Genomic DNA, 57,671 nt, shown 5'->3' on the forward strand with positions numbered 1-57,671 from the left:
CCTCTATACTTTCAATAAAGTCTTTCTCTTGATATTCTAAACAAACTTCATCATATGTAGAACCTGGATATCCAACCACAGATTCATCATAAAATAAATTTCCAAAAATTTTCTTAAATAGGCTGATATTTTTCCCTAATATGGTTATCATTTTACTAAAACCTGATATTAGGTGAATCTTTTTATTAGATATTCTGGCAATTGCTACTACCATTTCTGAAGTATCAACTAATTTTTCATTTTGCGGGTGAAAAGTACCTGATAGATCAAAATCAATTCCCAATTTTATAAATGCATTTAAATTTTTTATATACAGCATACTCCTCTTATTATTAACTTTAGGAAAAAAAGGAATCACTTTTGCTAATTTTGAAAGTTTTGCATAATTACCTACCGCATGTGGTCCGTAAATCATTGGTGGCCTTATAATAAGAACCTTAAATTTTGAAGTATTTAATGTCCGTATTAAATTTTCCGCTTCTAGTTTAGATTTACCATAATTATTGATAGGATGAGGAATTGTTTTTTTTGTTATTATGCCCTCTTCTAATCCATAAACAGCCATTGTACTAAAAAAAATAAATTGCTTAACTTTTTCTTTTTGGGATTTTTTAGCAATTTCAACTGCTAAATCTCGATTTATCTTAAAATAGAGTTCCGAAGATACATCTTTTTTATGGACTATTGCTGCTAAATGAACAACCGTATCATAAGAAGAAAAATCATGTTTTCGCCACTCTTTTCCTCTTACACTTATACTATCAATCTGATAAGCTTCACCAAACTGCATCATCCATTTTTTAAATGAGGTTCCAATATAACTATGTTCTCCAGTAATCAGGATTTTTTTCATTTGTCATCCTCCTTCTTCACTGCCCCAGTACCACCTTCAACTACTCCATCACTTTTAAATACAGAGACAATCGTCAGAACAAAGCATTTTACATCCATCCAAAATGTGATATGTGCTGTGTATTCACCATCTAGCTTTGATTTATCTTTAATTTCTAACTCATCCCTACCACTAATTTGTGCTAAGCCAGTCAATCCAGGACGAATATCATTAGCCTTGTATTTATCACGTTCTTCAATAAGATCATACTGGTTCCAAAGAGCTGGTCTAGGACCGATAATTGCCATATCACCTTTTAAAATATTAAATAATTGAGGTAGTTCATCTAAACTTGTTTTTCTCAGAAATTTCCCCACTCGTGTAATGTAGAAATCCGGATTAGATAATAAATGTGTAGGTATCTCTTTTGGTGTATCTATTTTCATTGTGCGAAATTTATAAATATTAAAATATGACTTGTTTTTCCCAACCCGCTTTTGCTTAAAGATCACAGGTCCTTTTGAATCTAATTTGATCAAGATACACAAAAGCAAAAAAATCGGTGATAGTAAAATAACTCCAACTAAAGATAATAAAAAATCCAACCCTCTTTTTAACCAATCTTTGTACAATTTACTCCCCCTATTTACTCGAAGCTTTCGCAAAGGCAACGATTTCTTTTGCTAATTCATGGTCGTCTTCAGGTAACGCATGAACAAAGTCCATGACTTGCTGAAGTGGGTAACCTTTGATGTTTCCAACAAAGATCTTTTCATAGACCGCTTCATTATTTTTTTCTTTGTCTAACAGTAATTCTTCGTACAGTTTTTCTCCAGGACGGATCCCTGTTTCGACAATCTCGATCTCGTCTTCTGAGTATCCACTTAAACGGATCATGTTCTTCGCCAGATCAACAATTCTTACTGGTTCACACATGTCTAGAACAAAGATTTCCCCACCTTTTGCTAAGGCACCTGCTTGAACGACCAGACGACTTGCTTCGGGGATCGTCATGAAGTAACGTGTCATCCGAAAATCGGTTATTGTGACTGGACCTCCATTGGCGATCTGCTCTCTAAATACAGGGATGACACTTCCTCGTGAGCCTAAGACATTGCCAAAACGCACAGCAGAAAACTTAGTATGTCCTTCTTCATTTAATCCTGTGACGATCATTTCAGCGATACGTTTTGTTGATCCCATCACATTTGGTGGATTATTGGCTTTATCAGTTGAAACCATCACGAAGTTTTTTACGTTAGCTGCTTTGGCTGCTTCTGCCACATTTTTTGTGCCATAGACATTATTTTTAACTGCTTCTCTAGGATTGTATTCCATCAGTGGTACATGTTTATGCGCTGCGGCATGGTAAACGATGTCTGGCTGATATTCTTGCATCAAGCGAAAGATTTTTTTACGGTCTTGGATATCGGCGATAATTGGAATGATTTCAGTGTGACTATTGGAATTTTTTATCGTCAATTCACGATGGATCAAATAAATGGAGTTCTCCCCATGACCAACGAGGAGAAGTTTTTTTGGTGAAAATGAAAGGACTTGGCGACAGATTTCAGAACCAATGGAACCACCTGCTCCTGTGACAAGAATCACTTTTTCTGAAAGCTGATCTTTGATTTTTTCTAAGTCTAACTGGACTTCTTCTCTGCCTAAAAGATCGACTACATCGATTTCTTTTAACCGAGAAACGCTGATTTTCCCTGAAACGATTTCTTCAACAGAAGGAATGGTATTCATCTTTACTTCTTTATTTTCGATCAGATGAAAAATCTCACGGATTCTCTTACTTGGCAAGGAAGGAATGGCGATTGTGACCACATCAATATTCAATTGATCGATCAATTCAGGTAAATCATTGGTATTACCTAATATTTTCAAACCAGATAAGTAGGTCTTGTATTTATTGGGATCATCATCGATAAAACCAACTACTTCAATGTCATTGATTGCTTTGGAACTAATCAAACTATTATATAAAATCCGGCCACCTTCACCGGCACCAATGATCAGTGTACGATTTTTATTTGGTATTCTCCCCCGAGGATGTTCTTTATGCTCAATATAGATCCGCCAGCCTAAGCGACTACCAATGATCAAGAATAATGACATGACATAGGTCAGGATTTCTAAGCGCAGACTGATCTGTTGTAAAAATAAGTACAAAAACAAAAAACTAGAAAAAAAGGAACAGCTTACCGCAGCAAAGATCGCAGACATTTCATTTAGGTTCGTATAGCGATTGATCCGTGTGAATGTTTTGAAAATAGACCCATAACCTAAATACAATATAATCGAACATAACATACTTAATACTAAATAATTGTTCGCAATCCCAACATACGGATCCATGAAGATATAACTGAGGAAGTTAGAGATTGCTAGTAATAGACTATCTACCAACACCAATATCATTACTTTTCTTTTTCTTGTAAGCTCAAACAACACTTTTGCCCCCTAAATAACTTTTATACGATCGGCCCATAATCTTTTGCGGTGATCTTTACTCCGTTGACCACGTCTCTAGTGACTTGATCCATCATTTCGATCTTTTGTTGGCCAAATTTCTTTTCGACAGTCTTATACGCTTTAGCCATATAGAAATCTCGGTCTTTCCGACTATGGGCATCTGAAGCGATCATTTGGACAAGATTATGTTCAATCAATTTTTCACTCAGTTTTTTCACTTGTTTTCCATAGATACCAACTAAACTAGGTGCTGTTAACTGAGCCAAACATCCCATATTCAAATAAGGGAGTAACAAATTGGGTTCTTCTTGAAATCCGAGATTTCTTTCTGGATGTACGATAATTGGAATGATACCCATTTTACGTAGCTCAAAAAATAAACTTTCGGTGTAATCAGGAATGTTACGAGTGGGAAGTTCTGCCAACAAGTAGCGATCTGTGACGTCAGCAAACAAGATCTTATCCTGTTTGATTTCATCAATCAGTTCTCGCTTGATTCTTACTTCTTGACCTTCAAATAACGTTAAAGGAATATTGCGGGCATCGAATTCTTTTTGCAAGGCTTCGACTGATTTTATAACATCTGTTTTCTCATTGGTATAACGTTGGTTATGATGGGGGGTGCACAAAATATGAGTGATTCCTTGTCGAACGGCTTCTTTGGCCATGGCGATCGAATCAGCGAGCGTTTTCGCCCCGTCATCGACCCCCGGTAAAATATGACAATGTAAATCAATCATTTTCGGTCACTTCCTTACTAATAATAATAATAATTGACATCTGCATTAGCCTTTGCCCCGTTGTAGACAACACCTAGGATTCTTGCTTGTGCAATCGTCAATAACTCTTTTGCTTTCAATAACTCATATTTGATGGTTTTTCTCTCTCTAACTACTAAGAGTGTCCCATCGGTTTTTGCTGCTAAGATCTGCGCATCTGTCACAGTCGCAATCGGTGGCAAGTCGAAGATTACTAGATCAAACTTTGCGGCTAACTCAGCAATGATCTCTTCCATTCGTTTAGAATCTAACATTTCGGAAGGATTCGGTGGTTTTGGTCCACTTGTCATGACCCAGAGATTTTCCACAGCACTTGGGGAGTAATAGTTTTCTGCTTGACCTCCTCGATCGCCAATATAATTACTTAGACCATTGACATTAGGTAATTGGAACGTCAATGCAACACTTGGCTTACGTAGATCAGCATCCACGATCAATACTCGTTTGCCACTATTGGCAAAAACAACCGCTAAATTGGCCGCAGTGGTGGACTTTCCTTCACCAGGACCTGAAGAAGTGACGACCATTGTCTTTAGTTCTTGATCAACGGAAGCAAATTGGATGTTGGAACGAATGGTTCGGTATTGTTCGGAAACCATGGCATTTTTATCAGTGATACTTAAAAGGGAAACAGGTAAAATTGTATTTTTCTTTTTCATGCAACTTCTCCTTATACACGTTTTCGTGAACGACGGCTTTCTCTTGCTTCATTTGTTTCAATTGTCTCTGTCGGTATTGTTTGAAACATCCGGCCGTTTTCAAGTTCTTTCTTCGTCATCTCATTCACTTCTCCAAGAATTGGTAAGCCTAACTCTTCTGTGACGAAACGTTCATCTTTGACGGTTTTGTCCAACAATTCCAATAAAAAAGCAAGTCCGACACCAATCATCAATCCGATCAACCCACCGATCAAAACGTTCAATTTATTGTTAGGTGAAACAGGTACAGGATTGCTTTGAGCGGTTGAAGTAATTGTCACTTTATTGACATTCAGTACATCTGTTGCTTTTGACTGGAACGTTTGAGCAGTGACATTGGCAATATCAGCCGCATGATCTGGATTATCTGCCGTAGCTACGATCTGGAACATCTGTGAGTTTTGGGATTGTTCCACGCTGATGATTTCTTTCAATTGACCCTTTGTCAAACTTTGGGCATGTTCTTGTTCAAGTTGTTTTTGGACATCATTGATGACGACATCTCCCAAGATCATGTCTTTGTAGGTATTGATCAACATGACATTGGCGTTCACATCTTGTAGATTGGTATTCGTGTTTTCAGCTTTTGACTGAACGATCAACTCTGCTGATGCACTATATTTTGGGGTGATCAAAAAGAACGTCAACCCAGCAGCGATCGCAAAGCCTGCAAGCATCGTCGCTAAGATGAGTAACCATCGCTTCCGTACAATGCCAAATAATTCTCCTAAACTAATCGTTTCTTCCATTTTTTCTCCACTTTCTATTTTAGTATCTTTTTTTGACTTTACGTCTTCGAAGCATTTCGCTTAAAAGCCAGACGATCAAACTACCAACGAGCAGTACGATCCCCCACTGGATGAATGTAACAATAAAATCGGTGAGATAAGTTGTTAGAAAATGATAAAGCGATTTTGAATTGATACCGATACGCTCAATCATTTTAGATAGGTATACAAAAAGCGGTAATGCTAAAAGCATTAATCCGGCGCCACCAATTGCGTAACTTAAATAGCGTAACGCACGGTGGAAGAAGCGAGTATCAATCGCAATAAGTGCAATAATCATCAAGGCAGTAACCGTCAACGAAAAAAAGATCATCAAAGTCAATGTTTTTGAATAGCCCATCACTTGTTTTCCATACACTAAAAGGTACGGGATCTCGATGTAATCACTGAAAGACTGTGCGGCAGAATTTTTCAAATTATCGATGGATTGTTGCGTTTGCGCAGTAATCTCATAATTTTTTTCTTTCGCATAATCTTCGACTTTTTGCTGGATCTTTTCTTTGACTTCCTCTGTTCCTTCAATTAAAAACGGTATATCTGTATAGATACTTCGAATATAGTGCGAAACATTTTTTTGGACATATGCCCTTGGTACCGTGTCAGCTAATACTTCTGCAGGAATGTTACTTCCTCTTCCAAGATCGCTGATTCTTTCATTGATTTCTGTCGTAATCGTTTCAACATAATTTGACTCTTGCATCGCTTCTTCCATGAATTGTTGATTGAACAAAGTGGTTTTTAAAACGAGCAAAGTCATACCGGCAAATAAGCTGAGTGAACAAATGAATGTCAGCACCCAGCGTGATGCCTTTTGCATAAATTTTTGCTTACTCATAGTTCCCTCCTATTTATTAGGATTGATCAACGGACCTTCAACCAGCTCACAGATAACGAAAAGCCGTTCATCCGTCATTCCTAAACTATCAACAGGATAGCAAGTGTAGAGAAGTAAGAGTGGTTTGTCTCTTTGACTGATCAATTGATTGATTTCTGGATCATCTTTGTGACGAATAACCGTTTCTTTGACTTGGTATTGGTAATTTGCATAGGTCGTATTTGCAGTCACGATATCATTCGTTTGAATCCCACTTAGTTTACCGAAACCATCTACATTATGGCCACCGACTAATGTAGTTCCCACTTCACCTATGTAAACGGAACCCATATATTGTCCGGCACCTTTTCTTAATATCTCATCGGTATCTCCAAAATACAAAGGCACATTCAATTTCAAAGCATCCACAATGATTTCTCCGTAACGTTCTCCACCTCGAGGGTAAGTGATCTTACTAGAAGCTAATTCATTGTTTTTATCTTTTTCAACATCTTGATCATTGATTGCTTCAAATGTCTGCTCTTTCGTGTCAAATGATGGCACATCTGACAATAAGAATAGATTTAAGGAAGATGTTGCAAAGTGAATGACAGGTCGCCCAATCACGTACATGAGAGAATAACCAACTGCTAAAAAAAAGATAGGGACAAAAAGCATTGCCCCTAATCTTTTCAGCAGCTTGCGCTTTTTATGCAATTTTCGTTTTTCTTCCTACTACGACCGCACCTGCTGCGACTAATAGTAATGAAGCAATGGCAATTGCACTTGAGGCAAAGTTAGCACCTGTTTGTTTCACTGGTGAGTTCGTACTGAAAGCTAGTGACGTTGACCCATCAGCATTTTTCATACCGATTTGAATATCACTTAAATTCCAACTTAAAACCACCAAACCCAACGCATCAGCAACTCGCGTCACTTCTTGTTGGATCTGTAGAATAACATCTCGTGGCAACGCACGGATTAAATCATCCAGCGTATTCACTCCTGACATATCGATTGTTACTGCACTTAATAGATTACGTACGTTTTCGATACCAGAAACAGCAATATCCACTTGTGCATCGGTTAAATCATTTTGTTTCAAATGATTTTCGGCTTGTGTGATATACGTAGCAGGAACAGTAAATTCTTTATCCTGGATACGTACTGGTTCGTTCAACAAGTCAAGGATCCGTTGCTCATTCGCATTGATCGCTCCAGCAGCATCGACTGGTACAGTAAACAATAAAACAGTGAAAAGTACAATTATAGAACTGACAAACTTTTTCATTCATTCGACCTCCTTTGCTATATTATAATAGGAAGAATTTTACGCTTCCATAACACCTATGTAGAAAATAACGGTTTATTTTTATTTTCTACAAATTTAATACTATCATATAGATTTGCGTGAGACAATTTATAGAACCCGGTTTCAAAAATTTATTTTAGCTTGAACCTTCTTGGAATATCAAGACACAAATCGTATCAAATGTCTAGGAAAATTCTCAATATTTATTCCTATTATTTCATAAATCACATGATTCTATCTATCCTACATTCAATATGGAAATTCACATATTCTTTATTGCTTTTTAACATAACTAAAATCAAGCCAATGTTGCTCCTGGTTCGGCATTTAACCGGTAATCTGCCACATGTCCTTTTTGCCATTCGATATGTGCAGCTGCACCGATCATGGCAGCATTATCCCCACAAAGTCGTAAAGGGGGAATAATCAATTCAACTTCAGGCAACTCTTGATTCAACGTTTCAGCTAATTTTTCTCGTAATCCTTGATTCGCTGCGACCCCTCCCGCTACGATCAATTGTTTAATGGGATAAGCTTTACATGCTCGCAAGGTTTTTGTAACTAAGACTTCGATGACACTTGCTTGGAAACTAGCGGCCAGATCAGCCTTATCTAAGCTTTCCTCTCGTTGTTGCGCATTATGCACCAAATTGATGAATGCACTTTTCAAACCACTGAAACTAAAGTCATAATTGGGTTCGTGGATCATGGCACGAGGAAAATCATAAATATCCTTTCCTTGGTGAGCCAATTGATCGATTTCCTTTCCACTAGGATAGCTCAACCCCAATACACGTCCTACTTTGTCGTAAGCTTCACCTGCTGCATCGTCTCTTGTTTCCCCGATGATCTCATATGAACCATCTTCTTCCATATAGACGAGTTCTGTATGCCCACCACTGACAAGTAAAGCCATCAATGGAAACTTAAATGGTTGCACATAACGAGCCGCATAAATATGGCCGGCCATGTGATTGACTGGGATCAAAGGTAAATCATTGGCCCAAGCAAAGGCTTTGGCTGCTGAAATACCGATCAGTAGGGAGCCAACGAGACCTGGACCATAAGTCACAGCAACTGCGGATAGCTGATCAGTGGTAACTTTGGCTTCTTCTAATGCTTCGTTGATACACAAAGTGATTTGTTCCACATGATGTCGACTCGCCACTTCAGGTACGACACCGCCAAATCGTTTGTGACTGTTGATTTGTGAAGCGACGATGTTGGAGAGGATCTCATGACCCTCTTTCACCACAGCCACACTTGTTTCATCACAGCTTGATTCGATTGCTAGAATTAATTCTGGCTTGTTTTCTTCATTCATTTTATCGTCTCCGTTTTTAACTTTGTACACATGATGACCGCATCTTCTACTGGATCATGATAATAGGACTTCCGGCGACCTAATGTCCGGAATTTTTCTGAGGTATAGAGTCTTTTTGCGGCTTCATTCGATACCCGCACTTCTAAAAAGACACTATACGTTCCCTTTTCTTTCTCCTCATTGAGCAATTCACGAAGTAATTGTCGCCCGTATCCTTTATGTTGTTCAGTAGATGCAACGGCTAGATTAGTTATTTCAACTTCATCGATCACTTTCGTATACCCAATAAATGCTTTCAATTCTGAATCTTCAATCAATAACAAATACACAGTTTGCGGTTGTTTAAGGTCTTCTAGATATTGTTCTTTCGTCCAAGGTGAACCATATTGATACGCTTCTTTACTTAATTCCCATAGACGAAGAGCTAATTCTTCTTCATTGAAGTCGTTTTTTTGATAAATCACTTTATTCACTCGTTTTCTATAATTTTGACCATATCTAAGGCATCTTCATTTGTTTCAGTATAATACCCTTTTTTGACTTTTCTAGATTGGAATCCTAGATTCCGATAAAGTCGTTGGGCTTCTTGATTTCCTATCCGCACTTCTAAAGAGAGCGTCTCACATTGATTAGTTTGTGCAAATTCTTCAATTTCATTGATCAAGTAGGTGCCAATATGCTGTCGTTGATAGGTAGGATTGACCGCAATATTTGTCAGATGACAATCCAAACCCAAAATCCGTGAGCCAACAAATCCAATGAGGTTGGCTTGATCAAAAGCTCCTAAATATAAGGTTAGAAACGGAGAAGTCAGCTCTGATAAAAAAGCACTCTTCGTCCAAGGTAATTCCCCTTGGTAAACTTCCCGTTCCAAACTCAATAACGCCTTGATATCTTCCACTGTCAACTCTCTCAACTGATAGGTCTTATCAGAGATCATGATGATTTTTTCAGGGTAATCTGCTCTTGCTTGTACCAAGGTTCTGATATAGGCTTTTACCGTCGCTTTAAATTTTTTCAACATAGCTTTCTTCTCCTGGCGAATGAGTCTCCAACCATTTTTCTTCTGCTTCTACCCTTTTAAGATAGCGTGGGAGAAAGGCTTGAATATCTGTCACTGGTTCCATTCTTGCACCTAGCTCTGCGATCACGCTCCCACTGGGCAAGTCCCATGAAGCATTCGGATTGATTATTGCTTGTGGTAATCCTTCACTGATTTCCTCTGCAAATTTTTGGCAATCACTGCCAACAAAAAAAATTGGTTCATCGAACTCTGCCAACCGTTTGATCAAATCAGAGAATGCGATATGTAGATCATCAAGAACCGTTTCAAGAAATTGCCCTTTGTGTCGATAAGCTCCAGCATAAACATTCTTTCTTCTCGCATCAAAAATAGGCACAATGATCGCATCGATTCCTACACAATTAGCTGCAATTGCAGCCAAACTTGATACACCAACCAATTCTTTATTCAGCGTATCCGCTAGTGTTTTAGCGGTCGTGACACCGATTCTTAGTCCTGTATATGATCCCGGTCCGCTTGACACAGCGATACGGTCGATTTCTGATGGCTTTAATTGGATCGAGGCAAATAGCTGATCCAATGCTGGCATTAATGTAAGACTGTGATTTTTCTTTTTATTGATTTGGATTTGTCCTAACACCGTATGATCTTCTACTACGCCAATCGCTAAGGGTTGATTGGCTGTATCTATACCTAAAGTAATCATCTATCTGTTCCTTTCCATAATCCGATATCGTTATACATTGTAGCATACTTTAAAGAAAAAAAGGGTACGAAAAAGTGATTGGTTGCTCCGACACAACCAATCACTTTTCCATTTTCAAGAAATTTGTATTTCTCTTTATTCTTTCTTCTTTTTCGTCGATTCTCTAAGGATCAGTTCGGTTTCGATCGTAATTTTTCTGGAGACAGGGGAAGCCATTTTTAACATTTGGCTCAGCGTTTCTACAGCTAATTCTCCCATCCATTCGGTATATACTTTGACTGTAGACAGAGCTGGAGAGACATACTTCGCCACACTAATATCATTGAAACCGATGACTGAGATGTCATCAGGTACATTCAACCCTTTTTCTTTGATTGCCTTTAGTACGCCTATGGCTAATGCATCATTGGCAGCAAACAAGGCATCCGGTACCTCTTCTTCTAAAAGTGTTCGTACTGCTTGGTATCCCGCCTCCACAGAGAAATCCGCCTCAATGATCCGACCAGATAACGTTTCTTTTTCAGCTAGTAATTGTTGAAAAGAAAAGATTCGTGGATCGATGACACGAGTCCGATTTTTTTTCGTATATTCTCTTCCAGCTAACATCACAATTCGTCTGGCATTTTCAGTGGAAAAATAATCCAAGACTTTGCGGATACCTGATTGAAAATCGATCACGAGGGAATCGATCCCTAAGTTCGTTCCATCAGAATCTACTAACAGAAGATTTGCTTGTGTCTCTTTTAGTTCTTGCAGCTGTCCATCATCAAATTTTCCTAGCGCAATCGTTCCGTCTGCCGTTTGTTCACTAATGGAGTCCCAAGTTTCCTTGATTAAAAGAATCTTATTTTCTTCTGCCCTTTTCTCTATCCCTAATCGGATCGACAAATAATAGAGATCTTCTAACTCTTCTTCGGTATTGTACCATTGGATCAGTTTGATCGTTTTTTTTTCAGAGGAATAATTCTTATGATGTTTCGTGTAATTCAGATGTTCTGCGGCTTCGAACACTTTTTGTTTGGTTTCTAACCCAACGGATAAGGTGCCATCATAATTCAACACTCTGGAGACAGTGGCAGGAGAAACACCTGCCAACTGGGCAATGTCTTTGATCGTGGCCATTCGTCTCTCCTCCTATTTATAAGATAAGCACTCTTTTACAAAGTTTCAGTAAAACGTAAAAATGCGGCTTGTCCTTCTTCATCTCGTTTAAACACGCCGGCATCTTCAAGCACTCGTGCAAACACTTTACCCACAGCTTCATTGATAATCGGCGTTGCTGTTTCTTCAGTGATTTCAGGATTGGCTTGTTTCAATTCTTCTGCCCATTCACGATGATACTCGGCTATTTGATTTTCTTTTCCAAGCAAATAATGTTTAACTTCTTCTAATTCTGATTTCAAACGTGGTGGCAGTACGGCTAATCCCATGACTTCAATCAAGCCTATGTTTTCTTTTTTGATATGCTGGATATCCCGATGTGGGTGGAAGATCCCTTCTGGATGTTTTTCAGAGACGTTGTTGTCTCGCAGGACTAGATCTAGCTCGAAATAATCATCACGCCTTCTGGCAATCGGTGTAATCGTATGATGAGGTGTACCATCATTTGAAAAAGCAGAAATGAAAACAGATTCATCTGAATAATTCTGCCACTTTTCTAAGACAGCCGTAGCAGCTTTTACAAGAAGCTCCTTATTTGGTGACTGCAGACGGATCACTGACATTGGCCATTTGACGATTCCAGCAATCACTTGTGGGTATTCAGTTAGTTTGATCAGTTTTTCCATCGGTGCTTTAGCCATCGGAAATTCGTGTCTTCCTGCCTGATAATGATCATGAGATAGGATCGATCCACCTACGATCGGCAAATCCGCATTTGAACCTACAAAATAATGTGGTAAGACTTCTGTGATTTTCAATAATCTGTTAAATGTTTCTTTAGTGATACGCATAGGTCGGTGTTCTTCCGATAAAATAATCGAATGTTCATTGTAATAAGCATAAGGAGAGTATTGGAAACCCCAACTTTCACCATCTAAGTTCATCCGAATGATTCGGTGATTTGTTCGTGCTGGATAGTTCAACCGCCCTTGATAGCCTTCATTTTCCATACATAACATACAGGTTGGATAATCCACTTGAACCGCTTGTCTTTCGGCAGCGATCTGCTTAGGATCTTTTTCTGGTTTAGAAAGGTTGATCGTGATTTCCAATTCTCCATATTTAGATGGGTAAGTATAATGAACGTTTTTAGCAATAGCTCGTGTTTTTATATAGTCATTATTACGACTCAATTGATAGAAATAATCTGTTGCTTCTTCTGGGCTTTTAGAATAGTGTTGTGCAAAAAAAGCATTGACGACAGAAGGTGGTGGTGTTAAGAAATCCATCAGTTGCGCTTCGAAAATTTCACGTTGTGCAGGAATATCGGAAATCACACCATTCTTTTGAGCATGCAACACTAAACGATCCATCAGTTCCACCGATGTTTCTTCAACTGGTCGAGCTTCTGTCGCTTCTACTGCATCTTCCCCAAGCATTGCTACTAGACGATTTCTGAGATAGACACGGTCCATCTCCATCCAACCACCAGCCGCAATCGCTAGAGTCACAAAATCATTCACTGTTTGGCTGATCGACATTGTGCTCACCTACTTCTCATAGCCATTAGGATGACTCTCATGCCATGCCCAAGCTGTTTTAATGATTTCATTGATATCCGTATAGCGAGGCTCCCAACCAAGAACAGTTCGTGCCTTTTCACTGGAAGCTACTAAACGACTTGGATCACCTTCACGTCGCGGCACTACTTTAGCAGGGATCTCACGTCCAGTCACTTCTCTTGCTGCTTCTAGCATTTCTTTCACAGAATAGCCTTTACTGCTGCCTAAATTGAAGAAGTTGCTTTCATTACCAGCTTGTAAATATTCTAAGGCTAAAATGTGCGCCGCAATTAAATCTTCTACTTGTACATAATCTCTGATACATGTCCCATCTGGAGTATTGTAATCATCTCCAAAAATAGCTAATGCCTCTCGTTGACCCAATGCAACTTGTAAAATAATCGGCACTAAATGAGTTTCTGGTGTATGATCTTCCCCAATCGAGGCATCTGATTTTGCTCCTGCCACATTGAAATAACGAAGCGCTACATAGCGCATCCCATAAGCTTTGTCGCACCATTTCATCATTTTTTCCATTGTCAATTTACTTTCACCATATGGATTTTTCGGATTCGTCGGTGTCTCTTCCGTAATCGGTGACACTTCTGGTTCGCCATAAGTCGCTGCAGTAGAAGAAAATACAATATTCTTCACGTTGTATTCATGCATCACTTCTAATAGGATCTGCATACCATAGACATTATTATTGAAATATTTCAACGGCTTTTCTACCGATTCTCCTACCAGTGAACTCGCAGCAAAGTGTAAGACACCCTCAATGGATTCTTGTTCAAATACCGAACTTAAAAACGCTTTGTCCCGGATGTCCCCTTCGTAAAAATGTGCTTTCGGATGAATCGCTTGTTTATGTCCAGTCAATAAATTATCAACAACCGCTACTTCATAGCCTTTTTCAATCAATTGGTCAACAGCGTGAGAACCAATATAACCTGCCCCGCCTAGTACTAAAATTGTCATAATAAGACTCCTTTACTCGAATGATTATATCTGTTATTTATTGTAACAAAAGAAACGATAAGAAAATAGTCACTTTACAGATCAAGTTCCTTCTTTCCATTTTATTTAGTAAATTTATAATAAAACATTTACTAAATATTTTCAACAGATTTATTGAAAAGGATTACAATTAATCGTAAGACTAGCCTTTTTCATCATTTTGTTTCATAATAAAGACAACAACTAATAAACGAGGTGGAGAATTATGAAGAAATTTGTATCTGGGATTTTAGTAGGAAGCTTAGCAACTGTAGCAGCAGTCGCAGGCGTAGTTGCTTCTGTCAAAAAAACAGTCATCGATCCAATCGATGAAAAAGAAGCCATGATCGAAGAAAACCGTAAAAAAGCCATGAGAAAACGCGTTTCAAGATAAGGTCGTGAAAAAGCCGTCCAGCTCTGAGTAGTAAGAAAAAAAAACGAGAAAATAGCTTCTTCTATTTTTTCGTTTTTTGACTTACTATTGAAAGAGTTGGCTTTTGAACACCGTTTACCAAGGTCGTGACAGCAGCGCCTTGATTCGAGCAGTAAGGAAGAATCTCAGAAAAATAGCTTTTCATTTTTTTTGAGATTTTGACTTAGTGCCGAGAATCAGCTGATGGAACACCGTCTATCAAGGTCGTGAGAGTTGGGTTTTGACCTGAGTAGTAAGACAAAAAATCGGAAAATAGCTTCTCCTATTTTTTAATTTTTTGTCTTAGTGCCGAAGGTTACCCACTCGAACGCCGTGAATCAAGGTCGTGAAAATTTAGTTCTCTCTTACTTTCAAATGTTCCCTGGCAAAATGACTGTTATCGAGTCTTGCCATAGTTGATCTTGATGGAAAACAAAGGGCGTGGGATCAAAATGTTATTTTCTTTTGTTTCATGCTCTAAATACATACATATAAACAGCGAAAGTAGAAGCAATTTCGAGAAATAAGCCAAAATTCACAAAAAACTGAAAAGCCATTCCCGTGAATCACTTCTTATCTATCGGAGTTAAACGCTTCTATCCCAGCCTCTCTTTTTATGTCCGTTCTAGTTCTTCTATGATAATATTCTGACAGAAATAAAAAGAACAAAACAATCGAAAAATACCAAAGGAACGGAAACTTATTTTCGTATTTCTTTGGTATTTTTTTGAATATGGCTCATTCTATTTTCTTTTAATTTTTGTTGTTTAAAATCAATTGTGCAATACGATCTGTCTGCCGTAAATTCCAAGAATCACTGACTGGACGTGGAACCGAAGCTGTTAGCCAATCGACTCCTTCAATAGGGATACCAATACAAAACAGGTTGGTTTGAATGGTTCCTCGTGCATCGATCACTTGATAAGTGGCACGATCAACGTCGATTGCGCCTGAACAGAAGGTGCAAGATTCATCACTAAATTGAAAGGATCGAACGAGACCATCTTTACGTAAATGTTGAAGTATCGGATTTTTAGAAGTAGCCAAATCGTTTTTTGGTAAGCGTGCTTCAATTAAATAACGACTTTTTATCTCCTCACTCTCATTATAAAATCCATTCTTTACTCGGTGTACAGTGAATGGTGGGGTAATAAAATGAAAAATCCCTGCTTCTACTAGAGCTTTCAATTCTTTTGTCCGCAAGAGTGGCGGCCCGATCGTCCAAAATGCATCAAGTGGTGTAAACCATTCCCATAATAATTCTTGATATTCTTTCGCTGAAAAAATTTCCCACATCATTGCTTGATGGATCAGATTACGCCAATCTTTCAATGCATCAAACGTAGCAAGCAAGGCACTACCACCCGGTGTTTTTTCGGTTTCACGGATTTGATGGTCAAGATAAGCTTGAATCTCTTTCTGATAATTATCTGATAAATCAACAAGCTGCCACGACCATTTGTAAGGAAGTAATTCAAGATAATTTTCACACAGCTCGTTGTCTGACTTATTTTTAACCATATATTCAATGTTATTTTTGGGGATCTTCAAAGAATGTTCTTCCACTACTTTTTTATAATAATACAATTCAACTTCTTGTTTTAGTTCAGCAAAAAAACGTTTTCCAGTAAGCTTGCCAGCAGAATGAAGCGTGTTCATATAGTCTTTTGTTAATCTCTCAGGGATGGCTAGTGTTCGACTTTCTTTTCCTTTACTCCCACGAGGAAAATAAGGCAGCCCATGACGTGAACCAGCGTATACAGTAGGTTCTTTCCCTGAAGAATGGTAGATCATTTTACCAGCAACTTCTTCAAAACGGCCGCCTCTTTTTAATGTGAATAATGCGACGTAATCAAAGAAACTCAATCCTAACCCCCGAATAAAGACCACTTCTTTAGCTGGGATCTTGGTGATATCAACATCAGCAGGATTAGCAGGTGGTTGATAAAAAAGCTGGTCCTTTTTTGCATGATCACTCAGCTTCTGTTCCTCTTCTGTCAACTCGTTTTTCCAATGTCCCGTTGCTAAAACTAAAGCATCCACCAAAACCGATTGACGTGCTGTTTCCAAAAGAAAATGTCTTTGTACTTTCTTGATCCCCGTCACCATCGATTGGTTGCATTGGATGCTATCAGGGAACTGTTGATGTAATCGCTCGAAAAACCAACGTTGGTATGCGCCAAAAAGACGCCGACTTGCTGGTTCATTTTCCGCTAAGCATTGGGCTTCTACAATCAAGCCTTGAGTATTCTTTTCTTTTATCTTTGGAATAAATCTCCTTGCTTCCTGCTTGCTCCATTGATATAAATCAGGACCAGAAGCTATTATTCCGCCACTGGAGATAGTTTCATCTGTAAACAAGGTTACCTGAGAAGAAATGGAATTCATCAGTAATTCTTCGGATTGATTCAAGCGCCAAACTTGCCCGCCAGGACCACAAGGGTCAAAAATAATGAGTTGGATATCTTGTTTTTTTTGATTATTTACAAGCAGTCTTTCTAGCATGCTCAAGCCACGTGGTCCTGCGCCAATGATTCCGATTTTCATCCATCCACCTGCTTTTCTATGTATTCTTTTAATACAACCGCTTGATTTTCTTTTTCATTTTTTGCTGCATAGACCAATGTTACCACAGGTTCTTGTTTGACTAGTGCTATTAATTGCTTTACAGCTTGTTGCTTTTCTGTATCTGTTTGTAGTTCTTGTCGATAAGCTTTCACAAATGAAGGAAAGTTTTCCGATTGATGGCCAAATGTTTTTCTAACTTCTGTACTTGGTGCAATCGCCTTTAACCATAGATCTAAATGTGCGTGTTCTTTTGATATCCCACGTGGCCATATTCGATCAACTAAAATACGGTAACCATCACTTTCTTCATAGTCTTCGTAAATTCGTTTCAAGTGGATCATTGCTTATCACTTCTTCCTTATTGTTAAATTGATCATAGCACAAATCTTCACTTATTTGAAAAACAAAGGAAGGACAAAAAGTTGGTTCTATCTCTTTACTATTTAAGACGAATCATTAATATTCGAGTAATGGGTCAATTAAAAAAGACCATAAAACATTATGCTGTTTTACGGTCTTCTTTATTTTTAAAAGTATAATATCAATGTACTTTGTTGTATATTCCAGCAACTATCTTGAGTAAGATAAGTCAAAAAACAAAAAAAGTGAAAAGCTATTTCTTTTTTGTTTTATCACCAGTACATAACGCCGTTATTTACAACCTTGATAGACGGCGTTCCATCAGCTGATTCACAGCACTAAGTCAAAATCTCAAAAAATATGAAAAGCTATTTTCTGAGACTCTTCCTTACTGCTCGAATCAAGGCGCTGCTGTCACGACCTTGGTAAACGGTGTTCAAAAGTCAGATCTTTCGATATTAAGCCGAAACTTGAAAAAATATTAGGAGCTATATCCTCAAGTTCCTTCTTAATACTCAGAGCTGAACGGCTTTTTCAGAACCTTTTTTTCCTATACTTTTTTGCTTTTGATTTTTCCTGACCAGCTGTCGTAACCGCCTTTAAGAATGTAGATATCTTTATAGCCTGCTTTACGTAATTGGTTGGCTGTTCGGATGCTTAAGCTCTTTTTTTGGTCGTAGATATAAATTGGTTGGTCTTTGCGGATCGAACCAAGAGAGTTTTTCAATACAGTATAAGGAATGTTTCTCGCTCCTAGAATATGTCCTGCATCAAACACATCTTTTTCACGTACATCAATGACTTGGGCTCTACGCATGCCTTCACGAAAAGCTTCTTCTTCAAGAACTGTCGCTGAGCGTTTTACCATCACGCGTAAGTAAATTTCCCAAAATGCAATTCCAAGAATGATCAATAATAAAATGATATTAATAACCCATAAAACCATGTAATGCCTCCACCTTATTCTGCAAATTTCAAGGCTAAAGAAGCAGCACCGATCACGCCAGCCTCATTCCCTAATTCTGCTAATTTGATTTTTGTTGATTCTCTTACTTGTGGGAATGTAAATTCTCTAAAGTATTTTTCTACACGACTGCGTAAAAACTCACCAGCTGCAGAAACGCCGCCACCTAAAACAATACTTGATGGATTCAATGTATTTCCTAGATTCCCACATGCTAAACCTAAGTAGAAACATACACGATCTACTACTCGTAGACCAAAAACATCGCCTGCTTCTGCCATTTCAAAGATGTCTTTACTTGTCACTTCTTCTCCATTATCAAGCATTGCTTTTAATTTTGAATCCCCAGCGTATTCTTCTGCCAGTGCACGAGCCACACGAACTACTCCGGTCGCACTAGATACTGTTTCTAAGCAGCCGCGTTTCCCACACGTACATTCAAATCCATTTGGATCAACTGTGATATGCCCGATTTCACCAGCTGCTCCGTTCACACCGTGTAGTAAGTTTCCACCAGCAACGATTCCACCACCGACACCTGTTCCAAGTGTTACAAAAACAACATCAGGGTCATTTTCGCCAGCACCTTTCCAGCGTTCGCCTAAGGCTGCCACATTCGCATCATTATCAATGGCAAATTTGATACCAGTGCCTTCTTCAATCAATTTTTTGACAAATTGGAGTTCAATCCAATTTAAATTATAAGCACCGATTACTGTACCAGCTTCACTATCGACGCTACCTGGTGTACCCATGCCGATACCAATAAAATCTTCTGCTTTCATATTGTATAAATTCAACCGATGATTGATAGATTCAATGATTTCAGGAATGATATGTTTTCCATCATCCAAAATATTGGTATCGATACTCCATTTTTGTTGAATCTCTCCTTCCGGTGTCAAAATTGCAAATTTTGCAGTTGTTCCACCTAAATCAATCCCAATAATTTTTTTGTCCATTACCATTTTCCTTTCTTTCGGCTTTCTTCTACTCGGTGCTCTCTTTTTAAGATGCGCCATGCGGTCATGTATGTATCATGATCTATCAAATGACTTTCGTAAAGCTGACGTAACTCGATCGTCATCAATTCGATGTCATAAATGCGTGCACCTACATAGATAAAGATACCAAATTTTTTGAACAGCTGTTGTACATCATACAAGCTCTCCATCTCAAAGCACTTCCTTCACATTATACAAGTAAACCGTAATTTTTTAAACCCAATAAAACACATATTATCAAAAGAAAAACAAAAATGATGACGGATAAGATCCGTTGATGAATCGAATAATCGTTGAACCTCTTTGGTAACCCAACAATATTTCCAATCAAAAAGCCACCAATGATCCCACCGACATGGCCCCATATGTCAACAGAAGGATCCATCAAACTAAAAAAGAATGACAGCGCAATAAATGTCACATAACGCCGGACTGTCTGAGTCACCAAATAATCATTTTTATAGTGAAAGCCCAAAATGAAAAGTGCACCGAAAAGACCAAAAAGTGAAGTGCTAGCTCCTCCTGAGAGAACACCTGCATCATTAAATGCAAAACTGACAAGATTTCCCATAACACCACTTAGCAGATAAATAAAGAAGAAACGAGTATGTCCATAGAGTGTTTCGATTTGTTCTCCCATAAAATATAAAATCAAGGAATTCATGATAAAATGCACTAAGCCGAAATGGATAAATATCGGAGTGATCAGACGCCACCATTCATTATATATAACAATAAAGGGTCCATACATCCCCATATGCTTAGGGATATCCAAAAAAGGAAATAGTTCGATTCCGATAAAAACGATGGTTTGAATCCCCAAAAAAAGATAAGTCAAAAGCGGCCTTCTAAGCCATGCTTTTAATTTTATTTGTTGTTGATACGTCAAATTCATATAAAACCGTTGCCAAAAATCTATAAATATTTCTAACCAACTATAAAAGTTGTCAGATTTATGTTTATTTCCTGTTTCTACATGTCCGATTTTGCCACTTGCTCGCTACTCTCGTTTGCTTTAACACTCCGCAGGCGTTAATTCGGATACAACGAATCCTACATATCTACGTTTCTGTTTCAGTAGAAGCTCGTAGATTAAGCAATATAACTCGCTAAATTTAGACTTGCATTATAATCTCTATCCGCTGTATATCCGCATTCTTCACAATGATAGGTGCGATCAGACAATTTCAAATCTACTTTCTTATATCCACATTCGTGGCATAGTTTTGAGCTTGGATAGAACTTATCTGCTTCTACTAATTCAATGCCATAGTCTTCACATTTATACTGTAGTTGGCGTTTGAACTCATAGAATTTTTGTTGTGCGACTGATTTAGCTAAATGCTTATTTTTCATCATTCCCTTTACATTCAATGTTTCGACAACGATTTTCGATGGTTTGGTTTTCACTATCTCCGTTGTTGTTTGATGGATGTGGTTCTGACGAATATTTCCAAGTTTTCGATGGGTATGCCGAATTTCTTTTTCTAATTTATAGATGTTACATGTTTTGACAAATCGAGTTCCCTCCTTGTTCATCTCGTATTTTCGAGAGACTTTACGCTGTAACCGACGTAATCGTTTCTCAATCTTTCTTACTTTGCCTGTTTTGTTAATATTTTTGTAGACTTTACCATTAGATACAATCGCTAAGTCTTTGATACCAAGGTCAATCCCCAGTATTTCTCCTGTTAAGTTCTGTGTTGGTTGCACTTCATCAATACCAACTGAAATATACCAATACTTCCCATCAAAACTAATTCATGGATTAGAATACTTTGTATTCATTGGGATTTGTTCACTAGTTTTTACCCAACCGATTTTTTCAAGTAAAACGTGTTCTTCAGAATAATAACGAGTACCACCTTGTGAAACATGGGCAGATTTCAATTTCCCTTTTTTATCCCAGTTTCTCAAGGTTTGTGGCGTTACGCCTATTTGTTTTCCAAATTCACCTATTGAATACATAGTCATAGTTTTCACCTCAATAGGAGTATACAAAAAATCGCTAATATAGCCTATATTTTTATAGATATTTATATATTTGTTTTAACTATTGTTACCCTCCTTGTTTTTAGTCAATCCATAATTGTTGGATTTTTTGATCAAAGCTTTCTGGCTCCCATTCGCTATTAAGTAATTCACGAAAAACAAGACTACACGTAGCATTCGAATAACGTTTCAAGTAACGGTCATAATACCCACCGCCAAAACCGATCCGATATCCTTCTGGATGATAAACGAGTCCTGGAACAATGAGCAAATCAATTTCTTCTGGTAGAAATCGCTGATTAGACACCGGTTCAAGTACACCAAAACTTGAACGTTTGAACATAGTATCTTTTGTCCATTCATAAAAAGTCATTTGTCGTTTTGGTAATGTCTTTGGGACAATAATGATTTTCCCCTCCACCCTTGCCTGTTCAATGATGGGCTGAGTAGCTACTTCAAATTCACTGGAGATCGTTATTCCAATGACTTTTGCTTGCTTCCACGAATCACTTGCGTATAGTTGTGAATAGATCCTTTGCTCTTTTTGCTTTTTACTTCCGCTAGCAGCAATTTTTTTAAGTCTTTCGATACCCGAACGACGTAGTTCTTCCTTTCGTTGTTCCAAATGATCACCTTCCTATCCTACGTTAAAATGGTAGCGGAAAACAGACAAAATAGCAATTGAACTTTCCACTAAATTTCCGTTCAGATAAAGCAAAAAGACAGATGAAGTTTTTTCCCATGCACCTCAATCTGTCTTTTCTATTGATAAATCCATAAAATAAATACACGATCCATCGCTCAACCAACTCTGATTCTTCCTACTATTATTCAAGATTGGCGATTAATGGCTAACACCTCTTTTGGCTAAGTGTTCTTCTCTAGCTGATTCATCCTTCGAACGTGTGTAACTTAGTTTTATTTTTTCAATTTTTATTCTTAGTATTTTATTCTCAATCTTTTGAACCAGTACATCTATTAAAAGCGACACATCGAGATCACCAAGAATTTTTTTACGCTTTATGATTGTAGCAAAGGTAAACTCATTGAGTGAGCTGCTTCTTTTGCATGCGAAAGAGCAAGTAAAGAAAATAGGGTGCCCCCATCATTGCAATCAAGATACCTGTAGGGATTTCACCATTTGGCAAAATCAGACGAGCAATAATATCTGCGACATTCACAAATAGTCCGCCAAAAAGCCCACTTAAAACAAATGTCCACGGTGTTTCTTTTCGTAAGAGGATTTTTGCTGCATGAGGCGCAAGAAGACCAACAAAAGATAAACTTCCTGCCACAGCAACACTTCCACAAGCTAATCCGACAGCGCATAATAATAGGATGGACTGACTTTTCGAAACATTTAGCCCCAGACTTTGAGCCCTTTCAGCACCGAAAGATAAAATTTCGATCCTGCGGCTATAGAAGAATGCAACAGGCAATAAAACGAAGGCCCATGGTAGAAAAGCCCAAACGTAAGGCCAACTCGCTCCCCAAATCGATCCAGCCAGCCAAGAATTGACAAATCCATAGTTTTCCTTAGAAATCCTTATCGTGACTAACAGCATCAAAGCAGAAAATCCAGCATTGACAGCAATACCTGAGAGAAGTAATCGGTTTAGCGCTAACCGCCCAATACGGCTATAAGCGATAAAGTAAACTAAAAATGCTGCCACTGTTCCTCCTATAAATGCTAATATTAATAAAAGAAAAGGCAAAGTATGGTTCGAAAAGAAACCTAGATAAAGCATCACGAAAAAACCAGCTCCAGAGTTGATTCCTAAAATACTTGAATCGGCTAATTCATTTCGAGTCACGCCTTGCAGTAAATAACCTGCTGCTCCTAAACAGGCCCCTGCTAATAAACTGATGATTAGACGTGGCAAGCGAAATTCAGTAATAACAAGTTGTTGTGCTGGACTTCCTTGTCCTAAGAATACATCCATCACTTGATCTGCATAAATCAATGGTGTACCGATCATTAGACTAGCCAGACCACTAAGCGCCCAAAGAGCGAGCAAACTAGCAGCTATCCAGTATCCTTTTTTCATAGACGTTCTCTCCTTATTTGAACCAGTAAAAATGGCACACCGATCAATGAAATGACCAAGCCAAATGGGGTTTCAAATGGTGGATGGATCATCCGTGCCACAAAATCTGCAAGCATGACTAAGATCCCACCAGCAAAAAAAGAAGCAGGTAACACAAAGCGATAGTCCGTTCCCATAAACCCACGAACGATAGGAGGAACCATTAAGCCAATAAAAGAAACGGGGCCAACTAACGAGACAGCAATCGCTGCTAAAATAGACACTAATAGAAATACTAAGAACCGTGTTCTGGTCGGATGACCTCCAAGGGCAATCGCATGGGATTCACTTAAATGAATCAGTGAGATCGACTTTCCTAATAAAAAAGCACCGGTAGCTGCAAGAACATAGATAGGGAATAGTACCTTCAATTGATGCCAAGTAATATTTGCTGCTCCACCAACAAACCAAAAAGTCAGATCTTGTTGCAAATTAAAAAGTTGAGTCAATGCTTGACTGATCGCTGTAAAAAAGGAACTGATTGCTACCCCGGCTAAAATCATCTGCATCGGGTTCAAGCCAACTTTTGAAAAACTGAAAAATCCTAATACAATCAACGTAACCACTAGCGAGCCAATCAAAGAGACAAGAAAAACCGCAAAAGAAGAAACCTTTGGCCAAAAAGCAAAACTAAGAGCCATGGCTAATGATGCGCCTGCATTGATCCCCAGCAAACCCGAATCTGCTAGATTATTCCGTGTGACTCCTTGCATCAACGCCCCACTCAAAGCAAAACAACTCCCTACGAGAAATGCACCTAAGACTCGTGGCAAACGAATGTTTCGAATAATTTGTTGTGATTGATTCGCAGGATCAAATTGAATGAATGCTTGCCATAGCTCATGCTTACCTATTTCAGACACCCCATTGGATAAAGAAAAAGTAAAAACGAGGAGCGCAAGTAAAAGTAATAAGCTAAGTTTTTGATATTTTTTATTTGTCTTCATTTAGTGCCCTCCTGATTTCGAATAAGATCGTAAGTTAACAGGACAGGCTTATTAGTTTCAGGCAAATCTATAATTTGTGCATCAATCTCAAAAATTTCTTGCATCCAAGATTTCGTTATGACTTCTTTCGGGGTTCCTTCGACCACTAACTCCCCTTGCTTCATACCAATCAAATAATCAGAAAAACGCGAAGCATGATTGAGGTCATGGATTGACATCAAAATCGTGGTCCGTTTGACACGATTGATTTCTTTTAATAATTCAAGTATCTCTAATTGATGGGCAGGATCTAAAAAAGTAGTTGGTTCATCAAGAATCAATATATCAGCTTCTTGTGCCAATGCCATAGCGATCCAAACTCGTTGCGCTTGTCCACCAGATAAGCTAGCCACATCTCTTGAACGTAAAGGAACTAAGTTTGTTGCTTCTAAAGCCCATTCAATGGCTTGAAGATCTTTTTCATCCATCGCACTAAAAAGTTTCTGATAAGGATATCTACCATAGGAAACGACTTCTTCGACTGACATTCCTGAAGGAGAATCACTTGTCTGAGCGAGTAAAGCTAATTTACGCGCCAATTCTTTTGAATGATAAGTCGTGACCTCTCGTTCATTGACAATGATCTTTCCATTAGTTATAGGCAAGATTCGGGCAAAACTTTTTAATAACGTCGATTTCCCGCTTCCATTTGGTCCAATCAAACTAGTGATTTTTCCTTCGGGGATATCGACAGACAAATGTTCTATGATTTTTTTATTGGGGTAACCAGCAGTTATTTCAATAGCTTTTAATCGTGACATGTCTTCCCCCCTTTTGATGAAAATCATTCTCAATTATGAAGCTACTTCACAAATTCGTCAAGCATAAGTTTAGGTTATTCTAAGGTAAAAAACGGTTGACACCGCTTCTAAAATCAGGAATAATAGCAATTGAGAAAGATTCTCAATTACGTTTGGAGGCATGAAATGAAACGAAAAAATAAATTCTTCACAATCACAAGCACTTTATTGGCTATTGGTGTATTCGCTGCATGTTCGCCAGCTTCTAAGCAAACAGATAATACAGCTTCTTCCACTACAAATATCGATAACGGGACCCATACTGTAACTGATACTTTAGGTCATTCAGTAAAAGTTCCAAATCAACCAAAACGGATCATCGGTAGTTACTTAGAAGACTACCTCATTGCATTAGGCGAAAAACCAGTTGCCCAGTGGACCGTTGGTAGCGGATCAGTTCAGGATTATTTACAAGAGGATTTAAAAGAAGTTCCTACGATTTCTTATGATCTTCCTTATGAAAATGTCTTGAGTTTTGAGCCGGATCTTTTATTGGTCTCTTCTTCAGCCACAGTTGAAGGAGGAAAATATGAACAATACCAAAAAATTGCGCCTACTTATGTAGTTAAGAATGGAACAGATGTGACTTGGGAAGATCAACTCCAAGATATTGGTCACGTCTTGAATAAGGAAGACAAAGCCAATGAGATCATCTCGGATTATCAATCACACGCCAAAGAAACAAGAGAAAACCTTGCAAATAAAATCGATGGGAAATCTGCGGCTGTCTTGTGGGTCACGAATAACTCTGCTTTTATGGTCAGTCAAAATCGCTCAAGTGGCAGGATCGTTTACGAAGATTTGAAATTCGAAGTCCCTGCACTTGTAGAAGAAGTTTCCAAAGAAGCAACTTCCGATTGGTCAGCTATTTCATCTGAAAAATTGGCTGAACTAGATGCTGATTATCTTATTCTAGTAAATAGCGATGAACAAGCCGCAATGTTTGATGAACCTGCTTGGAAAAACCTAAAAGCTGTCAAAGAAAATCACGTGTTAGAATTTGGTCCAGACTCTAGCTGGTTATACAACGGACCGATTGCCAGTCGCCAAATGATCGATGATATCAACAAAGAATTAACGAATTAACTGGCATACGTTCTCGAACGATCCGTATAAAAAAAGATTTCATATGTACAATGATCATCAAAAAAACTGTGACAATAAGCCTAGCTTGAAAGAAAAAAGTCGGAGAATGACGAAAACAAATCGTTTTCGTCATTCTTCGACTTATTTTTTAATGAAAAACATAGTCACAACCTCTACCATATTTATTGTATCAAATACTCTCCTATAATTGAGAGGAAGTTATTTTTTTTGCCATTTTTGAAAGCGATGTGGATAATGATTTTCTTTGTCCACGATCCCTTCATGTTCTTCTACTAACTCAAACTCACTAAAGTCAATGTCTCCGATATACGTATCCCCAGTAAATTCCGCATCGATCAACGTCCGCCAAATAATTGCTGTTTCAGGAAGTAACGCTTGAAAGATGCGACTTCCGCCAGAGACGTAGATATCTTCATCTACTGTTTTAGCATAAGCTAGTAATTCTTCAATGGAATGCATGACTTCTGCATTTTCTTTTGTTTGAAAGTCCTTTTGTGTAGTCAAGACGATGATATGACGATAAGGAAGCGACAGATCACCCATTCCTTCATACGTTTTTCTACCCATGACTAAGATCCGATTCATCGTATGCTCTCTGAAAAAACGCATATCATTTGGTAATCGCCAAGGCAAAAGACCATCCTTACCAATCAGACCATTCTTATCTTGTGCCCACATTGAAATAAACATCTACTGCCACTCCTTCCTCCTACTTACTCCCCTTATATAAATAAAAAAAGCTCGGGACTTCACCCAAACTTTTTTTGTTAAAAGAATTATTTTGTTTCACGGTGTAACGTAACTTTACGTTCGCGTGGGCAATATTTTTGTTTTTCCAAACGATCAGGATTGTTACGTTTGTTTTTGCTTGTTAAGTAATTACGTTCTTTACAAGAAGTACATTCTAAAGTAATGTTTACGCGCATGTTTTTCCCTCCCATTTTAACTAGAATTCTCTAAGAAGACTCTCAGACTTGAATATCTTACCATGATTTTCAACAGATTGCTAGCCTTTTTCATGAATTTGTTAAGTAGATCTACTTGACGTGTAAAATGGCAGCATTTTTCGCGAATGAAACAGATTATTTTTCTTTTTCTGAACACACGCTTACACTAATAAATATAAATTGTGATTTTTTATAGGAGGAGATAATAATGCCTTGGAACATGAACGATTTTCCACCAGCCATGAAAAACTTAGAAGATCTGACCCGTAAAAAAGCAATCGAGATTGGTAATGCCTTATTAAGTGAAGGCTACCCTGATGACCGAGCAATCCCCATCGCAATCAGTCAAGCGAAAGAATGGTACGACGATGCGGATGAAGAAGAAAAAAAAGCATTCTCTCATGAAAAAAATCCACAAAAAAATGACTCCCATGAGCAACACCCGCATACAAAAAAATTATTAAATGCCAATGTGCTTATAAAATATGAAGAAGATCACTGGATCGTACAATCTGAAGGAGCTGAAAAAGCGAGTAATCACTTTGATACGAAACAAGAAGCGATTGAAAAAGGCAAAGAAGTGGCCCAAAATAAAGAGTCCACACTGATTATCTATAAACAAGATGGTAAAAAAGAGCGAGAAATCAAGTATTAATAGAAAGTTATACTCAAAATATCCTAACAAAAAAGGCGGAAACAGAAGTAATCACTCCAAGAAATAAGAAGGAATTCATGAAAATTGCTTTTTCAAATTTTTGTGAATTTCAGCTTGTTTCCGAAGGGTGGCTTCTGCTTCTGCCATTTATACGTGTTTTGGGCGTGGAACAAAAAGAAATAACACTTTTGCCCCACGCCCTTTATTTTTTAAATTTTTTTAGTACAACTTGTTTTTTCTAGAATCAGACCGTTACATAATCGATCGCTTCTGCTTGAGGGATCGTTTCATCAATGAAGTAGACTTTATACCAAGTCAAGAAGCTAAAGATCGTCCAGATTTTCCGTTGTTCTTCTCTTCTTCCTTCATGATGGTCATTTAATAATTGCATGATTTTTTCTTGATCAAAGAATTCTTTTGCAAAATCAGCTTCAAATAACGCCTTCACTTGTTGATAGCCATGCTCTTCTTTTAACCATGCTTTGATCGGCACAGGGAAACCTAACTTCACACGATTCGACCATTCTTCTGGCAAATGTTTTTTTGCCGCTTGTCTAAAGACATCTTTTGTATTGTTTTGATTTAAAAGAAATTTACTTGGAATTTGTTGTGCCAATTTCATGACTTCGATATCTAACAAAGGCACCCGTACTTCTAAAGAACTAGCCATAGATAGTTTGTCAGCTTTTAATAGAATATCTTTTGGCATCCATTGGTGAAGATCGACATATTGCATTTTGTTTATTTCATCTTCGATTTTTTCTGTATTTGCATAATGTTCTGTCATGATTTCACTGACAGAGGGTGCATTTTGGAACTCTTTCGTTAAGAATGTTTCAGCTTCTGTTTCTTCAAATACACGAGCATGACCAATGAAATATTCTTTAGCCGGTGCTAAAGATTCATACAAATGGATGCGCCCATGGAAGTTTTTCATTTTACCAATTTTTCGTCCGAGATTATATCTTGTGCCTTTTGGTAATTTTTTCAACCCTTGGGCAATGACACGAATAAATTTGGAATTCGTGTGGAAACCATACGTTTGATAACCAGCAAATAATTCATCTGCCCCTTCACCTGATTGAACGACACGAACACTTTGTGAAGCTAAGTTCGCTAAAAAGTATAGTGGAACACAAGACGGATTAGAATCCGGTTCATCCAAATGGTACTGGATCAATGGGAAGGCCTTGAAGGACATATCGCCATCGATTACTGCTGCTGTGTTATCCAAATCAAGCATTTCTGTTAATTTTCTTGCTTCGATTGCTTCATTATAGGTTTTGTCATCAAAACCGATTGAAAAAGAGTGGTCGGGTTTTAAAACAGAAGTGACATAACTAGAGTCCACCCCACTGGATAAAAATGACCCAACTTCCACATCACTGATAGTATGAGCTTTAATTGAATCTGTCACAGTTTGATCGATTTGGTCGATCCATTCTTGACGTGAGTGTTCTCCTTTTGTTTCGAAGTCTGCATCCCAGTACTGTTGGATATCTAATTGACCATCTTTATAAGTGAAATAGTGTCCTTCTGGTAAACGATGCACTCCTTTAAAAAAGGTTTCGCCATTTAAAGGAGAATATTGAAAGGTCATATACGGTTTTAAAGCTTCTTTGTTCAACTCTTTATTAAAATCTGGGTGTGGTAAAAAACTTTTGATCTCAGAACCAAACATAAAGGTGCCATTCATTTCAGCATAGTAATAAGGTTTGATCCCAAAATGATCTCTTGCTCCGAATAATTCATTTTTTTCATTATCCCAAATGGCAAAAGCAAACATCCCACGAATTTTTTGTAATAAGTCAGTTCCCCATTCTTCATAGCCATGTAACAAAACTTCTGTATCTGCATGGGTTTGAAAAACATGTCCAGCTTTGATCAACGTTTCTCTTAACGGTTGATAATTATAGATCTCTCCGTTGAAAATAATGATTTTTGTACGATCTTCATTATAGATAGGTTGTGTTCCACCCTCTAAATCAATGATACTCAAACGTCTAAATCCCAAAGCAACTTGCTGATCAATGTACTCCCCTGAACTGTTAGGTCCACGGTGAATAATTCGATCCATCATTGCGTTAACTATTGCTTTTTTATTGTCTTTATGATTAACAAATCCTACGATACCACACATCAATTTTCACATCCTACTAAAATTACTTTTCTCATTGGCTACCACATGAATCTTATCATATGAAAATGTCAAGAACGACTAATTTCCCTCTTACATTTTTGTCACATGAAAACATATATTGAAAATTCCATTCCTTTTCATTTGAAAAGAAGTTTCACTACTTAATTTACCATGTTTTTTTCAAGTAAGCTACTGGATTCTCTCATAGTTGAAAAATATTTTTCGTTATTCAGTAAAACAATACTTTACTAAATCAAATGCATGTTTTTTAGAACTACCTATCTAAAAAAGCTGCTGTATTAGCTATCAATTAATGCTGAAGTTTTAATTCAGAAATAATCCCTAGTTTTTTTAAATTTGTTTTTCATTAAAAATCCATTGTTGAACATCAGAAAGATTAACGGACGAAAAATAGCTGGAGCAAGTATTATGATACAGATTTTTCAAAGTTTATAAAATTTGAAAAACCACTATTTTCTATATGACAGAAATTTTTTTAAATCATTTCCCCACCGCCCACTGTTGAACTATTCATAAAACCAAATCTTCTCACAATACGGAAAAATATGAATCTATTCTAACTATTGATTCTTTCGGTCATTCAATTAATTGTTCAAAGTTGCAACAACACTGCCTAGTTACAATCAGCAGACCTTGAAGCCACAAAAAAAATATTTGTTTTATCTTATCTAGGAATTAAGTAAGACCTAATGAAAATGGAGTGAGTTTCAATTATCCATTGAAAACCAAAAAAGACACGACTGAAACCGTGTCTCATGTGGCTATAAACGAACCATAAGCGATAAGATCATGTGAAGGATACTTTTCTTCATCATACAATATAGAGATTAAATTAATATATCTTGCCTCACCCAACCTATCGCAGTTGAGAGAGGTTCATTTCGTACAGCAAACTATTGTTTCTAATTTGTGAAAAACTAGCCTCAAATCTTTCACTTTATTACGTATACTGATTACATAAATATCGATAGGAGAAATTAAAATGGAGTGATTTTTGTATGGCTAAGAAAGTTATTCACGAAGAAGAATGTAAATGAACAAACATCTAGAGTTCAAATTAAATTAGGAAAATCTAAAAAACAGGCGTTAGCAAAAATTGAATCAAACGATAGCCTGTGATGAACAACCTATCAATCATAAATATATATACATAGATTGGAGAGATTAATAATGGAACACGCTGTTTCAAAGAATACAGAAGATGGACTAGGACAACTATTATCAAACAAAAAACTGCAAAAGCGGAGCTTACATAAAAAAATACAACAAGCTAATGAGAAAATTAAGAATACGCTAGATAATCCAAGATTAAATCAAGCAATAGCAACTGACAAATCACCTATCATTTCTCTTCAAATTAAAGCCAGGAGATTTAAACTAATGGCGTTAAATGGGGATTTGAGCAAGAGCGGTCCACTTCTTAAAAGGCGTCTGGCATCAAAACAAAGTGTTCATTCACACAATAATTCAGTACAGCAAAATATTAAATTAGAGGAATCTGAAATTCAGGTGTTAGAAGAATCGATGAAACTATTAACGAAATGGACGAACGCTGAAATGGAATCTGGAATTCAGGTATTACTACAAGAATTGTCTCAAGCGATAGCCTATGGCGAAAAATCGATCAATCATGTTTTATTAAACGAGGCTAAACAAGAACCATTCCACTTTGAATCTAAACAACTTCCGACATTAGCAAACCGAATGGAAAATCTTCCTAGCCCGAATCGAAAAGCAGCAGAAGTAACACTCGAACAGTTATCAAACATAGATCCGAAAGTGATAAAAGGATCGTTAAGGATTAAGTTAGCAACAGCATTATTCGAACAGAATCTAGTTTACCTTAACCAAATATCGTCTAAAAGCTATGTTAAACACTCATCTTTCTCTCATGAACCGAGAGCTTAATCTCAAATTTCTATATATGCTCATTAAAGTTGGCTATTTTATAGAATGAAAATGATTAAAAACGATGAAAAGGTAAAAGCTCGTTTAGGTCATTCTGATATCCAAACGACCATGGATACCTGTGTAAACATTTAAACAACTAAAAAGTATTAAAAAAAGATGAAAAAAATATCAGTTTAGTATGTATTTAGGAGTTGATCCACTAACAGGAAAAAAGAAAGACAACTCGACATGGTTCTAGCACTCCATTAGCCCTGTCTCTTATACACATCTAGATGTGTATAAGAGACAGGTTATAGCACTCCATTAGCCTTTGCGAGAGCTTTAAAAAGGTTAGAAAAGATATTAGAAGTTTCTATAACACAAAAGAGTAAAAAATTTGAATATATTTACAATCTCTGTTTTGAAAACTACAAAAAGACCATTAAAGACAGTATTTGATCCTCCATTAAATAAATTTTTGATACTCATATTCTGAAAATATTTAGAGCTAAATTTATTAATGAAATAGACGTTTTTTTCTGTCAAGATGCAGTAACTACATGGTCTGATAGTCACTCTGAAATTTTCAAGAAAAGCAAAAATTACATATCTAGTGTTTTTGATTATTCTACTTCTTTACAAATCATAACTTGCAAATCCTATGAAATTAGTTTCTGTTCCACGCGGTGAAGCTCTAATCATTGAAGATATAAAAAACGAGTTTTATATCAAAAAAGAATTAATTGAACTTTTAGAAGTGATAAGAAATGATGAAAGATATTTATTCTTCTCTCTTTTAGCCTTTACAGGCATAAGAAAAGGAGAAGCTTTTGCTTTACAGTGATCTGATATTGATCGCTCAATATTAATAAAACTGTTACAAGAGGGTATCAAGATAGGTTAATCGTAAATAATCCTAAATCGAAGTCTGGTAAAAGAAAAAACTATCTACACAACGTTATCATTAGTTTATTGAAAAAGGATTATTTAAAAAATAGAAATGTTGTTTTTATTCAAAATGATAATGGGATTTTCCATCATGATAGTTTGTTATATAACCCTACAATTTCACATTCTTGGATTAATATCATATGAACATCATCCAGAACCAACTAAAAGGATTACGCCTCACGGTTTTCGACATAATCATGCCTATCTCCTTTTCGAATCAGGAGCCTTTCTAAAAGATGTTTAGGGAATGTAGTTATTCAAAACACTTCAAGTATTTACACTTATGTAAGTGAAACTCAAAAAAAAAAAGTCATAAATGATTTTATAGCTTTTATGAAGGATAATACTCAGGGAAGTCAAAAGGAGAGTCAAAAAATATTTTAGGCTAAAAAATACAACAGACACGACTAAAGTCGTGTCTGTTGTGGCTATAAAGGAAGGTACGGGACTTGAACCCGTGCACCACATTACTGCGGCTCGCCGGATTTCGAGTCCGGTGCATTACCACTCTGCCAACCTTCCATGAGTACTATTTTTAAACTTTTCTCTTAAAAAGTCAAGACTATTTCAATTCTTCAGTAAAAAAAAATTCTATATCCTGAACATCTATTCAAACGAATAGGCTCATGATTCCTATTTTTCCAATAAGCCAATAGAATGTTAATAAGCTTCCTTTATTCCTTCACTTATTTTACATTTGAATAAGAAGACTGCCACGTTATCAAATCCAAATCAAAAAAACTTCTTTCTTCTGAAGATTACTCTTTAGAAAAGAAAGAAGTTTTTTGATTAACGAATTTTTTCAGGATTTTCAATTTTTAAAATAGATTCAATTGTTTGTTGGATAATCGAGATGATTTGTTCTTCTGTTGGATGCATAATACTTGATGACATCAGTGAAGCAATTCCTGTAATCGTTACCCAAGTTCCTGTATGCAAAGCATCGATATACTCATCGGATAAATCTTTGTATCGTTCATCTTGCTTGACGATATTCCGGAAATAATTATAAGAGAAATCATGTATTTTTTGTCCGTTGCCATGTTCATCAATATAAAGAGCCATGTATAGGCTATGATTTTTCTTCGCAAAGTAAATATAATTTAGACCTAAATCAATAATTTTATCACCCGTGCGTTCAACTGGAAAAACATCTTCTTCCAATTGTTGGAAAATCAGATCCAATAATGTATTCTTCAGATCTTCCATATTTTTAAATTCTAAGTAAATCGGCTGAGTAGATATCCCCATCTTTTTTGCAATATTTCGAGCAGTGAACCCTTTGAATCCTTCTTTTGCAACAACTTCATAAGCAGCTTTAAGAATTTGATCCTTCGTATAGACTTTTCTTCTCATAATAAACTCCCCCACTTTACTACATTATATGTTGTTTTATTTTAACCGATTTCTACCTGTTTTTGCAAATAATATACTTAAATTGTTATATTTTAAAAAAATAATATGTTGTTTTTATTACTTCAAAAATATTTCGAATTTTTATCTTTATAATTTGATTACCCTTACATTTTTTGGTTTTATGCTGAAATGGAGTTGACCTACAGTTTTCATTCACGTTATAGTTAAATAAATTGAAAAAGAAGGTGTGTAATGAAGAGAAAAAATGACGTTATTTATATTCATCCCCAAAAAAGAACAATCAATCAACGAAAGAACTATTTTTTCCTTATTTTTACTGGAATGTTTTTTCTTATCATTGGGTTATCAACAGATACATTCACCAATAATATCCGCGGTCTTTACACCATCATGACCTCCCCAAGCAACTTATTGACAGACTACTTAGCCTTAGCAGGATTTGGCAGTGCTTGCATTAATGTTGGCTTATTGACTTTATCCGCCGTGTTACTGGCTTATCGTCAGAAAGTTATTTTAAACGGAGCTTTGTTTGCTTCAATCTTAACTGTCGCTGGTTTCTCCTTTTTTGGGAAAAATCTATACAACTCGATTTCAATTATTATTGGCGTATACTTATATGCACGTTATACACACAAACCGTTTTCTCAATATATCATGGTTGGACTTTTTGGCAGTGCATTATCTCCTGTAGTCAGTTACATTACTTTTGGAATGGGACTATCTCTTGCTTTTGGTGTGTTTCTAGGAAATTTAGCTGGGATTCTTATTGGCTTTTTACTTCCTATTTTAGCTGTTCAAACATTAACTTTTCATCGAGGATTCACTTTATATAATATAGGGTTCACTTCAGGTTTGATCGCGATGATCATCACTGGGACGTTACGCTTATTTAGTTATTCGATCGAAGTTCGTTCGATCATTTCAACAGACTACCATCATCGATTGACTTGGATGATTTTCATATTTTTTATTTTAACCGCCTTTTGTGGCTTTTTCTTTAATGCATCCAAGTTCGTTGGTCTTAAAGAAATTTATAAAGCTTCTGGTAAACTGACGACCGATTTCATTGCGACTTCGGGCATTGGTGCTACACTGATGAATATGGGAATGGTTGGATTATTACTCTCCTCTTACGTCTTGTTTGTTGGAGGCACGTTGAATGGTCCAATCGTTGGTGCTATCGTTTCAGTTGCTGGGTTTAGTGCCTTTGGTAGTCATGTCCGAAACTCTTTTCCAATATTAGTCGGGATTTATTTGGCTTCTCTTCTTGGAACATTTTACGAATTAAATCACACGACAATGCTAGTAGCAGCTATATTTGGTACTGGTCTTGGCCCGATCAGTGGTTTTTATGGCAGTTTATATGGTGTGATTGCAGGGTTTCTACATATTGCATTAGTCCATAATGTCAACACGCTACATGGAGGTTTAAACTTATATAATAGTGGATTTTCAACAGGCTTCATTGCAGGCGTGCTTGTACCAATCCTAGAAAATTTCACGTTGAATAGAAAGGAAAAGAATACATTTGGAAAAAGAATTATCAAAAAGGATCATTGATGAAATCCTTTCTTATTTTTATGCCTATGATATCTTGGAAATCCGAATTGGGTTAGAATATACAGAAGAAGGCTTATATATGGAATTTCAAGGAATCACTGATGTTCCTCCAACTAATTTAGCAATGTTGGCGGATTTTCTAAACACCCCTCGAGATCCAAGCATGGAAATCTACTATCAAGAACTATTAGGCTTACCTTCACATGGTGAAGAAATTTATCGATTAATCGGAAACATGATTGACGATGTCGAAATCATGTATGATCAGCCCGTCCTAAACATCAAACTTTTTCGCCGTATCTAAAAAAACAGAGCAATAAGACTAAAAAATTTGTTTAAATAAGTCTTTAGTAGGATGCTTTTAAAAAAAGAATCCTCTATACTTGGTTTGAACTTACAATTTTGTTTGACGAATCTCACAAAAAAAAATGGCACAAGTGCTCATCTATCATGTAAAGTATAGCTATAAAATGAACGTCTCGAAGGAGTGAACAAAGAATGAATGTTGCAGTATCCCGTAGATTAATGAATATCATTTCAATCATCGGCTTAGGATTTTCTATCGCCATCACTGTTTATTTTATTAATCTAGGTGTTTTTAAAGACTTAGATGCATTAAGAGGATTAGTTGGTGATTCCATTATTTTAGGACCGATCATTTTTATCTTCATTCAAATATTGCAAGTCGTCATTCCAATCATTCCAGGCGGGATCAGTACCGCTGCTGGTGTATTGATTTTTGGTCCTTATGCTGGTTTTATCTACAATTATGTCGGAATCTGTATTGGTTCGGTCATTATCTTTCTATTAGGTCGGAAATATGGCAAACCATTTATCTTGTCTATGATCAGTGATAAGACCTACGACAAATACATTGGCTGGCTTGATAATCAAAGTCGTTTTGAAAAGATGTTTGCTTTAGCGATTTTCTTGCCTGTTGCACCAGATGACGCCTTATGTTTGATGGCAGGTTTAACAAATATTTCTATAAAAAGATTTACGTTGATCATCTTGATTGCCAAACCGCTTTCCATCTTCTTGTATAGTATGGCACTGATTTACGGTGGCCATTACCTCACTGGTCTTTTAGGCTAATGATTTTCTTAAAAGAAAAACAAAGAGTACTGCAAGGAAAATCAACCGCAGTGCTCTTTTTTCTGTTCCCATGCGCTATAATGTAAAAAAGTAGGTGATAATATGATAAATTATTTAAAACGCAGTATAGGAAATACTTGGGATTTCCTGATGGGTACGCAAGCTTACTTTCGTGATGTACTGTTAATGCACGGCTTTATTTTGTTTATCTGTCTGCCATTTTTGAACAGTACGACACGTTTTATTTTGCATCGTGGTGCCATCGATTATATTTCTACCGATAATCTCTTAACGATTATCTCTCAACACCCTGGGGTACTTTTTTCACTACTTGTCGTTTTATTGTTGATTCTGTTTTTGGTCTATTTTGAGTTTACCTTTCTTTTGATGAGTGTTTATTTTATCAAAAAAGAAGAACCAGTCTCATTGAGACAATTACTGCAAATGACGATCCAGCAGTTGAAAAAAGTTCGACCTTTGACTTTTTTGTTTTTCTTAGCTTATTTTTTCCTGATTTTACCAATTAGTGGCTTAAGTTTTAACTCCGACTTATTATCAAAAATCAAAATTCCTGCTTTTATCATGGACTTTATTTTTACCAATCGTTGGATCATTGTTAGCTCTTTTGTTGTGTTCTATCTATTTCTTGGTTATATCGGGATCCGTTTGATTTTTGCACTTCCGGAAATGATTCTGAGAGACCGCCCTTTTCGAGAATCGGTTCGTGAAAGTTGGCGTTTAACAAAATCACGGATTTTTGCCATTATCGGACAATTCATCATTATTGGTGGAAGTATCTTGATTCTCTCTTTTGGAGGTTATTTAGGGATTATCGCCAGTCAATCGATTGTAGAACAATTTTTCCCAGAATATTCATTAATCAGTGCGGTTTTCGCAATGACTTTATTACAAGGTGTATTATTGTTCAACATCGTGATGTCCACTGTAGGGATCTTTTATATCATCATTGACTTTATGGATGATGAAGGCTTTTTACCTGAGATTCCAAGTTGGTATTCACCACAAAAATTGATCAAGCGACACTCAGCTTTAAAAAACACTGGTTTGATTCTATTTGCTGTCTTTTTCGGTGTTGGCGTTTGTCTATACAATATGGATTATTTGACTTCTGCCTCACAAACAAGACCTATTACTATTTCTCATCGGGGAGTAAGTGCCAGTAATGGTGCCCAAAACACCTTAAAAGCCTTGGAGAAAACGAGTCGTGATTATCACCCTGATTATGTAGAGATGGATATCCAAGAAACAAAAGATGGTCAATTTGTCGTTATGCACGATTTCAATTTAAGAAACTTAACAGGCGTCAATAAAGCTCCACAAGATCTTACATTGAAAGAACTAGAAAAACTAAAAGTGACTGAAAATAGTGTAAAAGAGCCAGTTGTCTCCTTTGATACTTACTTGGCAAAAGCCGCAGAATTAAAGCAAAAGCTTTTAATTGAAATCAAAACAACGAAAAAAGATTCACCGGATTTAGTTAAACGCTTTGTCGCACAATACCAAGAACAGATTTTAGAGCACGGACATATATTGCAAAGTTTGACCTATCAAACAGTCTCTGACTTGAAACAAGAAAACCCCAATTTTTATGTAGGTTATATTTTACCCTTTAATATTGTTGGTCCACCTGTGTCCCCCGCTGATTTTCTGACAATGGAATACAGTACCATCAATCGAAACTTTATTAACTCCGCCCACGAAGATGGCAAAAAAGTGTATGTTTGGACGCTCAATGATTCTGACGGGATGAGTCGAATGATGTTCTATGGTGTTGATGGCATCATTACAGACGATATGAAAATTTTGAATGAAACGGTCAAAGAAACGGATGAAGAGATCACTTACTCTGACAAATTACTTAATTTTGTATTAGGTGTTGGGTAATTTTAAAAACGCGCTTCCTCTTGTTGAAAAAACAAGAGGAAGCACGTTTCTAATAAACATTTTACTTATCTTTCTTTGGACTCTTTTGATTCCTTAACAGCTCGAACGACTGATAAAATTGCTGGGATGGCAGAAACTACTGCTAAAATAATTCCCAATTTACTTGAACCTCTTCTTTTTTGCATAGTGATTCGCCCCCTTCTTTTTTCATTATAGAGAAGTTTATTCAATTTCTCAAAAAATGTGTTTTCTCTAACTTGATCCATTTAAAAAATAACTTATTTTCACTTGAACGCTTATTACGATTGGTTAACAGTCGGTAAATAAATTCTAACTTGTTTGTTTTATGCTATCTAAGCTTCACTGGCTAGACAACCCTATTTGCTCCAATAAAGAAAGATTCTTCATCCTACTGACTAAATTAGCCTTGATTTAAGGACAAAACCTCTTAATCCAGTAATTCTAAAAGCAGTTAAATTGTAAAAACAATGCTGCGGTGCTAAACTAAAGATGTACTCGAGAGTTTCATGGAAGTTTTCATGAGTGCTGATTTTTCAAATGAAAGGAGAATAAAAGATGACATTTACAAAAACAAATATGGATTATCGTGTTGCATTTAATACTGCGACAAATCGTTTTATTGCAATTGATGCAAGTAACGAAGAACACGTGGCATTTGGTATCACCATTGAACAAGCTATCAAAGCATTGCATGAATCTAACTAAGGAGTGATCCATTCTAATGTCAGTTGATCCTTTGGATATTGAATAAAAAGACGTTTTGTTTGGCTATTAGTTGCCGCCAAAACGTCTTTTTTGTTTTCTCATGTCGACCTATCGTCTTTCATTCCAGTTCTACTACTCTTCTCCCATGCTTATTTTATTTTTTGCATTTCCCTTGTTCTTCCGAGTAATCTGTTAATCTTTTTAAGCGATTCTTGATAAATTCAGGAACAGGAACACCCAACTTTCTTAAATTTTCAATAACTGACAATCCATAAATGCCACAATAAGAAAAAACTAGAGCTATCCCCATTACCTCAAATCCTGTGATTTTCAAATACGGATAAGCAACTAAAACCAGTGTGATTACCAATAAATACTTCACAGTTTCTTTCCAAATCCTTTTTTTGTCCATTTTCTTTTTTCCTAGATATCGACAAAATCCCGTAATAAAATCAGCCACAAGAATAAGCATAAATACATGGATATACACATTATTGATTAAGTTTTTAAACTCGGTGAATAACATAAGATTATCAATAATCATCTGCTCTCCCTCTACTTTCTCTTCTATATTGATTGAATTTAAAAAAATAAAAGACTCATCTCCCTTTTGATTTTTATTTGAAAAACATATACATAAAATCGCAAAAAAGCGAAAGACAGCGTATTCTTTGACACAAGATAGCTTTTAAGCTATTATGTTTACAGAACGAATAAGAAAAATATGAATGGACGAACCATCGATTTTTCTTAATCTATCGCTGATTTATTTGCTTAACTGCTATTTAAAATAGTTGATGAATAAACTATAATAGCTTAAAAGCTATTTGTCAATAATAATGACTTTTATGCTATTTATTCTTTTTCGTTTCTTAGGAAGGTGGTATTTATGACATTAGTCACACGTATCAGAGAACTAGCAGATGAAAAAAAAGTAACATTTGCTGAAATCGAACGAGCCATAGGCATTTCCAATGGACAGATCAGAAGATGGGACAAGGTTTCCCCTAAATCTGAAAATCTAAAAAAAGTGGCAGATTATTTCGGTGTATCTACCGACTATCTGCTAGGTAGCAATCAAGTACCAAAATGGGCAAACAACGAGGATTTAGTAGAATTGGATAAGATGCTGAATTCAAATGTCAACATGGCTTATGGTGGAGAAATGTTGACAGATGAGGAGAAACAACGTGTCAAAGATGTCTTGACCGGCCTTTTCTGGGAATTCAGAAAACGAGACAAAGAGATGTGATTTCATATGGAGATAGATGTGATCAAACTAGTCAGTACCCTCAAACGAACCTACCAAACGGCTAATCCGTTTTTGATTTCCGAAAAGATGGGAATTGAAATTAGATACGTTTCATTTCTTGAAAATCCTAAAGGACAATTTCAAGAACTAATGGGTTATCCGATCATTCTTTTGAACGAGTCATTAAAAGAATCTGAAGAACGATTTTACATCTGCGCACACGAACTTGGGCATGCCCTATTTCATCATGGATTATCAAGCTACTATGTGTCTACAAGAAAGTCACGTAGTAAATCAGAAAGCGAAGCGAACTGCTTTGCTGCGAATCTGATCGTTTCTCTATATAAAGAAGATAACGAGCAGTATCCTAGAAAAATCGAGGAATTAACAAATTTATACGGACTTCCAGAAAGTTCCTATAGATTTTTAATTTAATTTATTGATCTAAATCAACAAGGAGGAATTATGAGTATTTTTTTAACATTAATTGGGTTCTTTGGATTTCTATTTGGGATAGGTTTTTTAGTTTATTCTTTTTTTTCAAAAAAGAAACGATCAAAGAAAAAGATTAGCATCGGAATTTTAGCAACATTTGTAATTATGGTGATTGGTATCGCTCTTGCTCCACCAGTTACTGAGCAAGCAGAGACAAGTATTACCAAGTCCACCACTAGTTCAACTGTCTTGGATACCTCTTCTGAAAGTCGAGAAAAAGACAAAGCTGAAAAAGCCCTAAAAAAAGAACAAAAAGCTAGAGAAGAAACTGAAAAAAAATTACAAGAAGAACAGAAAACTAGAGAAGAAGCTGAAAAAAAATTACAAGAAATTAATCAAAAAACTTCAACAGCTGAAACACTTTTAGTCCAAGCAGAGACAAATCCAACAAGGGATAACTATAACTCTGCATTATCAGCTATTCAATCTATCCCTGGTGGAAATCCAAATTTATCTGCTCGATTAGCTAATGTTGATTCCACTATCAAAGCAACTGAGGCAGCTCAGATAGCTGAGCAACAAAGACAGCAAGAAATTGCTCAGGAACAAGCAAGACAAGTCGCAGCTCAAGCTGAACAGCAAAGACAAGCTCAAGAACAAGCAAATCAGGCTGCGCAACAACAAAATACCCAACAGACAATATTAGTTACAAGAACTGGTGCTAAATATCATGTTAGAAAATGTGGAAATGGCACTTATACACCAGCAACTTTAGAAGAAGCACAATCTAGAGGGTTGACGCCTTGCGAAAAATGTTTCAACTAACTTAATTTTTAAGCACTATTGATATTGTAAAAAGAATAGTCTTCTTGGACTTCTCTTTGATTCTTGAAAACACTACTTTTTTATTTAGAGCCATAGGATGGCTCTAAATAAAAAAGATATGGTAATCAAAAATCAACTAAACAATTTTATACAAAAAAAGACAGTCATTGAGCGACTGTCTTTTTTGTATAGCACTATTTTTAGTTCCAAAAACGATAAGGTACCAACTTGTTTTAAGTACCTTATCTCTAAATCTTAATAAAAACCCTTATTTTAAAGGCGTTCGTTCAATTCTTTCGCAAGGTCTTCAAAGCCTGGTTTGCCTAGAAGTGCGAACATGTTTTTCTTATAAGCTTCTACACCTGGTTGGTCAAATGGATTGATCCCATTCAAGTAACCTGAGATGCCGACAGCAATTTCAAAGAAGTACATAGTATAACCTAGAGTGTAAGCATCCATTTCAGGGATTTTTACCAATAAGTTCGGTACATCTCCATCTGTGTGGGCAAGTAATGTTCCTTCGAAAGCTTTTGTGTTAACAAAGTCGATTTCTTTGCCTTGTAAATAACCTAGTCCATCTAAGTCCTGTTCTTGTTCAGGAATCGTAATTGATTTACGTGGTTTTTCCACTTTAACGACTGTTTCAAAAATGTTGCGGCGACCTTCTTGAATGTATTGACCTAGTGAGTGCAAGTCAGTAGAGAAGTTTGCACTTGAAGGATAGATTCCTTTTTGGTCTTTTCCTTCTGATTCACCGTACAATTGTTTCCACCATTCATTGAAATATTGCATGCCTGGTTCATAATTGATCAATAGCTCAGTCACTTTTCCTTTACGGTAAAGGATATTACGCATTGCAGCATATTGATAAGCTTCGTTTTCTTCTAATTTGTCACTTGAGTATGCTTTACTTGCATCAGCAGCACCTTGCATCAAAGCATCGATATCTGCTCCGCTAACTGCGATTGGCAATAAACCAACAGCTGTCAATACAGAGAAACGTCCGCCGACATCATCAGGAATAACAAATGTTTCCCATCCTTCTGCATCTGCTTCTACTTTAACCGCACCTTTTGCTTTGTCTGTTGTTGCATAGATACGTTTATTTGCTTCTTCTTGTCCATATTTCTTAACAAGTAATTCTTTGAATACACGGAATGCGATGGCTGGCTCAGTGGTTGTACCTGATTTTGAGATAACATTTACTGAGAAGTCACGGTCACCGATAACTTCGATCAAGTCAGCTAGATAAGTTGAGCTGATCGAGTTTCCAGCAAAGAAGATTTGTGGTGCTTTACGTTCATCGTTTTCTAAAACATTATAGAATGTATGTTGTAAGAATTCGATTGCCGCACGAGCGCCAAGGTAAGATCCTCCGATACCGATTACGACAAGTACTTCGGAATCAGATTGGATTTTTTTAGCAGCTTCCTTGATACGGGCAAATTCTTCTTTGTCATAATTCGTTGGTAGGTCGATCCAGCCACGGAAATCACTACCTGCACCTGTACCTTCACGTAATAATTTATCAGCAGTAGTTACTTGGCTTTGCATATAGCCTAACTCATGTTCATTGACAAATGGTGCAACTTTTGAATAGTCAAAATGAATGTGTGCCATTTTTATTCCTCCTTAAAGTTTCAATCTACAGGTTCTACTTTACGTTTTTTTTACAAATTTTTCAAGCAAATAAACGAGATCATTCTAATATTTCCAAGAAAATTTCATTTATTAGACAAGTCCTTGTGCAGCCATCACTTTTGCTACTTTTTCAAAGCCAGCAACATTTGCTCCTAGCAAGAGATTTTTTTCATCTCCAAAGCTGGCTGCAGTACGGCGACAAATAGTATAAATATTGGCCATGATTTCATCTAATTGGGTATCTACTTGCTCACTCTCCCAAACGAGACGTTGAGCATTTTGACTCATTTCTAAGGCAGAAACAGCTACTCCACCTGCATTGGCTGCTTTTCCAGGACAGTACCACACTGCTGCTTTTTCAAATACAGAAACAGCATCTAAGGTACAAGGCATGTTTGCTCCTTCTGCAACGATCTTCACACCATGTTTGACAAGATTGTCCGCTAATGAATCATCGATTTCATTTTGTGTCGCACAAGGTAATGCAATGTCGACCGTTTCTTTTAATGTCCAAACGGATTCACCTGCGTGGTATTCGGCAGAAGATCGCTTATTTGCATACTCCGTTAACCGTTGACGTTTGACCTCTTTGATTTCTTTTAACAGTTCTAGATCGATTCCTTCTGGATCATAAATGTAGCCACTTGAATCGGAACATGTAACGACTTTCCCACCTAATTCATGGACTTTTTCAATAGCATAGATGGCTACATTCCCACTACCTGAAACGAAGACCGTTTTTCCTTCAAAAGTATCTTGCTCTTCTTTCAATAAATGCTTCACATAATAAACCAATCCATATCCAGTTGCTTCTGTTCGTATCTTACTTCCCCAAAAATCTAAGGATTTACCGGTTAGAACACCTGCATCGTATTGTTTCAATCGTTTGTATTCACCAAATAGATACCCAATCTCTCTTGCACCTACACCGATATCTCCAGCTGGGACATCGACTGAAGGGCCGATATGTTTGGCTAATTCAAGCATAAAGCTTTGGCAGAAACGCATGATTTCATTATCAGATTTTCCCTTTGGATCAAAATCACTTCCGCCTTTTCCGCCACCGATCGGCAAACCAGTCAAACTGTTTTTAAAAATTTGTTCAAATGCTAGAAATTTCAGAATACTTAGATTGACACTTGGATGGAATCTTAGCCCGCCTTTATAAGGTCCAATAGCTGAATTGTATTGGATTCGATAGCCACGGTTGACTTGCCAATTCCCTTGGTCATCTTGCCAAGGCACACGAAACTGGATGATACGCTCAGGTTCAACAAGTATTCCCAAAATATTTTTTTCAATATATTCAGGATGCTTTTCTAAAAATTGAATAACTGTTGGCATAAATTCATCGACAGCTTGTAAAAATTCTGTCTGTCCTTCATCTTTACGGTGAAGTTGTTCTTGAATGGATTGTACATATTCTCTTGCATTGGACATAGGTTCACGCTCCTTTATTCATCTGTTCTTATTTTAGCCTATCTTGTTCACTTCCTCAAAACATTTCCTGCGCAAGTCCTTCAAATATGCTACACTCTCTGTGAGGTGAAGATATGGAAAAAACATATGACGTGATAGTTGTGGGTGCCGGCACAAGCGGTATGATGGCTGCAATCAGTGCGGCAGAACAAGGCGCAACTGTCCTGTTGATCGAAAAAAACAAAAGAGCTGGAAAAAAACTATTGATGACAGGCGGTGGTCGATGTAATGTCACTAACAATCGTTCTGTTGACGATTTGATTGCCCATATCCCCGGAAACGGTAAATTTTTATACAGTACATTTGCCCAATGGGATAACTTTGCGATCATGAACTTCTTCGAATCTCAAGGGGTTCATCTAAAAGAAGAAGACCATGGCAGGATGTTCCCAGTAACAAATAAATCGAAAACAATCATTGATGCATTAGTCAATCGCTTAAAAGAACTGGACGTCACGATGTTTTTTGGCGAACAGGTAGTAAAACTGATCCATAATGAAAATCAAATTTATGGTGTTCGTACAGAATTAGAAGAGTTCAGAGCGAAAAGTGTCGTCTTGACTACAGGAGGAAGAACCTATCCTTCCACTGGTTCCACAGGTGATGGGTACAAACTAGTGAAAAAAGTAGGTCATACCGTTACACCCCTTTATGCAACAGAATCTCCCCTAATCTCGGAAGAACCATTTATCCAAAACAAAGTATTGCAAGGTCTTTCTTTACAAGATATTTCTCTTAGTGTCTTGAATAAAAAAGGAAAAGTCGTCACTGAACATACCATGGATCTACTATTTACCCATTTTGGTATTTCTGGTCCTGCAGCTTTACGTTGTTCTAGCTTTGTCAATAATGAGTTGAAAAAAGATGAAGGCCCAGTGACAGTATCTCTTGACTGTTTTCCAGAAGAATCAGTGCATGAATTGATCCAACGATTGACGGAGAAATGCAAGGATTCCAAGAAAACTTTAGCCAATGCTTGGCGGGGCATTTTACCTGAACGTCTATTACAGTTTTATCTTGAAAAATTAGAACTGACAGAACAAACCGGGAGTCAAACAACTGAAAAACAAATCCAAGCATTTGCAGAGTTATGTAAAGAATTTCAAATAAAAATCAACAAAACTTTTCCGATTGAAAAATCGTTTGTAACTGGTGGTGGAGTCTCTTTAAAAGAAATCAATCCTAAGACTTTAGAAAGCAAATTGATTGCAGGTTTGTTTTTTGCTGGGGAATTGTTAGATGTCAATGGTTATACTGGAGGATTCAATATCACTGCTGCGTTTGCAACAGGCCATGTCTCTGGCATGCACGCGTCTTTACAAAGTCAATGGTAAAATTAACCATATAAAAGCCATATACCATGTATAATAGTAGATCATCATTCATCTAATGGACTTGTTAAAGAGCCGTTTGATGGTCAAAAAATTGTTACTCAATAGTAAAAAATCAAGCAGGAGAATAAAAAATGGCAAACCCATTATCTACTCTCCCGCTTGATTTTTTTGTCTAAACGATGTTCAACTGGATTCAAAAACCTTCATACTATAAGAAAAAAGTGAAATCAAGAAATTCATTTTCCAGATTGATTCCCCAACGCATCTGTCGCGTCCATCCTCTATCATTTTATCATACGTTGTCTTCTTATGGATGGTTAAAAAGATAGGCTTCGTCACCAAAGCTAACAATCAGGGATAAAAGATACTATTTTTCGATTATTTGTTTTACTGCTGAGATTAGATCTTTTCTTTTTCCACTTGAATATCCGCAAATGTAGCGTGGGTCAATTCAGCAATGTCTTTAGGCGCTAACTCTATTTGTAAGCCACGCTTTCCTGCTGAAATAATAATTTCTGGGTAGTTTTGTGCCGTTTCTTCAATGAATGTCGGAAATTGTTTCTTCATGCCGATTGGTGAACACCCACCGCGGATATAACCTGTCGTTTTTTCAAGGTCCTTCAAATGAAGCATCTCTACTTTTTTATTTCCCGATACTTTTGCTAATTTTTTCAAATCCAACTCATTATCCCCAGGAATAACTGCTACGATTGGACCAGTCACATTACCTACCGCCACTAATGTTTTGAAAATAGGAGAATCACTTTCTCGCAATTGACTAGCGACTTCCGTAGCACTGAGATGGGTTTCGTCCCATTCATATTCGTATTCTGTATAAGCAATCTTTTTTTGTTCGACCATACGGATCGCATTCGTTTTTACTTGTTTCTTTTTTGCCAAACTCTTTCACCTTCGTCATATTTCATTTTCATGTAATAAATTAAGGATATTTCTCAATTCTCTGACAGGCAACTGTCCTGGTGCAGAAGTATGATCCACATCTAAAGCTCCGAATGTGATGGCCGACCCTGTCACATTTCCAGCAAGTCTAGAAACCATCCCAAGCTCACCCATGGACATGGTCACTAGCGGTATCGAGACGAATGCATGGGCACGCCGTGTCAACTCCATCAAACGTAGAACATCCCGTTCATTATTAGGCATCACGGCGATTTTACCGATACTTGCGCCAAAATGTTCCATCATATTCAACCGATATAATAAAACAGGATCTGCTGGAGTTTCTTTAAAATCATGATTGCTGATGACTAACGGAATTTTTCGTTGGTGGATTTCTTCTAACAACCCTTTTTCCAAACTTTCGATTTTAAATAATTCCATATCGATCAAGTCTACTAATTCGGTATCAATCATATATTTATATAAATCATGGTATTCTCGAATCGAGATGTCACGTGAACCACCTTCAGATAAGGTTCTGAAGGTCAGAAGTAAAGGCAGGCCTTCTAGCATCTCATGAATGAGGACCAATGTTTCTTTCACTTTTGCTTCATCAAAAACTTCTTGATAATAATCAATACGCCATTCGACCAAGTCTGCTCCAGCTTCTCTTGCTAAAATTGCTTCACGTAAAAGTGCTTCTCTTGTGGTGCCTGTCAATGGTGCACAAATCTTTGGTCGCCCTGAGCCAATCGTTACTCCTTTTACTTTGAACAATTCCTTCACGCCCTCCTATTTTTTAATTTGGTAAATAAATACTTTTAGGTAGTTACCTTCTGGGAAAGAAGCGATTGTTTGGAAATCATTCGGCAAGCGATAAACCCCGATAATTTGATAGTCTACGCCAGTTGCAAGCAATTCATCTTCAATCATTGCTTGGAATTGGTCGACGGAAACATTTGCTGCATTTGTTGAAGCAACCAAGATCCCATCATCTGAGAGGATCGCTAAACTGTCTTTCACTAACTCGCCATAGTTCTTTGCTACTCGGAAGACTTTTTTCTTATTCCGAGCAAAACTTGGTGGGTCAAGAACAATCACATCATAACTCAAGTTCTTTCTTTGTGCATATTTGAAATACTCAAAAACGTCCATCACGATGATTCGTTGGTCTTCAGTAGATAAACCATTTACTTCAAATTGTTCCCGAGTCTTTTTCAAGCTTCTTTTGGCCAAGTCCACACTCGTAGTTGTCGATGCCCCACCCATTGCAGCTGCTACTGAAAATGCCCCAGTATAACTAAACATATTCAAAACAGATTTTCCTAACGCTAAACCATCGATCAATGCGCCACGTACTTCTTTTTGATCTAAAAAGATTCCAGTCATTAACCCTTCATTCAGATAAGTCGCATAAGTTACACCATTTTCTTTGATCAATAAAGGTTCGACTGCTACTTCACCAGTCACATGCTGGCTTTCTGGAAGGCGTGTGGTTTCAAAACGAATCTTTTCATAAATCCCCAGAACTTCTGGATAAACTACTTGAAACGCAGCAATCAATAATCTACGGTGCTTATACAGTGTCTCATTATACCAAGAAAAAACAGCAAATCGATCATAATAATCGATCGTCAAACCTCCGATTCCATCACCTTCTCCATTAAACAAGCGAAAAGCAGTCGTTTGTTCATCGGAAAAATAAATGGTTCGTTGTTCTTTTGCCCCAAAGAATTTTCTTTCAAAAAAAGCTTGATCAAATGGTTCATCCTGTTGGCTCAAGATCCAGCCAATCCCTTTATTTTGTTTTCCTAAATAGCCTTTCCCCAAAAAATTCCCTTGAGGATCCACCAATTCCACCCAATCGGTTGTGATTATCTTCGCTTGCACTAGATCTTCTTGCTGAATCAATGGATAGCCTTTTTTAAATTTTGTACTTGCTCTTTTTTTGATATTGATTTTCATTGCTTCACCTGCTTCTTCATTCTCACAGTTAAGTATACCAAAAAAGCAACTGCTTGTCTTAATGCTTCTTTGGTATCCTAAAGTCTTTGTAGACAGTTTTCTAGCTATTTACCTGCATATACATCTAAGAGATTTTCCAAGCGATTTTTAGTCAAACTAAAGAAAATCTTAACCTATCCGTACCAATCTTTAGTTTCAATTGACACTATTTTATCCTACGAGTAGAATAGTAAGGAATATGTTTATTGTAAAGATGGTTTCATGACACTCTTTTACTTAGTTAGAGTGCGGAAAGGAAGATTATGTTGAAATCTATAAAAACACCCGCCTTTTTGAACAAGAGGCTTGGATTTTTTTCTTTATTAGCTGTCTTGTTATGGCTAAAAACAATTATTGCTTATCTATTTGATTTTCATTTAGGCATTGAAAGTGGCATCCAGTATTTTATTCTATTTATCAATCCAATTGCTACTACCCTATTGTTACTAGGAATTGCCTTATATGTCAGAAGAACGAAAGCTTCTTACATCACCATGATGATTATTTATTTCCTATTAACTTTACTGCTATTTTCTAATATTACTTATTATCGTGAATTTACAGACTTTATCACGATCAATACGATGTTAGGTGCTGGAAAAGTAGCAAGTGGCTTGGGAGAAAGCGCCTTGCGTTTGTTTAGACCTTATGATGTTTTTTATTGGTTAGATATTATTTTGCTTACTGTATTATTGATTACTAAAAAAATCAAAATGGATCCTAAACCTGTTCGTGCTCGAATGGCATTTGCTGTTTCCACTTTAGCCGTGATGATCTTCTCTGGAAATCTTTTTCTAGCCGAAGCTGATCGCCCAGAGCTTTTGACACGTACTTTTTCTCGAGATTACTTGGTCAAATACCTAGGACTAAATGCCTTTGTCGTCTATGATGGAATCCAGACTTATCAAACAAACCAAGTGCGGGCAGAAGCAAGTCCAAATGACATGAAAGAAGTAGCAAACTATGTCAAAGAGCATTATGCAAAGCCAAATAAAGACTTATATGGGATTGCTGAAGGTAAAAATGTGATCTATATCCATTTAGAAAGCTTCCAACAATTTTTAATTGATTACAAATTGACGGATGAAAATGGTGTAGCTCATGAAGTGACACCTTTCATCAACAGCTTGTACCACAGTAATAGTACATTTAGTTTTGATAATTTCTTCCATCAAGTAAAAGCTGGAAAAACAAGTGACGCTGAGACATTGATGGACAATTCATTGTTTGGTTTAAATCAAGGATCACTCTTCACTCAATTAGGTGGCAAAAATACGTTCCAAGCAGCTCCTGATATTTTGAAGCAAACAAAAGGCTACACCAGTGCAGCTTTCCATGGAAATGCTGGTACCTTCTGGAACCGTAATGAAACCTATAAGAGTTTTGGTTATGATTATTTCTTCGACGCTTCTTACTATGATGTCAACGATGAAAATTCATTCCAATATGGGCTACATGACAAACCCTTTTTTGAACAATCTGTTAAATATTTAGAACGTCTACAACAACCGTTCTATTCTAAATTCATCGCTGTTTCAAATCACTACCCTTATTCAAAATTCACGAATGAAGAAGCTGGGTTCCCTCTAGCGAACACGAGTGACGAAACAATCAATGGTTACTTTGCCACTGCTAACTATCTCGATACTGCTGTTGAAGAATTCTTCAACTATTTAAAAGCAAGCGGCTTGTATGATAACTCAGTCATCGTTCTTTATGGAGATCATTACGGTATCTCTAATTCAAGAAACAAATCTCTTGCAGAATTAGTCGGGAAAACAAGTTCTGATTGGACAAACTTTGATAACGCACAAATGCAACGTGTTCCTTATATGATCCATGTCCCTGGTCAAACAAATGGCGGAATCAACCATACTTATGGTGGACAAGTAGATGCTTTACCTACACTTCTCCATTTGTTAGGAGTTGATTCAAAAAATTATATCCAACTAGGTCAAGATCTCTTTTCTTCAGACCATGATCAAATCGTCTCATTTAGAGATGGAGACTTCGTGACTCCTAAGTATACCTACTATGGTGGAGCCGTTTATAGTACAGAAACTGGTGAGGTAATCGCTGAACCAACAGAAGAAGTTCAACAGGAAATCGATAAGATTCGAGAAGCCGTCAGAGAGCAATTAGCTGTTTCTGATCAAATCAACAACGGCGATCTCCTTCGATTCTATACAGATAGTGAATTAGAACCAGTAGATCCAACAACTTTTGATTATAAAAATGGCTTAGACCATCTGAATGAAAGAGAAAAATCTCTCGGTGACAAATCAACAAGTGTATTTAGTCAAAACAATGGTCAAAGTACTCAAAGTCTTTACCAAACACGTACCTACCAAGATATCAATGGTGTGCCAGTTACTGAACCATCAGAAAATGAAGAGTAATACTTTATCCATAAACAGACAAAACTTAAGAGCGTGGAACAAAAGCATTATTTACTTTTGTTCCACGCTTTTAATACATATAAACGGCGGGAGCAGAAGCAACTCCTTCTTATTTGTCGGAGTTAAACGCTTCTGTCCCAACCTTTTTTCTTGTTTTTATTTTGATTTCGTTATTTCTCTAAATGAATTTCATACTTTATTCATATTCGTTTTCTATACTATTTTCGAGGTGAAAAGTATGAAAATGCTTCAGTATTCTACTGCTCGATTATTTTACTATAAAAAGCAAACATTGCTTTATTGTTTGTTTTCAGGCTTTTCTGCTTTACTATTATTGATTAGTTTTAATCTGTATCATCTACAGACAACGTTATATCAGCAATTGAATGAGCGTATCCAACTCTTTGATGCTTCGGAAATCAAAGAAAATTTACCTTCAGCAAATGTCGTCCAAGATTTTTATGTCTTTATGATTGTAGGGCTACTTGGCGTATTTGGGCTCTTTTATTTTATTTTCTTTCTCCACTCCCTTCGTAAAAATCGATTTGAATTAATCAATTGGCGTTTAGCCGGATTAACGAAAACAAAGATTTTCCTATTTTTATTTTGGCAGCAAATCTTACCGATTGTCTTAAGTTGTGCCACACTATTTCTAGTGGTTTTTAGCTTTCAAACAATCTATCAAGAATTACTACAGAAAATCAATCTAATGATTTTAGAGCTATTTGAGTTACCGAATCTTTCATCTGCTCTTTCTTCCCATAGTGGATTTTCTATTTTCGTCGATCAGCAAACATTTTTTAAAATCGACTTTATCAGTGATACCTTTATTACAGATACAGTTAAAAGTATAGGACAAACACTAATGAGTCTAATTTTAATCAGCACAGTACTCAGTATCGGGCTATTTTTGATCTTTAACCAAATTTCAAAAAGAAAGAAGGGGTTATTCGATGAACCAAGATAATCTATGGATGAACTTTCAAGGCTTTACCGTTTTGTTTTGTTCAAAAGAAAAACAAGATGTGATTTTCAAAGAGATAAAAGAACAACTTCTTTCACAAAACCAGTTAGATATTATGATGATCCAAAACCAATGGCCATTTTTCCCTTATTTGAAATTAAAAGATCATGTTTTTTTGAATTTGCCAGAAAAGCAAAAAAAAGCAAATCATCTTTGGTATCCGCAACTACAGATCGATTCATCCCTATTTAAATACAATCCAGATGAATTGACTGCTTTAGAAAAAATCAAATTACAATTGCTCCATGCAATTCTTGCCCAAAAAAAGGAACTGATCGTGGAAGATCCAATTGATAAATTAACTATCCCAGAGACACAAGAATTACTGGATATTCTCTCTTATTTAGTCAAGGATCAATTATTCTCCATCTTACTCATTACACACGATCAAACAGTGGCATCCAGTCCTTTTGTTGATCATTATGAAGAAGCAAGTTGAAAGAAAAAAAATCTCCCAAACAAAGAGGCTTAGGAATGCTTTCCTAAGCCTCTTTGATCCTTTCGAGAATACTCATGACTTTAAACGATAAAAGTTCAAGCAATCGATTATTCAATTTCTACATCTGGAAGTTTGATGGTAAATGTCGTTCCCTTACCTAATTCACTTTCAACTTCTATTTTCCCTTTATGAAGTCGAACCAATTGTTGGACGATTGGTAAGCCAAGTCCAGATTCTCCATACTTCGTGTTTTTTCTAGATGGATCCACTTTATAATAGCGATCCCAAATACTTTTCATTTGTTGTTCGGTCATGCCGATTCCAGTATCAGTAATTTTGATGATCGTTTCAAGATACCCTTTTTCAAGTGTGATCGTGATCTGACCATTTTCTGTAAATTGAATCGCATTTTGGATAATATTGACCAATATTTGGACAAACCGATCGTAGTCAGCGTAAACATCTACATGTTCCGGTGCTTGTAATACTAGCTTATTACCTGCAGCTTCTGCCTTTGGTTCAAGCTGAGAAATGATATTTTGTAAGGTTTCTGTGCCATCAAATTTCTTGATGACCATGCTAATCTGATTCGTACGGATTTTCTCATAGTCAAGATTTTCATTCACGAGACGAATCAAGCGTTCTGTTTCATTTTTCATCAACTTGATCGCATTTTCTCTTTGATTTTCAGGAATAGCATTGTATTCTAGGCCCTCCAAAAGACCATTGATCGTGGTCAAAGGTGTCCGCATCTCATGGGAGGCATCCGCCATGAATTGTCGTCTACGGTTTTCTTGCTCCTCAATTTCTGCTTGGGATTCTTTTAATGAATTGGTCATCTTATTGAAATCATCCGCCAATTCATCAAACTCATCTCGATCATGCACTGGCAATTGCACATCGAAATTTCCATTTGTTACTTCTTTTGTGGCACTTCTTAAACGATTGATCCGTTTTACTTGAAATGCCGCAAAGGCGTAACTGGCAATAATGGCAATGATACTAGAAAAAACGAATCCTTTAAATAAGTTTAATGTCACTGAACGTACACTATTATCGATATTTCGTGCAGGTTGACTGACAACTAAACCACCGTAAAATTCATGGTTCAGATTGAATGGCACTAAGGCATAAGATGTCGCTTGGTCTTGTCCTAAAATATTTCTTTTAGAAGTAAATTTAACTTGTTGCCCATTTCTCAGTCGATCCCATTGTTCTGCTTTAATTGTAAAATCTAAAAACGCCCCATTTGTTGGATAAATGACACGTTCATTTTTATCAATAAAAATGAAATTCACATTTTGTTCAGTCAATACTTGCTCAGTCAACAATAACGCATTTTGAAAGGCTTGATCTTGGGTCAACTGAGGAAACGTATCCGTATAAGTCTGTGTTGTTTTCTCCACCGATTCGGCATATCCAAAAAGCTGCTGATAGTTGTTTTCTTCAATCGTTTGTTTCGTCAGCTGCGTAAATGATACACCGACGATCAAAATAATCATCACGATCATTCCACAAAAAGCCAATAGTTGTTGATATAAATAACGCATCAGGCAACACCTGAATCATCAAATTTATACCCTACTCCCCAAACAGTTTGAATGACTTGAGGGCCTACCTTTTCGATTTTTTGACGCAACTTTTTAATATGAGCATCAACAGTTCGCTCATCCCCAAAGTACTGATAATCCCAAACTAACTCAAGTAATTGTTCCCGAGAAAATACTTGTCGTGGTTTTTTTGCCAATGTGAATAATAAATCAAATTCTTTTGGTGTCAATCCATTGATTGGCTGGCCATTTAGATAAGCTTCTCTTGTTTTAGTGTTCATCTTAAAATGCTCTGTCTGGATATCAAATTGTTGATCTGCCAATGGACTTTCTTCTTTTGCTTCTGCCAATTCACTGCGTCGATGCAAAGCCTTCATGCGAGCAATCAGTGTTAAAGGACTAAACGGTTTAGTCACATAATCATCCGCCCCCATCTCTAAACCGATCACTTGATCACTTTCAGAATCACGAGCAGTTAACATAATGATTGGTACGGTACTTGAAACTTTACGAATCTCACGACCAACCACCATTCCATCCATAGTTGGTAGATTTAAATCCAGAGTTACCATATCCCAGTGATGAGGATTTTCCAAAAAAGCATCCAAGCCTTCTTTTCCATCATATTTAAAAGTGGCTTCCCAGCCTTCATTCAAAAAAAACATCTGCATCATTTCGGATACGGATTGATTATCTTCAATCATTAAAATGTTCATGTTCATTCCCTCCATTTTTCAGGTCAAATTGTTGTAGCTTTTTTTCTGTTAATATAAAAATCGGCATGATAGGAAAAACTAACAGTAACATCTCGATGATAAAATAGTTCGTTTGACCTGTTGTTTTTAAATAATAGCCAATCAATGTCATTCCTAAGCCAAACAGTAAGAAATATTTCCCACTGGTAATTTGTGCCAAATGCCAATGTTTCTCTGTTTTTGCTGCAAGTGATGAATAATACCCATAAAAAGGAAGGTTTCCTTTAGATGGTAGAATCAGAAACAATAGTCCTATGATTGACAAGAAGATACCCACCGTTAAAAAAATCATCTTTTCCCTCCTAAATCTCTGTTTATAGTATACTCTAAAATTGTATTTGAACCAATAAATTCGGGAATTCTTCACGAAAGGTTTGTGTTTTGTTCAATCTTTGTTAATATAAGGATATTCAACTAAAAAAGGAGTTTTTTTTGTGTTAGATTATCAAGCAATCACGTTTTTCGATCTTGACGGCACCTTACTAGATGCTAAATCAACGATCACACCTGAAGTAGCCGAAGCGATGCAAAAGTTAAAGGAAAACAACATTCTTCCAGTTATTGCTACCGGCCGAACAGAAGCCGAAATTAAAACGATCATGCAAAACGCAGGGATCACTTCTGCAGTCACAATGAATGGTTCTTTTATCAGCGTTGAAGGACAAGAAGTTTATTCTGTACATTTTTCAACAGAAGAATGCAAAAAGATGCATGACCATGTCCAACGACAAGGCCATCAATTATCTTATTATAATCGAGAAAATATTTGGTGTACGGATCATAGTCAAACGATGATCAAAGCCTATGACTATATTCATTCAGATGTTCCACCTATCAACCCATATGCTTTTCAAGATCATCCTATCAATATGTTGCTGATCCTTTCAGAATCTGGGGATGAATATTACCATGAAAATTTTCCTGAATTCACCTTCTATAGAAACGGCCCATATTCGATTGATACAGTGAAAAAAGGAATTTCAAAAGGTGCCGGTGTACAACGACTAAAAGAAAATTTACAGTTGGAACATGTACCAACTTTTGGTTTTGGCGATGGCCCAAATGATTTTGCATTGTTAGAAGCCTGTGACCATAAAATCGCTATGGGCAATGCTTACGATGGTTTAAAAGACATCGCAACCTTCATCACCAAAAATAATACAGACCATGGGATTGTCCATGCACTGAAGCATTTTGACTTGATCTAAAGACATGGACATAGGTTTGTTTGACTTTGACGGATGTGCTGAAGAAAAGGAATTGTCATTATACATGTCGCATCCTTAAGAAAATCAATGCGTCTCGCCACGCTAAACAGACGGGTATCTTATTTGACGAAAATCTGAAAAAAGCAATAAGCCTCTCTTTATAACTATTTATTTAAAGTGTTCATGTTCAAAAGTTCAAGAAGCAAAACCAGCAAAAAGAAAAGGTGTTAGAATCCATTTATATCAAGGATTTTAGCACCTTTTTTAAATTGATTGAAATTCCAAAATAAAGACGGTGGAAAACAAAATATTGTTAAACTGATAGCAATTGGAACAAACTGGTCTAGTCAATGATCGAGATTAGTCCTCTTCATCTAGCATGTCTATTTCCAATCCATAAAAAACTCGGCCTAAACGATTGTTTCTATTTTTAATAAAAATATTTCTCTTACCCTTTAC

General features: G+C 36.7%; 59 protein-coding genes and 1 tRNA gene. 18 read left to right on the forward strand and 42 right to left on the reverse strand.

The annotated features are described in order from the left end of the window. From A5844_RS02750 to galE, 16 genes are all read right to left on the reverse strand, one after another. The coding region (locus tag A5844_RS02750; RefSeq protein WP_086283699.1) for an NAD-dependent epimerase/dehydratase family protein at nt 1-853 on the reverse strand (853 nt) is incomplete at its 3' end. Further along, nucleotides 850-1,464 carry a sugar transferase gene (locus A5844_RS02755; protein WP_086283701.1) on the reverse strand — a complete coding sequence of 205 codons (615 nt, stop codon included), beginning with the start codon at nt 1,462-1,464 and terminating at the stop codon, nt 850-852. The genes A5844_RS02755 and A5844_RS02750, both read right to left, overlap by 4 nt. Nucleotides 1,465-1,474: 10 nt before the next feature. Continuing rightward, nucleotides 1,475-3,292, reverse strand: a complete 1,818-nt coding sequence (locus tag A5844_RS02760; RefSeq protein WP_086283703.1) for a polysaccharide biosynthesis protein — start codon at nt 3,290-3,292, stop codon at nt 1,475-1,477. Between the two features lie 23 nt (nt 3,293-3,315). Then, nucleotides 3,316-4,056, reverse strand: a complete 741-nt coding sequence (locus A5844_RS02765; protein ID WP_086283705.1) for a tyrosine-protein phosphatase — start codon at nt 4,054-4,056, stop codon at nt 3,316-3,318. A 17-nt stretch (nt 4,057-4,073) separates the two neighbouring features. Then, nucleotides 4,074-4,754, reverse strand: a complete 681-nt coding sequence (locus A5844_RS02770) for a CpsD/CapB family tyrosine-protein kinase (RefSeq protein ID WP_086283707.1) — start codon at nt 4,752-4,754, stop codon at nt 4,074-4,076. An 11-nt stretch (nt 4,755-4,765) separates the two neighbouring features. Beyond that, a complete protein-coding gene (locus A5844_RS02775; RefSeq protein ID WP_086283709.1) occupies nt 4,766-5,542 on the reverse strand; it encodes a YveK family protein in 777 nt (258 codons plus the stop codon). A gap of 19 nt (nt 5,543-5,561) precedes the next feature. Beyond that, on the reverse strand, nt 5,562-6,416 hold the full coding sequence (locus A5844_RS02780) for a hypothetical protein (protein ID WP_086283711.1): 855 nt from the start codon (nt 6,414-6,416) through the stop codon (nt 5,562-5,564). 9 nt (nt 6,417-6,425) lie between these two features. Then, nucleotides 6,426-7,112, reverse strand: a complete 687-nt coding sequence (locus A5844_RS02785) for a class D sortase (RefSeq protein WP_502488979.1) — start codon at nt 7,110-7,112, stop codon at nt 6,426-6,428. Continuing rightward, nucleotides 7,105-7,686, reverse strand: coding sequence for a hypothetical protein (locus tag A5844_RS02790; protein ID WP_086283713.1), 582 nt, complete (start codon nt 7,684-7,686; stop codon nt 7,105-7,107). Before A5844_RS02790 ends, A5844_RS02785 begins: the two co-directional genes overlap by 8 nt. 319 nt (nt 7,687-8,005) lie before the next feature. Further along, complete coding sequence (gene tsaD / locus A5844_RS02795) at nt 8,006-9,031, reverse strand: tRNA (adenosine(37)-N6)-threonylcarbamoyltransferase complex transferase subunit TsaD (protein ID WP_086283715.1); 1,026 nt, start codon at nt 9,029-9,031, stop codon at nt 8,006-8,008. Next, nucleotides 9,028-9,495, reverse strand: a complete 468-nt coding sequence (gene rimI, locus A5844_RS02800; RefSeq protein ID WP_086284073.1) for a ribosomal protein S18-alanine N-acetyltransferase — start codon at nt 9,493-9,495, stop codon at nt 9,028-9,030. Before rimI (A5844_RS02800) ends, tsaD begins: the two co-directional genes overlap by 4 nt. A gap of 5 nt (nt 9,496-9,500) precedes the next feature. Then, on the reverse strand, nt 9,501-10,055 hold the full coding sequence (rimI, locus tag A5844_RS02805) for a ribosomal protein S18-alanine N-acetyltransferase (protein ID WP_086283717.1): 555 nt from the start codon (nt 10,053-10,055) through the stop codon (nt 9,501-9,503). Further along, nucleotides 10,039-10,761, reverse strand: coding sequence for a tRNA (adenosine(37)-N6)-threonylcarbamoyltransferase complex dimerization subunit type 1 TsaB (gene tsaB / locus A5844_RS02810; RefSeq protein WP_086283719.1), 723 nt, complete (start codon nt 10,759-10,761; stop codon nt 10,039-10,041). The genes rimI (A5844_RS02805) and tsaB overlap by 17 nt, the downstream gene beginning before the upstream one ends. 135 nt (nt 10,762-10,896) lie before the next feature. After that, nucleotides 10,897-11,883 (reverse strand): LacI family DNA-binding transcriptional regulator, encoded by a 987-nt coding sequence (locus tag A5844_RS02815; RefSeq protein WP_086283721.1) that lies wholly within the window; start codon nt 11,881-11,883, stop codon nt 10,897-10,899. A gap of 35 nt (nt 11,884-11,918) precedes the next feature. Further along, nucleotides 11,919-13,403 (reverse strand): UDP-glucose--hexose-1-phosphate uridylyltransferase, encoded by a 1,485-nt coding sequence (gene galT, locus A5844_RS02820; RefSeq protein WP_086283724.1) that lies wholly within the window; start codon nt 13,401-13,403, stop codon nt 11,919-11,921. Nucleotides 13,404-13,412: 9 nt separating this feature from the next. Next, a complete protein-coding gene (gene galE / locus A5844_RS02825; protein WP_086283726.1) occupies nt 13,413-14,402 on the reverse strand; it encodes a UDP-glucose 4-epimerase GalE in 990 nt (329 codons plus the stop codon). Between the two features lie 244 nt (nt 14,403-14,646). On the opposite strand from galE, the gene A5844_RS02830 reads away from it, so the two are divergent. Then, on the forward strand, nt 14,647-14,814 hold the full coding sequence (locus tag A5844_RS02830) for a DUF3042 family protein (protein WP_086283728.1): 168 nt from the start codon (nt 14,647-14,649) through the stop codon (nt 14,812-14,814). Nucleotides 14,815-15,585: 771 nt separating this feature from the next. Here the strand turns inward: A5844_RS02830 and A5844_RS02835 are convergent. The 12 genes from A5844_RS02835 to A5844_RS02885 form a co-directional block, all read right to left on the reverse strand. Beyond that, complete coding sequence (locus tag A5844_RS02835; RefSeq protein WP_086283730.1) at nt 15,586-17,379, reverse strand: FAD/NAD(P)-binding protein; 1,794 nt, start codon at nt 17,377-17,379, stop codon at nt 15,586-15,588. Then, the gene (locus tag A5844_RS02840; protein ID WP_086283732.1) at nt 17,376-17,741 is read right to left on the reverse strand and encodes a DUF488 domain-containing protein; all 366 of its coding nucleotides are present in this window, start codon (nt 17,739-17,741) and stop codon (nt 17,376-17,378) included. Before A5844_RS02840 ends, A5844_RS02835 begins: the two co-directional genes overlap by 4 nt. Nucleotides 17,742-18,310: 569 nt before the next feature. Continuing rightward, a complete protein-coding gene (locus A5844_RS02845) occupies nt 18,311-18,706 on the reverse strand; it encodes a rhodanese-like domain-containing protein (protein WP_086283734.1) in 396 nt (131 codons plus the stop codon). 14 nt (nt 18,707-18,720) lie between these two features. Further along, on the reverse strand, nt 18,721-19,686 hold the full coding sequence (locus A5844_RS02850; protein WP_086283736.1) for an ROK family glucokinase: 966 nt from the start codon (nt 19,684-19,686) through the stop codon (nt 18,721-18,723). Continuing rightward, nucleotides 19,686-19,898: a YqgQ family protein gene (locus tag A5844_RS02855; protein ID WP_086283737.1), complete on the reverse strand. Its 213-nt coding sequence runs from the start codon at nt 19,896-19,898 to the stop codon at nt 19,686-19,688. Before A5844_RS02855 ends, A5844_RS02850 begins: the two co-directional genes overlap by 1 nt. Before the next feature lie 20 nt (nt 19,899-19,918). Beyond that, nucleotides 19,919-20,617 carry a rhomboid family intramembrane serine protease gene (locus A5844_RS02860; protein ID WP_086284074.1) on the reverse strand — a complete coding sequence of 233 codons (699 nt, stop codon included), beginning with the start codon at nt 20,615-20,617 and terminating at the stop codon, nt 19,919-19,921. A gap of 203 nt (nt 20,618-20,820) precedes the next feature. Next, nucleotides 20,821-21,489 carry an RNA-guided endonuclease InsQ/TnpB family protein gene (locus A5844_RS02865; RefSeq protein WP_256924519.1) on the reverse strand — a complete coding sequence of 223 codons (669 nt, stop codon included), beginning with the start codon at nt 21,487-21,489 and terminating at the stop codon, nt 20,821-20,823. Then, nucleotides 21,490-21,702 (reverse strand): helix-turn-helix domain-containing protein, encoded by a 213-nt coding sequence (locus A5844_RS14755; protein ID WP_179190525.1) that lies wholly within the window; start codon nt 21,700-21,702, stop codon nt 21,490-21,492. A gap of 100 nt (nt 21,703-21,802) precedes the next feature. Then, entirely contained in the window at nt 21,803-22,345 is a 543-nt protein-coding gene (locus tag A5844_RS02870) for a 5-formyltetrahydrofolate cyclo-ligase (RefSeq protein WP_086283739.1), read from the reverse strand. A 418-nt stretch (nt 22,346-22,763) separates the two neighbouring features. Next, nucleotides 22,764-23,768: a FecCD family ABC transporter permease gene (locus A5844_RS02875; protein WP_086283741.1), complete on the reverse strand. Its 1,005-nt coding sequence runs from the start codon at nt 23,766-23,768 to the stop codon at nt 22,764-22,766. After that, nucleotides 23,765-24,754, reverse strand: coding sequence for a FecCD family ABC transporter permease (locus A5844_RS02880; protein WP_086283742.1), 990 nt, complete (start codon nt 24,752-24,754; stop codon nt 23,765-23,767). Before A5844_RS02880 ends, A5844_RS02875 begins: the two co-directional genes overlap by 4 nt. Then, nucleotides 24,751-25,554: an ABC transporter ATP-binding protein gene (locus A5844_RS02885; protein ID WP_086283744.1), complete on the reverse strand. Its 804-nt coding sequence runs from the start codon at nt 25,552-25,554 to the stop codon at nt 24,751-24,753. Before A5844_RS02885 ends, A5844_RS02880 begins: the two co-directional genes overlap by 4 nt. 165 nt (nt 25,555-25,719) lie before the next feature. Here A5844_RS02885 and A5844_RS02890 point away from each other — a divergent pair, with 165 nt between their 5' ends. Beyond that, a complete protein-coding gene (locus A5844_RS02890) occupies nt 25,720-26,679 on the forward strand; it encodes an iron-hydroxamate ABC transporter substrate-binding protein (protein ID WP_086283746.1) in 960 nt (319 codons plus the stop codon). A gap of 219 nt (nt 26,680-26,898) precedes the next feature. Here A5844_RS02890 and A5844_RS02895 read toward each other — a convergent pair whose 3' ends face one another. Beyond that, nucleotides 26,899-27,390, reverse strand: coding sequence for a dihydrofolate reductase (locus tag A5844_RS02895; protein ID WP_086283748.1), 492 nt, complete (start codon nt 27,388-27,390; stop codon nt 26,899-26,901). 86 nt (nt 27,391-27,476) lie between these two features. Beyond that, nucleotides 27,477-27,641 carry a 50S ribosomal protein L33 gene (gene rpmG, locus A5844_RS02900; RefSeq protein WP_002320810.1) on the reverse strand — a complete coding sequence of 55 codons (165 nt, stop codon included), beginning with the start codon at nt 27,639-27,641 and terminating at the stop codon, nt 27,477-27,479. 214 nt (nt 27,642-27,855) lie between these two features. Here rpmG and A5844_RS02905 point away from each other — a divergent pair, with 214 nt between their 5' ends. Beyond that, complete coding sequence (locus A5844_RS02905) at nt 27,856-28,302, forward strand: DUF2188 domain-containing protein (protein ID WP_086283750.1); 447 nt, start codon at nt 27,856-27,858, stop codon at nt 28,300-28,302. Between the two features lie 244 nt (nt 28,303-28,546). Here A5844_RS02905 and asnB read toward each other — a convergent pair whose 3' ends face one another. Then, the gene (gene asnB, locus A5844_RS02915; RefSeq protein WP_086283752.1) at nt 28,547-30,442 is read right to left on the reverse strand and encodes an asparagine synthase (glutamine-hydrolyzing); all 1,896 of its coding nucleotides are present in this window, start codon (nt 30,440-30,442) and stop codon (nt 28,547-28,549) included. Between the two features lie 1,191 nt (nt 30,443-31,633). On the opposite strand from asnB, the gene A5844_RS02920 reads away from it, so the two are divergent. Both A5844_RS02920 and A5844_RS14505 read left to right on the forward strand, forming a co-directional pair. Beyond that, nucleotides 31,634-32,371 (forward strand): hypothetical protein, encoded by a 738-nt coding sequence (locus A5844_RS02920; protein WP_086283754.1) that lies wholly within the window; start codon nt 31,634-31,636, stop codon nt 32,369-32,371. A 643-nt stretch (nt 32,372-33,014) separates the two neighbouring features. Further along, nucleotides 33,015-33,197, forward strand: coding sequence for a site-specific integrase (locus tag A5844_RS14505; RefSeq protein WP_244610824.1), 183 nt, complete (start codon nt 33,015-33,017; stop codon nt 33,195-33,197). A 541-nt stretch (nt 33,198-33,738) separates the two neighbouring features. On the opposite strand, the gene A5844_RS02930 is transcribed toward A5844_RS14505, so the two are convergent. Then, nucleotides 33,739-33,826: transfer RNA gene (locus tag A5844_RS02930), tRNA-Ser, on the reverse strand. A 267-nt stretch (nt 33,827-34,093) separates the two neighbouring features. Next, complete coding sequence (locus A5844_RS02935) at nt 34,094-34,660, reverse strand: TetR/AcrR family transcriptional regulator (RefSeq protein ID WP_086283756.1); 567 nt, start codon at nt 34,658-34,660, stop codon at nt 34,094-34,096. Between the two features lie 252 nt (nt 34,661-34,912). Between A5844_RS02935 and A5844_RS02940 the strand changes: the two genes are divergently transcribed. The 5 genes from A5844_RS02940 to A5844_RS14125 all read left to right on the forward strand — a co-directional run bounded on the left by A5844_RS02940 (nt 34,913) and on the right by A5844_RS14125 (nt 39,967). Beyond that, the gene (locus tag A5844_RS02940) at nt 34,913-36,241 is read left to right on the forward strand and encodes a DUF1576 domain-containing protein (protein ID WP_086283758.1); all 1,329 of its coding nucleotides are present in this window, start codon (nt 34,913-34,915) and stop codon (nt 36,239-36,241) included. Beyond that, entirely contained in the window at nt 36,210-36,545 is a 336-nt protein-coding gene (locus tag A5844_RS02945) for a hypothetical protein (RefSeq protein ID WP_179190526.1), read from the forward strand. Before A5844_RS02940 ends, A5844_RS02945 begins: the two co-directional genes overlap by 32 nt. Before the next feature lie 194 nt (nt 36,546-36,739). Further along, complete coding sequence (locus A5844_RS02950) at nt 36,740-37,336, forward strand: TVP38/TMEM64 family protein (protein ID WP_086283762.1); 597 nt, start codon at nt 36,740-36,742, stop codon at nt 37,334-37,336. 105 nt (nt 37,337-37,441) lie between these two features. Next, the gene (locus tag A5844_RS02955) at nt 37,442-39,241 is read left to right on the forward strand and encodes a glycerophosphoryl diester phosphodiesterase membrane domain-containing protein (RefSeq protein WP_179190541.1); all 1,800 of its coding nucleotides are present in this window, start codon (nt 37,442-37,444) and stop codon (nt 39,239-39,241) included. A 576-nt stretch (nt 39,242-39,817) separates the two neighbouring features. Beyond that, a complete protein-coding gene (locus tag A5844_RS14125) occupies nt 39,818-39,967 on the forward strand; it encodes a hypothetical protein (RefSeq protein WP_086283766.1) in 150 nt (49 codons plus the stop codon). Nucleotides 39,968-40,121: 154 nt separating this feature from the next. Here the strand turns inward: A5844_RS14125 and A5844_RS02965 are convergent, their stop codons facing one another. Then, entirely contained in the window at nt 40,122-40,511 is a 390-nt protein-coding gene (locus tag A5844_RS02965) for a phage holin family protein (RefSeq protein WP_086283768.1), read from the reverse strand. 345 nt (nt 40,512-40,856) lie between these two features. On the opposite strand from A5844_RS02965, the gene A5844_RS02970 reads away from it, so the two are divergent. From A5844_RS02970 to A5844_RS02980, 3 genes are read left to right on the forward strand one after another with little or no spacing between them, the layout of a single operon-like run. Beyond that, nucleotides 40,857-41,219, forward strand: a complete 363-nt coding sequence (locus A5844_RS02970; RefSeq protein WP_086283770.1) for a helix-turn-helix domain-containing protein — start codon at nt 40,857-40,859, stop codon at nt 41,217-41,219. Between the two features lie 6 nt (nt 41,220-41,225). Next, nucleotides 41,226-41,654 carry an ImmA/IrrE family metallo-endopeptidase gene (locus A5844_RS02975; protein WP_086283772.1) on the forward strand — a complete coding sequence of 143 codons (429 nt, stop codon included), beginning with the start codon at nt 41,226-41,228 and terminating at the stop codon, nt 41,652-41,654. A gap of 30 nt (nt 41,655-41,684) precedes the next feature. Continuing rightward, nucleotides 41,685-42,479 carry a hypothetical protein gene (locus tag A5844_RS02980; protein WP_086283774.1) on the forward strand — a complete coding sequence of 265 codons (795 nt, stop codon included), beginning with the start codon at nt 41,685-41,687 and terminating at the stop codon, nt 42,477-42,479. A gap of 273 nt (nt 42,480-42,752) precedes the next feature. Here A5844_RS02980 and A5844_RS02985 read toward each other — a convergent pair whose 3' ends face one another. After that, the gene (locus A5844_RS02985) at nt 42,753-44,099 is read right to left on the reverse strand and encodes a glucose-6-phosphate isomerase (RefSeq protein ID WP_086283776.1); all 1,347 of its coding nucleotides are present in this window, start codon (nt 44,097-44,099) and stop codon (nt 42,753-42,755) included. Between the two features lie 111 nt (nt 44,100-44,210). Beyond that, nucleotides 44,211-45,560: an NADP-specific glutamate dehydrogenase gene (gdhA, locus tag A5844_RS02990; RefSeq protein WP_086283778.1), complete on the reverse strand. Its 1,350-nt coding sequence runs from the start codon at nt 45,558-45,560 to the stop codon at nt 44,211-44,213. A 113-nt stretch (nt 45,561-45,673) separates the two neighbouring features. On the opposite strand from gdhA, the gene A5844_RS02995 reads away from it, so the two are divergent. Further along, nucleotides 45,674-46,933 (forward strand): BaiN/RdsA family NAD(P)/FAD-dependent oxidoreductase, encoded by a 1,260-nt coding sequence (locus tag A5844_RS02995; protein ID WP_086283780.1) that lies wholly within the window; start codon nt 45,674-45,676, stop codon nt 46,931-46,933. Between the two features lie 399 nt (nt 46,934-47,332). Here A5844_RS02995 and ybaK read toward each other — a convergent pair whose 3' ends face one another. The 3 genes from ybaK to A5844_RS03010 are packed head-to-tail and all read right to left on the reverse strand — an operon-like array spanning nt 47,333 to nt 49,798. Next, nucleotides 47,333-47,833 carry a Cys-tRNA(Pro) deacylase gene (gene ybaK / locus A5844_RS03000; protein WP_086283782.1) on the reverse strand — a complete coding sequence of 167 codons (501 nt, stop codon included), beginning with the start codon at nt 47,831-47,833 and terminating at the stop codon, nt 47,333-47,335. Nucleotides 47,834-47,848: 15 nt separating this feature from the next. Further along, the gene (aroD, locus tag A5844_RS03005) at nt 47,849-48,610 is read right to left on the reverse strand and encodes a type I 3-dehydroquinate dehydratase (protein ID WP_086283784.1); all 762 of its coding nucleotides are present in this window, start codon (nt 48,608-48,610) and stop codon (nt 47,849-47,851) included. Nucleotides 48,611-48,625: 15 nt separating this feature from the next. Continuing rightward, the gene (locus tag A5844_RS03010; RefSeq protein WP_086283786.1) at nt 48,626-49,798 is read right to left on the reverse strand and encodes a class I SAM-dependent rRNA methyltransferase; all 1,173 of its coding nucleotides are present in this window, start codon (nt 49,796-49,798) and stop codon (nt 48,626-48,628) included. A 305-nt stretch (nt 49,799-50,103) separates the two neighbouring features. Between A5844_RS03010 and A5844_RS03015 the strand changes: the two genes are divergently transcribed. The 3 genes from A5844_RS03015 to A5844_RS03025 all read left to right on the forward strand — a co-directional run bounded on the left by A5844_RS03015 (nt 50,104) and on the right by A5844_RS03025 (nt 53,699). Beyond that, the gene (locus tag A5844_RS03015; protein WP_086284075.1) at nt 50,104-52,236 is read left to right on the forward strand and encodes an LTA synthase family protein; all 2,133 of its coding nucleotides are present in this window, start codon (nt 50,104-50,106) and stop codon (nt 52,234-52,236) included. Nucleotides 52,237-52,474: 238 nt separating this feature from the next. Then, nucleotides 52,475-53,203, forward strand: coding sequence for a hypothetical protein (locus tag A5844_RS03020; protein ID WP_086283787.1), 729 nt, complete (start codon nt 52,475-52,477; stop codon nt 53,201-53,203). Next, nucleotides 53,190-53,699, forward strand: coding sequence for a hypothetical protein (locus A5844_RS03025; RefSeq protein ID WP_086283788.1), 510 nt, complete (start codon nt 53,190-53,192; stop codon nt 53,697-53,699). Before A5844_RS03020 ends, A5844_RS03025 begins: the two co-directional genes overlap by 14 nt. 107 nt (nt 53,700-53,806) lie before the next feature. Here A5844_RS03025 and A5844_RS03030 read toward each other — a convergent pair whose 3' ends face one another. From A5844_RS03030 to A5844_RS03040, 3 genes are read right to left on the reverse strand one after another with little or no spacing between them, the layout of a single operon-like run. Further along, nucleotides 53,807-55,249, reverse strand: a complete 1,443-nt coding sequence (locus A5844_RS03030) for an ATP-binding protein (RefSeq protein ID WP_086283789.1) — start codon at nt 55,247-55,249, stop codon at nt 53,807-53,809. Then, nucleotides 55,249-55,965 (reverse strand): winged helix-turn-helix domain-containing protein, encoded by a 717-nt coding sequence (locus A5844_RS03035; protein WP_086283790.1) that lies wholly within the window; start codon nt 55,963-55,965, stop codon nt 55,249-55,251. The genes A5844_RS03030 and A5844_RS03035 overlap by 1 nt, the downstream gene beginning before the upstream one ends. Then, nucleotides 55,946-56,296, reverse strand: a complete 351-nt coding sequence (locus A5844_RS03040; RefSeq protein ID WP_086283791.1) for an SdpI family protein — start codon at nt 56,294-56,296, stop codon at nt 55,946-55,948. The genes A5844_RS03035 and A5844_RS03040 overlap by 20 nt, the downstream gene beginning before the upstream one ends. 142 nt (nt 56,297-56,438) lie before the next feature. On the opposite strand from A5844_RS03040, the gene A5844_RS03045 reads away from it, so the two are divergent. Then, nucleotides 56,439-57,212, forward strand: coding sequence for a Cof-type HAD-IIB family hydrolase (locus A5844_RS03045; protein ID WP_086283793.1), 774 nt, complete (start codon nt 56,439-56,441; stop codon nt 57,210-57,212). Nucleotides 57,213-57,671: the final 459 nt, after the last annotated feature.

The organism is Candidatus Enterococcus wittei (genome assembly GCF_002140175.1).
In the GTDB taxonomy this organism is placed as follows: domain Bacteria; phylum Bacillota; class Bacilli; order Lactobacillales; family Enterococcaceae; genus Enterococcus_B; species Enterococcus_B wittei.

Excerpts from the sequence above, each read along its gene's own strand:
- A5844_RS02765 (WP_086283705.1), bottom strand. The coding sequence starts at position 4,056 with ATGATTGATTTACATTGTCATATTTTACCGGGGGTCGATGACGGGGCG.
- A5844_RS02770 (WP_086283707.1), bottom strand. The coding sequence starts at position 4,754 with ATGAAAAAGAAAAATACAATTTTACCTGTTTCCCTTTTAAGTATCACT.
- A5844_RS02775 (WP_086283709.1), bottom strand. The coding sequence starts at position 5,542 with ATGGAAGAAACGATTAGTTTAGGAGAATTATTTGGCATTGTACGGAAG.
- A5844_RS02780 (WP_086283711.1), bottom strand. The coding sequence starts at position 6,416 with ATGAGTAAGCAAAAATTTATGCAAAAGGCATCACGCTGGGTGCTGACA.
- A5844_RS02790 (WP_086283713.1), bottom strand. The coding sequence starts at position 7,686 with ATGAAAAAGTTTGTCAGTTCTATAATTGTACTTTTCACTGTTTTATTG.
- tsaD (WP_086283715.1), bottom strand. The coding sequence starts at position 9,031 with ATGAATGAAGAAAACAAGCCAGAATTAATTCTAGCAATCGAATCAAGC.
- rimI (WP_086283717.1), bottom strand. The coding sequence starts at position 10,055 with ATGTTGAAAAAATTTAAAGCGACGGTAAAAGCCTATATCAGAACCTTG.
- tsaB (WP_086283719.1), bottom strand. The coding sequence starts at position 10,761 with ATGATTACTTTAGGTATAGATACAGCCAATCAACCCTTAGCGATTGGC.
- A5844_RS02815 (WP_086283721.1), bottom strand. The coding sequence starts at position 11,883 with ATGGCCACGATCAAAGACATTGCCCAGTTGGCAGGTGTTTCTCCTGCC.
- galT (WP_086283724.1), bottom strand. The coding sequence starts at position 13,403 with ATGTCGATCAGCCAAACAGTGAATGATTTTGTGACTCTAGCGATTGCG.
- galE (WP_086283726.1), bottom strand. The coding sequence starts at position 14,402 with ATGACAATTTTAGTACTAGGCGGGGCAGGTTATATTGGTTCTCACGCT.
- A5844_RS02830 (WP_086283728.1), top strand. The coding sequence starts at position 14,647 with ATGAAGAAATTTGTATCTGGGATTTTAGTAGGAAGCTTAGCAACTGTA.
- A5844_RS02835 (WP_086283730.1), bottom strand. The coding sequence starts at position 17,379 with ATGAAAATCGGAATCATTGGCGCAGGACCACGTGGCTTGAGCATGCTA.
- A5844_RS02840 (WP_086283732.1), bottom strand. The coding sequence starts at position 17,741 with ATGATCCACTTGAAACGAATTTACGAAGACTATGAAGAAAGTGATGGT.
- A5844_RS02845 (WP_086283734.1), bottom strand. The coding sequence starts at position 18,706 with ATGGTTTTATGGGTTATTAATATCATTTTATTATTGATCATTCTTGGA.
- A5844_RS02850 (WP_086283736.1), bottom strand. The coding sequence starts at position 19,686 with ATGGACAAAAAAATTATTGGGATTGATTTAGGTGGAACAACTGCAAAA.
- A5844_RS02855 (WP_086283737.1), bottom strand. The coding sequence starts at position 19,898 with ATGGAGAGCTTGTATGATGTACAACAGCTGTTCAAAAAATTTGGTATC.
- A5844_RS14755 (WP_179190525.1), bottom strand. The coding sequence starts at position 21,702 with ATGACTATGTATTCAATAGGTGAATTTGGAAAACAAATAGGCGTAACG.
- A5844_RS02875 (WP_086283741.1), bottom strand. The coding sequence starts at position 23,768 with ATGAAAAAAGGATACTGGATAGCTGCTAGTTTGCTCGCTCTTTGGGCG.
- A5844_RS02880 (WP_086283742.1), bottom strand. The coding sequence starts at position 24,754 with ATGAAGACAAATAAAAAATATCAAAAACTTAGCTTATTACTTTTACTT.
- A5844_RS02885 (WP_086283744.1), bottom strand. The coding sequence starts at position 25,554 with ATGTCACGATTAAAAGCTATTGAAATAACTGCTGGTTACCCCAATAAA.
- A5844_RS02890 (WP_086283746.1), top strand. The coding sequence starts at position 25,720 with ATGAAACGAAAAAATAAATTCTTCACAATCACAAGCACTTTATTGGCT.
- A5844_RS02895 (WP_086283748.1), bottom strand. The coding sequence starts at position 27,390 with ATGTTTATTTCAATGTGGGCACAAGATAAGAATGGTCTGATTGGTAAG.
- rpmG (WP_002320810.1), bottom strand. The coding sequence starts at position 27,641 with ATGGGAGGGAAAAACATGCGCGTAAACATTACTTTAGAATGTACTTCT.
- A5844_RS02905 (WP_086283750.1), top strand. The coding sequence starts at position 27,856 with ATGCCTTGGAACATGAACGATTTTCCACCAGCCATGAAAAACTTAGAA.
- asnB (WP_086283752.1), bottom strand. The coding sequence starts at position 30,442 with ATGTGTGGTATCGTAGGATTTGTTAATCATAAAGACAATAAAAAAGCA.
- A5844_RS02920 (WP_086283754.1), top strand. The coding sequence starts at position 31,634 with ATGGAACACGCTGTTTCAAAGAATACAGAAGATGGACTAGGACAACTA.
- A5844_RS14505 (WP_244610824.1), top strand. The coding sequence starts at position 33,015 with ATGAAATTAGTTTCTGTTCCACGCGGTGAAGCTCTAATCATTGAAGAT.
- A5844_RS02935 (WP_086283756.1), bottom strand. The coding sequence starts at position 34,660 with ATGAGAAGAAAAGTCTATACGAAGGATCAAATTCTTAAAGCTGCTTAT.
- A5844_RS02940 (WP_086283758.1), top strand. The coding sequence starts at position 34,913 with ATGAAGAGAAAAAATGACGTTATTTATATTCATCCCCAAAAAAGAACA.
- A5844_RS02950 (WP_086283762.1), top strand. The coding sequence starts at position 36,740 with ATGAATGTTGCAGTATCCCGTAGATTAATGAATATCATTTCAATCATC.
- A5844_RS14125 (WP_086283766.1), top strand. The coding sequence starts at position 39,818 with ATGACATTTACAAAAACAAATATGGATTATCGTGTTGCATTTAATACT.
- A5844_RS02965 (WP_086283768.1), bottom strand. The coding sequence starts at position 40,511 with ATGATTATTGATAATCTTATGTTATTCACCGAGTTTAAAAACTTAATC.
- A5844_RS02970 (WP_086283770.1), top strand. The coding sequence starts at position 40,857 with ATGACATTAGTCACACGTATCAGAGAACTAGCAGATGAAAAAAAAGTA.
- A5844_RS02975 (WP_086283772.1), top strand. The coding sequence starts at position 41,226 with ATGGAGATAGATGTGATCAAACTAGTCAGTACCCTCAAACGAACCTAC.
- A5844_RS02980 (WP_086283774.1), top strand. The coding sequence starts at position 41,685 with ATGAGTATTTTTTTAACATTAATTGGGTTCTTTGGATTTCTATTTGGG.
- A5844_RS02985 (WP_086283776.1), bottom strand. The coding sequence starts at position 44,099 with ATGGCACACATTCATTTTGACTATTCAAAAGTTGCACCATTTGTCAAT.
- gdhA (WP_086283778.1), bottom strand. The coding sequence starts at position 45,560 with ATGTCCAATGCAAGAGAATATGTACAATCCATTCAAGAACAACTTCAC.
- A5844_RS02995 (WP_086283780.1), top strand. The coding sequence starts at position 45,674 with ATGGAAAAAACATATGACGTGATAGTTGTGGGTGCCGGCACAAGCGGT.
- A5844_RS03010 (WP_086283786.1), bottom strand. The coding sequence starts at position 49,798 with ATGAAAATCAATATCAAAAAAAGAGCAAGTACAAAATTTAAAAAAGGC.
- A5844_RS03020 (WP_086283787.1), top strand. The coding sequence starts at position 52,475 with ATGAAAATGCTTCAGTATTCTACTGCTCGATTATTTTACTATAAAAAG.
- A5844_RS03025 (WP_086283788.1), top strand. The coding sequence starts at position 53,190 with ATGAACCAAGATAATCTATGGATGAACTTTCAAGGCTTTACCGTTTTG.
- A5844_RS03030 (WP_086283789.1), bottom strand. The coding sequence starts at position 55,249 with ATGCGTTATTTATATCAACAACTATTGGCTTTTTGTGGAATGATCGTG.
- A5844_RS03035 (WP_086283790.1), bottom strand. The coding sequence starts at position 55,965 with ATGAACATTTTAATGATTGAAGATAATCAATCCGTATCCGAAATGATG.
- A5844_RS03040 (WP_086283791.1), bottom strand. The coding sequence starts at position 56,296 with ATGATTTTTTTAACGGTGGGTATCTTCTTGTCAATCATAGGACTATTG.